At 72.3% G+C, this 41,235-nt stretch carries 43 protein-coding genes; 12 read left to right on the forward strand and 31 right to left on the reverse strand.

The annotated features are described in order from the left end of the window. Both VMF51_RS25640 and VMF51_RS25645 read left to right on the forward strand, forming a co-directional pair. Positions 1-493 (forward strand): aminotransferase class III-fold pyridoxal phosphate-dependent enzyme (locus tag VMF51_RS25640; protein ID WP_325477333.1); only part of this gene is annotated, 493 nt, incomplete at its 5' end. Between the two features lie 127 nt (positions 494-620). Continuing rightward, positions 621-1,562, forward strand: coding sequence for a hypothetical protein (locus tag VMF51_RS25645; protein ID WP_325477334.1), 942 nt, complete (start codon positions 621-623; stop codon positions 1,560-1,562). A gap of 45 nt (positions 1,563-1,607) precedes the next feature. On the opposite strand, the gene VMF51_RS25650 is transcribed toward VMF51_RS25645, so the two are convergent. From VMF51_RS25650 to VMF51_RS25665, 4 genes are read right to left on the reverse strand one after another with little or no spacing between them, the layout of a single operon-like run. Next, on the reverse strand, positions 1,608-2,405 hold the full coding sequence (locus VMF51_RS25650; RefSeq protein ID WP_325477335.1) for an ABC transporter permease: 798 nt from the start codon (positions 2,403-2,405) through the stop codon (positions 1,608-1,610). Further along, entirely contained in the window at positions 2,402-3,307 is a 906-nt protein-coding gene (locus VMF51_RS25655) for an ABC transporter permease (RefSeq protein WP_325477336.1), read from the reverse strand. The genes VMF51_RS25650 and VMF51_RS25655 overlap by 4 nt, the downstream gene beginning before the upstream one ends. Continuing rightward, entirely contained in the window at positions 3,307-4,470 is a 1,164-nt protein-coding gene (locus tag VMF51_RS25660; protein ID WP_325477337.1) for an ABC transporter ATP-binding protein, read from the reverse strand. Before VMF51_RS25660 ends, VMF51_RS25655 begins: the two co-directional genes overlap by 1 nt. Continuing rightward, positions 4,454-5,584 carry a spermidine/putrescine ABC transporter substrate-binding protein gene (locus VMF51_RS25665; RefSeq protein ID WP_325477338.1) on the reverse strand — a complete coding sequence of 377 codons (1,131 nt, stop codon included), beginning with the start codon at positions 5,582-5,584 and terminating at the stop codon, positions 4,454-4,456. The genes VMF51_RS25660 and VMF51_RS25665 overlap by 17 nt, the downstream gene beginning before the upstream one ends. Before the next feature lie 235 nt (positions 5,585-5,819). Here VMF51_RS25665 and VMF51_RS25670 point away from each other — a divergent pair, with 235 nt between their 5' ends. Next, entirely contained in the window at positions 5,820-6,293 is a 474-nt protein-coding gene (locus VMF51_RS25670; RefSeq protein WP_325477339.1) for an Lrp/AsnC family transcriptional regulator, read from the forward strand. Then, positions 6,278-7,678 (forward strand): FAD-binding oxidoreductase, encoded by a 1,401-nt coding sequence (locus VMF51_RS25675; RefSeq protein ID WP_325477340.1) that lies wholly within the window; start codon positions 6,278-6,280, stop codon positions 7,676-7,678. The genes VMF51_RS25670 and VMF51_RS25675 overlap by 16 nt, the downstream gene beginning before the upstream one ends. A gap of 9 nt (positions 7,679-7,687) precedes the next feature. Here VMF51_RS25675 and VMF51_RS25680 read toward each other — a convergent pair whose 3' ends face one another. Next, entirely contained in the window at positions 7,688-9,103 is a 1,416-nt protein-coding gene (locus VMF51_RS25680; protein WP_325477341.1) for a M1 family metallopeptidase, read from the reverse strand. Between the two features lie 100 nt (positions 9,104-9,203). Between VMF51_RS25680 and VMF51_RS25685 the strand changes: the two genes are divergently transcribed. The 3 genes from VMF51_RS25685 (at position 9,204) to VMF51_RS25695 (ending at position 12,813) form a co-directional block, all read left to right on the forward strand. Continuing rightward, positions 9,204-10,568 (forward strand): MBL fold metallo-hydrolase, encoded by a 1,365-nt coding sequence (locus VMF51_RS25685; protein WP_325477342.1) that lies wholly within the window; start codon positions 9,204-9,206, stop codon positions 10,566-10,568. A gap of 219 nt (positions 10,569-10,787) precedes the next feature. After that, positions 10,788-11,708, forward strand: coding sequence for a serine protein kinase RIO (locus tag VMF51_RS25690; protein WP_325477343.1), 921 nt, complete (start codon positions 10,788-10,790; stop codon positions 11,706-11,708). A gap of 10 nt (positions 11,709-11,718) precedes the next feature. After that, positions 11,719-12,813 carry a Rossmann fold nucleotide-binding protein gene (locus VMF51_RS25695; RefSeq protein ID WP_325477344.1) on the forward strand — a complete coding sequence of 365 codons (1,095 nt, stop codon included), beginning with the start codon at positions 11,719-11,721 and terminating at the stop codon, positions 12,811-12,813. A gap of 1 nt (position 12,814) precedes the next feature. Here the strand turns inward: VMF51_RS25695 and VMF51_RS25700 are convergent, their stop codons facing one another. The 13 genes from VMF51_RS25700 to rpsB all read right to left on the reverse strand — a co-directional run bounded on the left by VMF51_RS25700 (position 12,815) and on the right by rpsB (position 25,053). Next, the gene (locus tag VMF51_RS25700) at positions 12,815-13,945 is read right to left on the reverse strand and encodes a glycosyltransferase family 1 protein (protein ID WP_325477345.1); all 1,131 of its coding nucleotides are present in this window, start codon (positions 13,943-13,945) and stop codon (positions 12,815-12,817) included. Between the two features lie 63 nt (positions 13,946-14,008). Next, a complete protein-coding gene (locus VMF51_RS25705) occupies positions 14,009-14,803 on the reverse strand; it encodes a GNAT family N-acetyltransferase (RefSeq protein ID WP_325477346.1) in 795 nt (264 codons plus the stop codon). After that, entirely contained in the window at positions 14,800-15,951 is a 1,152-nt protein-coding gene (gene rlmN, locus VMF51_RS25710; RefSeq protein WP_325477347.1) for a 23S rRNA (adenine(2503)-C(2))-methyltransferase RlmN, read from the reverse strand. The genes VMF51_RS25705 and rlmN overlap by 4 nt, the downstream gene beginning before the upstream one ends. Before the next feature lie 52 nt (positions 15,952-16,003). Next, on the reverse strand, positions 16,004-17,521 hold the full coding sequence (glpK, locus tag VMF51_RS25715; RefSeq protein ID WP_325477348.1) for a glycerol kinase GlpK: 1,518 nt from the start codon (positions 17,519-17,521) through the stop codon (positions 16,004-16,006). 22 nt (positions 17,522-17,543) lie between these two features. Continuing rightward, positions 17,544-17,882: a hypothetical protein gene (locus VMF51_RS25720; RefSeq protein WP_325477349.1), complete on the reverse strand. Its 339-nt coding sequence runs from the start codon at positions 17,880-17,882 to the stop codon at positions 17,544-17,546. After that, the gene (locus VMF51_RS25725; protein ID WP_325477350.1) at positions 17,882-18,403 is read right to left on the reverse strand and encodes a histidine phosphatase family protein; all 522 of its coding nucleotides are present in this window, start codon (positions 18,401-18,403) and stop codon (positions 17,882-17,884) included. Before VMF51_RS25725 ends, VMF51_RS25720 begins: the two co-directional genes overlap by 1 nt. A gap of 8 nt (positions 18,404-18,411) precedes the next feature. Next, positions 18,412-19,281, reverse strand: a complete 870-nt coding sequence (locus tag VMF51_RS25730; RefSeq protein ID WP_325477351.1) for a phosphatidate cytidylyltransferase — start codon at positions 19,279-19,281, stop codon at positions 18,412-18,414. 22 nt (positions 19,282-19,303) lie between these two features. Beyond that, positions 19,304-19,858 (reverse strand): ribosome recycling factor, encoded by a 555-nt coding sequence (frr, locus tag VMF51_RS25735; protein ID WP_325477374.1) that lies wholly within the window; start codon positions 19,856-19,858, stop codon positions 19,304-19,306. An 82-nt stretch (positions 19,859-19,940) separates the two neighbouring features. Beyond that, positions 19,941-20,654, reverse strand: coding sequence for a UMP kinase (pyrH, locus tag VMF51_RS25740; RefSeq protein ID WP_325477352.1), 714 nt, complete (start codon positions 20,652-20,654; stop codon positions 19,941-19,943). Between the two features lie 132 nt (positions 20,655-20,786). After that, positions 20,787-21,911 (reverse strand): hypothetical protein, encoded by a 1,125-nt coding sequence (locus VMF51_RS25745; RefSeq protein ID WP_325477353.1) that lies wholly within the window; start codon positions 21,909-21,911, stop codon positions 20,787-20,789. 10 nt (positions 21,912-21,921) lie between these two features. Continuing rightward, positions 21,922-23,040, reverse strand: a complete 1,119-nt coding sequence (locus tag VMF51_RS25750; protein WP_325477354.1) for an SPFH domain-containing protein — start codon at positions 23,038-23,040, stop codon at positions 21,922-21,924. 174 nt (positions 23,041-23,214) lie between these two features. Continuing rightward, the gene (gene tsf / locus VMF51_RS25755; RefSeq protein ID WP_325477355.1) at positions 23,215-24,027 is read right to left on the reverse strand and encodes a translation elongation factor Ts; all 813 of its coding nucleotides are present in this window, start codon (positions 24,025-24,027) and stop codon (positions 23,215-23,217) included. A 99-nt stretch (positions 24,028-24,126) separates the two neighbouring features. Further along, a complete protein-coding gene (gene rpsB / locus VMF51_RS25760) occupies positions 24,127-25,053 on the reverse strand; it encodes a 30S ribosomal protein S2 (RefSeq protein WP_325477356.1) in 927 nt (308 codons plus the stop codon). 407 nt (positions 25,054-25,460) lie between these two features. Here rpsB and VMF51_RS25765 point away from each other — a divergent pair, with 407 nt between their 5' ends. Continuing rightward, complete coding sequence (locus VMF51_RS25765) at positions 25,461-26,036, forward strand: M23 family metallopeptidase (protein WP_325477357.1); 576 nt, start codon at positions 25,461-25,463, stop codon at positions 26,034-26,036. Positions 26,037-26,072: 36 nt separating this feature from the next. Here VMF51_RS25765 and VMF51_RS25770 read toward each other — a convergent pair whose 3' ends face one another. The 12 genes from VMF51_RS25770 to rpsP form a co-directional block, all read right to left on the reverse strand. Beyond that, complete coding sequence (locus VMF51_RS25770; RefSeq protein WP_325477375.1) at positions 26,073-26,972, reverse strand: tyrosine recombinase XerC; 900 nt, start codon at positions 26,970-26,972, stop codon at positions 26,073-26,075. A 109-nt stretch (positions 26,973-27,081) separates the two neighbouring features. After that, a complete protein-coding gene (gene dprA / locus VMF51_RS25775) occupies positions 27,082-28,218 on the reverse strand; it encodes a DNA-processing protein DprA (protein ID WP_325477358.1) in 1,137 nt (378 codons plus the stop codon). Further along, the gene (locus VMF51_RS25780; protein WP_325477359.1) at positions 28,215-29,816 is read right to left on the reverse strand and encodes a YifB family Mg chelatase-like AAA ATPase; all 1,602 of its coding nucleotides are present in this window, start codon (positions 29,814-29,816) and stop codon (positions 28,215-28,217) included. The genes dprA and VMF51_RS25780 overlap by 4 nt, the downstream gene beginning before the upstream one ends. Continuing rightward, on the reverse strand, positions 29,816-30,196 hold the full coding sequence (locus tag VMF51_RS25785) for a YraN family protein (RefSeq protein WP_325477360.1): 381 nt from the start codon (positions 30,194-30,196) through the stop codon (positions 29,816-29,818). The genes VMF51_RS25780 and VMF51_RS25785 overlap by 1 nt, the downstream gene beginning before the upstream one ends. Before the next feature lie 126 nt (positions 30,197-30,322). Then, on the reverse strand, positions 30,323-30,631 hold the full coding sequence (locus VMF51_RS25790) for a DUF2469 domain-containing protein (protein ID WP_325477361.1): 309 nt from the start codon (positions 30,629-30,631) through the stop codon (positions 30,323-30,325). Further along, complete coding sequence (locus tag VMF51_RS25795; protein ID WP_325477362.1) at positions 30,628-31,305, reverse strand: ribonuclease HII; 678 nt, start codon at positions 31,303-31,305, stop codon at positions 30,628-30,630. The genes VMF51_RS25790 and VMF51_RS25795 overlap by 4 nt, the downstream gene beginning before the upstream one ends. 12 nt (positions 31,306-31,317) lie before the next feature. Beyond that, the gene (gene lepB / locus VMF51_RS25800) at positions 31,318-32,148 is read right to left on the reverse strand and encodes a signal peptidase I (protein WP_325477363.1); all 831 of its coding nucleotides are present in this window, start codon (positions 32,146-32,148) and stop codon (positions 31,318-31,320) included. A gap of 29 nt (positions 32,149-32,177) precedes the next feature. After that, complete coding sequence (rplS, locus tag VMF51_RS25805) at positions 32,178-32,528, reverse strand: 50S ribosomal protein L19 (RefSeq protein WP_325477364.1); 351 nt, start codon at positions 32,526-32,528, stop codon at positions 32,178-32,180. A 189-nt stretch (positions 32,529-32,717) separates the two neighbouring features. Next, a complete protein-coding gene (gene trmD, locus VMF51_RS25810; protein WP_325477365.1) occupies positions 32,718-33,872 on the reverse strand; it encodes a tRNA (guanosine(37)-N1)-methyltransferase TrmD in 1,155 nt (384 codons plus the stop codon). Beyond that, positions 33,869-34,414, reverse strand: a complete 546-nt coding sequence (gene rimM / locus VMF51_RS25815; RefSeq protein ID WP_325477366.1) for a ribosome maturation factor RimM — start codon at positions 34,412-34,414, stop codon at positions 33,869-33,871. Before rimM ends, trmD begins: the two co-directional genes overlap by 4 nt. Before the next feature lie 92 nt (positions 34,415-34,506). Further along, positions 34,507-34,749, reverse strand: coding sequence for an RNA-binding protein (locus VMF51_RS25820; protein WP_325477367.1), 243 nt, complete (start codon positions 34,747-34,749; stop codon positions 34,507-34,509). 5 nt (positions 34,750-34,754) lie between these two features. Then, a complete protein-coding gene (gene rpsP, locus VMF51_RS25825) occupies positions 34,755-35,273 on the reverse strand; it encodes a 30S ribosomal protein S16 (RefSeq protein ID WP_325477368.1) in 519 nt (172 codons plus the stop codon). Positions 35,274-35,454: 181 nt separating this feature from the next. Here rpsP and VMF51_RS25830 point away from each other — a divergent pair, with 181 nt between their 5' ends. The 4 genes from VMF51_RS25830 to VMF51_RS25845 all read left to right on the forward strand — a co-directional run bounded on the left by VMF51_RS25830 (position 35,455) and on the right by VMF51_RS25845 (position 40,070). Next, positions 35,455-36,030, forward strand: a complete 576-nt coding sequence (locus VMF51_RS25830; protein WP_325477369.1) for a hypothetical protein — start codon at positions 35,455-35,457, stop codon at positions 36,028-36,030. 76 nt (positions 36,031-36,106) lie between these two features. Beyond that, positions 36,107-38,212 (forward strand): acyltransferase family protein, encoded by a 2,106-nt coding sequence (locus VMF51_RS25835; protein ID WP_325477370.1) that lies wholly within the window; start codon positions 36,107-36,109, stop codon positions 38,210-38,212. Positions 38,213-38,306: 94 nt separating this feature from the next. Next, on the forward strand, positions 38,307-39,248 hold the full coding sequence (locus VMF51_RS25840) for a response regulator transcription factor (protein WP_325477371.1): 942 nt from the start codon (positions 38,307-38,309) through the stop codon (positions 39,246-39,248). A gap of 36 nt (positions 39,249-39,284) precedes the next feature. Continuing rightward, positions 39,285-40,070: a VanW family protein gene (locus tag VMF51_RS25845; RefSeq protein WP_325477372.1), complete on the forward strand. Its 786-nt coding sequence runs from the start codon at positions 39,285-39,287 to the stop codon at positions 40,068-40,070. Here VMF51_RS25845 and VMF51_RS25850 read toward each other — a convergent pair. Beyond that, positions 40,067-41,146, reverse strand: a complete 1,080-nt coding sequence (locus tag VMF51_RS25850; RefSeq protein WP_325477373.1) for an amidohydrolase family protein — start codon at positions 41,144-41,146, stop codon at positions 40,067-40,069. The two genes, VMF51_RS25845 and VMF51_RS25850, sit on opposite strands and share 4 nt — an antisense overlap. Positions 41,147-41,235 lie beyond the last annotated feature (89 nt).

The following is a 41,235-nucleotide window of genomic DNA, read 5'->3' on the forward strand; positions in this document are numbered from 1 at the left end:
GCCGCTCGGCGGCATGATCGTGTCCGACCGGCTGATGGAGCCGTTCACCCAGGGGACCGCGACCTTCCTGCACGGCATCACGTTCGCGGGCCACCCGGTCTCGGCCGCGGTCGCGCTGGCCAACCTGGACGTGTTCGAGCGGGACAACCTGCTCGGCAACGTGCGCGAGAACGAGGACGGCTTCCGTTCCACCCTGGGCAAGCTGTCCGACCTGCCGATCGTCGGTGACATCCGCGGGGCCGGCTACTTCTACGGGATCGAGCTGGTCAAGGACAAGGCGACCAAGGAGACCTTCACCGCCGAGGAGTGCGAGCGCCTGCTCTTCGGCTTCGTCTCCAAGCAGCTGTACGCCGAGGGCCTGTACTGCCGCGCCGACGACCGCGGCGACCCGGTCGTCCAGCTCGCTCCCCCGCTCATCTGCGGCCCCGAGCACTTCGACGAGATGGAGCAGATCCTCCGCACCGTCCTCGACAAGGCCTCCTCCCTCCTCTGACCCACCCACCGCCGACCCGGCGTGAGTTTGCTGCCGACCCGGCGCGAACTCGCGCCGGGTCGGCGGTTGTCCACAGCCCCGACGGACGGGTGGTACGACGCACGGCGGGACGGGCATGCCGGGACGCATGGCGATCCCACTTCCCGACGACTTCCCGTTCCGACCCGACCAGCCGTTCACGCGAGTCCAGGCCCGGGAGGCCGGCGTACCGGACTGGCGCCTGCATCAGCTGGTCAAGCAGCACGTCCTCCGGCGGCCGGTGCGCAACGTGTACGTCGCCGCCTCGGCGGCCGACTCCCTGGACCTGCGCTGTCGCGTCCTCGGGCTCGTCGTACCGGCGGACGGGTTCGTGTGCGACCTGACGGCCGCCTGGCTGCACTCGGGAGAGAAGGCGCTCGCGCCCGGCGACCACGAGAAGGTGCCGCCGATCTCGTTCTTCCGGCCGAGCGGCGGGCATCGGCTGCGCAACGACCTCACCCGCAGCGGCGAACGGCACGTCGAGCCGCACGAGCTGATGGAGGTCAACGGCCTCGTCGTCACGACTCCGCTGCGGACCGCGCTCGACGGCGGCCGCCTCCAACGCACCGCCGACCTGCGCCTGTGGCAGATGGCGTGCATGCTCGCCACCGGGACGTTCACCCACGATCGGCTGTGCGGCGAGGTCGCCCGCCTCAAGGGACGGCGCGGGGTCGTCCTGCAGCGGGAGCTGCTGCCGCGCGTCGACGCCGGCCTCGCGTCGTTCGGCGAGGCCGCGCTGCTCAACCGCTGGTGCGACGCCGGCCTCCCGCCGCCCGAGACCCAGGTCGAGATCACCCGCGACGACGGGTCGTCGTACTTCCTCGATCTGGGGCTTCCCGACGAGCGCTTCGCCGCCGAGTACGACGGGCGCGCGTGGCACTCGAGCGACGCGCAGCGCTCCCACGACCGGGAGCGGCGCGAGTGGATTCGCCACCATCGCTCGTGGCGGATCGGGGAGTTCACCGAGGCGAACACGTTCGGCCAGCATCAGAACGCCGAGCGGCTCCTGCGCGAGGCCTGGGCCGAGCACCGCGGCGTGCGGTACTTCTGACCACATTCACGCCGGGTCGGCACCACATTCACGCCGGGTCGGCGGTCAAGTGAGGGCGGCTCGGCGGCGGCGGGAGGTGATCTCGCCGGCGACGACGATGGCCACGGAGAGCAGGAACATGATCGTGCCGACGACGTTGACCTGCATGGGGACACCGCGCTGGGCGGCGCCCCAGACGTACATCGGGAACGTCGTCTCGCTGCCGGCGTTGAGGTTGGTGATGATGAAGTCGTCGAAGGAGAGCGAGAAGCTCAGCAGGGCGGCGCCCACGATGCCGGGCAGCACGAGCGGGAAGGTCACCCGCCAGAAGGTCTGCGAGGGCGTGGCGTAGAGATCCATCGCCGCCTGTTCGAGGTTGTCGTCCATGCCGGCGAGCCGGGCGCGCACGGTGACGACGACGAAGGACAGGCAGAACATCACGTGGGCGATGAAGATCGTCCAGAAGCCCAGCTGGCCCGCGAAGCCCGACGAGACGAAGAGCGCGAGCAGCGAGGATCCGAGCACGATCTCGGGGGCGGCCATCGGCAGGAAGATCAGCAGGTTGCTGGCGGAGCGGCCGGCGAAGTCGTGCCGCACCAGCGCGAACGCCGCGAGGGTGCCGAGGATCGTCGCCACCACGGTGGCGAGCAGCCCGATCCGGATGCTGAGCCACAGCGCGTCGCACATGCCCTGCGCGCCGCAGAAGTTCGTCCAGTTGTCGAGGGTGAACCCGTCGAATCGGTAGACGTTGCGGCTGACCGGGTCGTTGAAGCTCATGAGGACGACGACGAAGATCGGCACGAACATGTAGATCAGCACCAGCAGGCCGAGCAGGAGCACCAGGTGCTCGCGGATCCACCTCACAGCAGCTCCTCCGTCCCTGCGCGGCGTATGTAGACCAGGACCATCGCCAGGATCAGCAGCATCAGCATCGTCGAGAGCGACGCCGCCGAGGGGTAGTTGTTGGCGTCGACGAACTGGCTCTGGATGACGCTGCCGATCATCCGCTGGTTCGGACTCCCGAGGAGCACCTGGTTGATGTAGTCGCCGACCGCCGGGATGAAGGTCAGCAGCGTGCCGGAGACGACCCCGGGCAGCGACAGCGGCCAGGTGACCTTGAAGAACCCGACGAAGGGGCTGGCGTACAGGTCGCTGGACGCCTCGACGAGCCGGTGGTCGATCCGGTCCAGGCTCGCGAACAGCGGCAGGATCATGAAGGGCAGGAAGTTGTAGACGAGGCCCGCGACCACCGCGACCGGGGTGGCGAGCAGTCGCCCGTCCTCACCGAGGATGTGCAGGAACTGCAGGAGGTCCACGACGTACCCGTCGTCGGCCAGGATCAGCTTCCACGACAGGGTCCGCACCAGGAAGCTGGTGAAGAACGGCGCGATGACCAGCACCAGCAGCAGGTACTTCCAGCGGCCCGCCTTGAACGCCATCGCGTAGGCGAGCACGTAGCCCAGCACCAGGCAGATGACGGTGGCGATCGCGCCGTACCAGAGCGAGCGCAGCAGCGGCCGCCAGAACTCCTGGAGCGCGTCCCAGTAGTTCGCGACGTGGTAGGTCATCGAGTAGCCCTCGATGTCCGACCCGCTGGGGTCGTACAGGCTCGTCGCGACGAGCGAGTAGAAGGGCAGGACGAAGAACAGCAGCAGGGTCAGGAACGCCGGCAGCAGGAGCAGGTAGCCGGTCCGCCCGCGCCGCCGGCCGGTGTCGGCACGTACGTCGGCCGCCGCGACCGGCGCGACACCGGCCGTGCTGGTCATCAGTCGTCGCCCTTCTGCGCGCCGGCCGAGGCGTCCTGGGAGAAGTCGAGCAGGAAGGCGTACTCCGGGCGCCAGGACAGCTCGACCGGCTCACCGGAGCGGAACAGCCGGACCCGGCCGGTGTTCTGCTGGAAGACCTGGAGCTCCTGGCCCCACGGCATCCGGACGAGGTACTGGGTGGAGACGCCGTTGAAGCTGACGTCGGAGACCACACCGCCCGGGATGGTGTTGCCGGGAGCGTCGAGCTCCTCGCCGACCTCGCCGATCAGCACCTTCTCGGGGCGGATGCCGATCCAGCCCTTGTCGCCGTCGGTGTGGGTCCGCTCGGTGGGCACCGACACCTGGATGCCGTGCATGTCGACGGTGGTGACGTCGGCGGAGCGGCCGAGCACCGTGCCCTCGATCAGGTTGGACTGACCGAGGAAGTTCGCGACGAACGTCGAGCGGGGGTTCTCGTACAGCTCGGCCGGGGCGCCGAGCTGCTCGATGACGCCGGCGTTCATCACCGCGACCGTGTCGGCCATGGTCATGGCCTCCTCCTGGTCGTGGGTGACGTGTACGAAGGTGAGCCCGACCTCGACCTGGATCCGCTTGATCTCGATCTGCATCGAGCGCCGCAGCTTGAGGTCGAGCGCGCCCAGCGGCTCGTCGAGCAGCAGCACCTCGGGCCGGTTGATCAGCGCCCGGGCCAGTGCGACCCGCTGCTGCTGGCCGCCGGAGAGCTGGGCCGGCTTCTTGCGGGTCTGGCTGCCGAGCTCGACCAGGTCGAGCATGTCGCGCACCTGTTGCTCGACGTCCTTGACCTTGCGCCGCTTCAGGCCGAAGGCGACGTTCTCGAAGATGTCGAGGTGCGGGAAGAGCGCGTAGTTCTGGAAGACGGTGTTGACCGGCCGCTTGTACGGCTTGGCGAAGGTGATGTCCTCCCCCGCCAACGTGATCGAGCCCGAGGTCGGCGTCTCCAGCCCGGCGACCATCCGCAGCGTGGTCGTCTTGCCGCAGCCCGACGGACCGAGCAGGGCGATGAACGAGCCGCGCGGGATGTCGAGGTCGAGGTGCTGGACGGCCGTGAACACGCCGTACGACTTGGTCAGCTCGCGGATCCGCAGCCCGTCGTACGACGAGTCGTCCGCCCGCTCGCGCTGCACGTCAGCCACCTGTGACATTGGCCCAGTCTCCTTCGTACTCGTTGCTCTGGCGGGCGTCGAGCGGCATGAAGTCGAAGGTGTCCGCCAGCATGTCGTCGTCGGGGAAGATGAGCGGGTTGGCGGCGAGCTCGGGGTCGATCTTCTCCATCTCCTGCTGCGCACCCTTGACCGGACAGATGTAGTTGACCCAGGCGGCCAGCTTCGCGGCGACCTCGGGCTCGTAGTAGTAGTTGATCCACTGCTCGGCGTTGGCCTGATGGGTCGCGAGGTTGGGGATGATCATGTTGTCGCTCCACAGCGACAGCCCCTCCTCGGGGACGACGAACTTGATGTCGGGGTTGTCGTACTGGAGCTGGATCACGTCGCCGGACCACGCCTCGCAGGCCAGGATGTTCCCGGCGGCGAGGTCCTGGGTGTAGTCGTTGCCCGTGAAGGCGCGGATCTGACCGCTCGCCACGACCTGTTGGAGCCGGTCGATCGCCACGCCCCACTCGTCGTCGGTGAAGTCGCCGGGGTCCGCCCCGGTGACCAGCAGCAGAAAGCCCATCGTGTCGCGCATCTCGGTCAGCAGCGTGACGCGACCGCGCAGGTCGGCCCGGGTCAACAGCTCCTCGAAGCTGCGCACCTCTCCGGTCTTCGCGGCGTTGTAGGCGATGCCCGTCAGTCCCGACTGCCACGGGGCGTGGAACTCCAGGTCCGGGTCCCACTGACGGTCCCGCAGCGGGTCGATCAGGTTGGCGTGCAGGTTGGGGACGTTGGCCTTGTCGTAGGGCTGGGTCCAGCCGAGCGAGATGAACCGCGCGGCCATCCAGTCGGTGAGCATCACCATGTCGCGCTCGATCGAGGTGCAGTCCGCCATCTGGTTGCGGACCTTGGCGTAGAACTCGGCGTTGTCGTTGACGTCGTCGGAGTAGTCGACGGCGATCCCGGTGCGCTCCTCGAAGGTCGAGAGCGTCGAGGGGTCCTCGTCGGCGTCGATGTACTGCGGCCAGTTCGAGATGATCAGCCGCTTCTGGCTGGCCGACACGTCGGTCGCCCGGCACGTCGCCGGGTCCTGCTGCACCCCGGAGGTCTCGAAGAACGGCAGCTTCAGCGCAGCGGCGCTGGCCCCGAGGAAGGCGACGGTCCCCACGCCGCGGAGGACCGTCCGGCGCGATGCGAAGCCAGGTCCGCGGCCGGGTCCAGGCGTGCCTGACGTCATGTGACCCCCTACGAGTGCGTGCTCTCGATGGCTCGGATCGTGCCACTTCAGGGGGGTGCCGACAAGCGATCCGGTCGATCGGAAACCTGTTCGCAACGAAATCCCTCGTACGACGACGGCCGTGCCGCTGCTTGGCCGCACCCCTCGAGCCTGGGAGCATGACTCCATGAGTCCCCGATCAGAGCGCGGTCCGGCGCCGCTCGACGACGTCTCGAAGGCCATCATCGAGCAGCTCCAGCAGGACGGACGGCGCTCGTACGCCGCGATCGGCAAGGTCGTCGGGCTCTCCGAGGCCGCCGTACGCCAGCGCGTGCAGCGGCTCATCGACGGCGGCGTCATGCAGGTCGTCGCGGTGACCGACCCGATCGAGCTCGGCTTCGCGCGTCAGGCGATGGTCGGGATCCGGGTCACCGGCCCGCTCGAGCCCGTCGCCGACGCGATCGGCGCCCTGCCCGAGGTCGACTACGTCGTGATCACCGCCGGCAGCTTCGACCTGATGGTCGAGGTGGTCGCGGAGAGCGACGAGGACCTGCTCCGGCTCATCTCGAACGACATCCGCAAGATCGACGGCGTCCTGGCCACCGAGACCTTCATGTACCTGCGGCTGCACAAGCAGACCTACTCGTGGGGTGTGCGCTGAACGGGTACGCCGGGCTCTCGCTCTGGCACGAGACCGCGGAGCACGACTGGACCCCGCGGCCCGCGCTGCCGGGCGACACCGACGTGGACGTCGCCGTCGTGGGCGGCGGCCTCACCGGCCTGTGGACGGCGTACTACCTCGCCGAGGCCGACCCCGCCCTGCGGATCGCGGTCCTGGAGTCCGAGGTGGCCGGCTTCGGCGCCTCCGGGCGCAACGGCGGCTGGTGCTCGGCCCTGTTCCCGGCCTCGCTCGACAGCCTCGCCGCGATGGCCGGTGGCGGTCCGGACGGGCGGCGGGCCGCGCTCGCCCAGCACGCCGCGATGCGGGCGACGGTCGACGAGGTCGTCCGCGCGGCCGCGGCCGAGGGGATCGACGCGGACATCGCCCAGAGCGGCACCGTGGTGCTGGCACGCACCCGCGCCCAGCTCTCCCGGGCTGCCGCGGAGGTCGCGCACGCCCGCTCCTGGGGTCGCGGCGAGGACGACCTGCGGCTGCTCGGGTCGTCCGAGGCCCGGTCCGTGCTGAACGGCAGCCGCACCCGCGGCGCGACGTACACCCCCGACTGCGCGGCGCTGCACCCGGCGCGGCTGGTGCGCGGCCTCGCGGGCGCCGTCGAGCGACGTGGTGTGCGCGTCTTCGAGCGGACCCGCGTCACCCGGATCGAGCCCGGTGCCGCGGTCACCGAGCACGGCACCGTCCGCGCCGCCACCGTCGTCCGCGCGACCGAGGGCTACACCGCCCGCCTCGAGGGGCAGCGCCGGGCCGTCGCCCCGGTCTACTCGCTGATCATCGCGACCGAGCCGCTGCCCGCGGCCACCTGGGACGGGATCGGCCTGGCCCGGCGCGAGACGTTCAGCGACCACCGGCACCTCATCGTCTACGGCCAGCGGACCGCCGACGACCGGCTGGTCTTCGGCGGCCGCGGGGCGCCGTACCACCTCGGCTCGCGGATCCGGCCCGAGCACGACCGCGACGAGCGCGTCTTCGCCGGCCTCTACGCCGCGCTCGTCGACCTGTTCCCGGTCCTGACCGGCACCCGGGTCACCCACGCGTGGGGCGGGGCGCTCGGCATCGCGCGCGACTGGACCGCCTCGGTGGGCCTGGACCGCACGACCGGGCTCGCCTGGGCGGGCGGGTACGTCGGCGACGGCCTGTCGACCACCAACCTGGCCGGCCGGACCCTGCGCGACCTGGTGCTGGGCCACGACACCGACCTGGTCCGGCTGCCCTGGGTCGGGCACCGCTCCCCGCAGTGGGAGCCCGAGCCGCTGCGCTGGCTCGGCATCAACGCGGGGCTGCGCGCGATGACCGTGGCCGACGCCGAGGAGAGACTGACCCGGCGGCCCAGCCTGATCGCCCGCGCCGTCTCACCGCTGCTGCGCTGAGGGCGTCGATCAGAGGCCGTTCGCGCGGGTGCGGGCCGGCGGGCGCGGGGCGCGCAGCCAGGCGCGGAAGAACCGCCCGAGCTCCTCGCCGCTGACCCGCTCGGCGAGCGCGACGAACTGCCGCGTGGTGCCCGTGCCGCCGCGATGAGTGCGCACCCAGGTGCGCAGGAGCCGGTTGAAGTCGCGCCCGCCGATCCGCGAGCGCAGGGCCTGCATCGTCATCGCCCCACGCTGGTAGATCGGCACGTCGAAGAGGTGCCCCGGACCGGGGTCGTGGATCCGGACCCGCCAGAAGTAGTCGTTGGCCCGGAGGTCGCGGTAGGCCCGGTCGAGCCACTCGCGCCCGCTCGGACCGCCGTGCTTCTCGGCCCACAGCACCTCGAAGAAGGTCGCTGGCCCCTCGTTGAGCCAGATGTCGCGCCAGCCGCGGACGGTCACGGAGTTGCCGAACCACTGGTGCGCCATCTCGTGGACCACCGTGCTCGTGCCCCCGTGGTCGAGGACGGGGTACGTCGGCCGCGTCTGGTTCTCGAGCGCGAAGCCGACGGGCAGCGCGGTGGTGAGACCGCCGGTGCTCGAGAACGGGTAGCGGCCCAGGCGGCGGGTGAGCCACGCGGTGATGGCCGGCGTCTGCTTCATCAGCCGCATCGCGCGGCTCTGCTGCGCGGGATCGAGTCGCTCCGAGACGGCGACGTACCAGGGCAGGCCGCGGTGGGTGCCGGACGCCGTACGGAACGAGCCAGCGGCGAAGAACGCGAGGTAGGACGCCATCGGCTCGGCGCTGCGCCAGTGGGTGGTCGCGAGCGGCCCGGCGACCGTGCGGCCGACCAGGGTGCCGTTGCCGACGACGTCCAGGCCGCTGGGCACCGAGATGCGCACGTCGAAGCGCGCCCGGTCGCGCGGGTGGTCGTTGGCGGGGAACCACCACGGCGCCATGTGCGGCTGGTTCATCGCCACGACCTCGTGCTCGTCGGCGATCCAGTTCTGCTCGCCGGCGTACGTGATCGGCGCGGGGTGGCCGTCGTACGCCACCGCGACCTGGACGGTCTGTCCCTTCCGCAGCGGCGCGGCGGGGGTGACCTGCAGCTCGTGCTGGTCGGGCTTGCGGAACGCCACCGGCGCTCCGTCGATGCGCACCGACTGCACGGGCAGCAGCAGGTCGAGGTTGAAGCGCGTGAGGGCGCGGGTGGCGCGGAGGGTCACCCGGGTGTCGCCCCGCAGCCGCCCGGCGGCCAGGTCGTAGGCGACCTGGATGTCGTAGTGGAGCACGTCGATCCCGCCGTTGCCGTCGAGCGGGAAGTACGGGTCGCCGATGCCGGCGGCGCCCGGCCGCGGGTCCGCGGCCGTGACCGGTGACGCGGGCGCGACGAGACCGACGGTGCAGACGAGCGCGAGCGCCGGGACGAGACGACGGAGGGGACCCACGGCTGCAAGGTAGACCACCTCGCCGAGATGCTCGCTTTCCGCGACCGCGGATGCTATAACTCTAGTTAGTTACTAGACTTTAAGCGAGGTCGCGGTGCGGGTGATCACCCTGGAGGTCCCGGAGCTCGGGAACCGCTGCCACCTGGTCCACGACGGGCGGCGCGCCCTCGTCGTCGACCCGCCCCGCGACCTGACCGCCGTCGAGCGGGCGGCCGCGCAGGCCGGGGTCGAGATCTCGGCCGTCGCCGACACCCACGTCCACCACGACTACGTCTCCGGCGCGCTCGCGCTGGCCCGGCGGCACGGCGCCGACTACCTGCTGTCGGCCGACGAGCGGGTCGACTTCGAGCGCGTCGGCGTACGTCACGGCGACGTGGTGAGCGTCGGCGGGCTGGAGGTCGAGGTGCTGGCGACCCCGGGGCACACCCGGCACCACCAGTCCTTCCTGGTCCGCCGCGACGAGCAGCCCGGCGCCCTGTTCAGCGGGGGCAGCCTGCTGTACGGCGGCGTCGGGCGCACCGACCTGGTCCACCCGCGCCTGGCCCTCGGCCTGGCCCGGGATCAGTGGGCCAGCATCCGCCTGATCGGCGGCCTCGACCCGCGCACGGCGCTGCACCCCACCCACGGGTCCGGCAGCTTCTGCGCGCGCAGCACCACCGGCACCCCGAGCAGGGACGACCCCCAGGACGGAGACACCGTGACCATCGGCGACGAGACCAGCCGCAACCCGGCCTTCAGCACCGCCCGCGACCGCTTCGCCCACGATCTGGTCGCGGGCGACGGACCGGTCCCGGCGTACTCCGCCCACCTCGACCCGCTCAACCGGGCCGGCGCCGGCCGGGCAGAGCCCCGCGCGGCCCGGCCGGCGACCGCGGAGGAGGTCAGCGACGCCATCCTGCGCGGGTCCTGGGTCATCGACCTGCGCGGCCACGAGGAGTACGCCGACGGCCACGTCGCCGGGTCGGTGAGCATCGAGTACTCGCCCCGGTTCGCGACGTACGTCGGCTGGCTGGTGCCGTGGCAGGACGACATCGTGCTGCTCACCGACTCGCCCCGCCTGCTGCAGCCCGCGCTGCGCGACCTGGCCCGCATCGGCATCGAGGGCGTCGGCACCCACGTGCTGCCGCGGGCGGAGCCGCTGGAGGCGACGTACCGCCGCGCGGCCTGGGCCGACTTCCGCTCCCCCACCGGCGAGCAGCGCGTGGTTGTCGACGTCCGGCAGCGTGACGATTGGGACGACGGACACCTGCCCGGGGCCGTCCACGTACCGGTGCAGGACGTCGACCTGGTCGCCGCCACCCTGCCCGCCGGCGAGCTGTGGGTGCACTGCCGCTCCGGCTACCGCGCCGGCATCGCCGCCAGCCTGCTGCACCGCGCGGGCCGGTCGGTCGTTCACGTCGACGACGGCTGGGAGCAGGTCGCGGCGCTCGGGATCCCCACCGCCACCGATCCCCACGCCGCCTGACCCCCACCGCCGACCCGGCGTGAATGTGGTGCCGACCCGGCGCGAACTCGCGCCGGGTCGGCGGAAAAGCGGTTGCGGGGTGCCCCCTCGGACGCTGATGCTGGATCCCCCGCACCGTGCGACCGCGCGGTGCCCATCGAGAGGAGCGTGACATGTCCAGGACTGTCGTCGGCCTGAACGCAGACCGCCCCCACCTCTTCCGATGGAGCACCACCACCCATGTCACACGACTCCGCTCCGGAGCAGTACACCTCTGACAGTTTCGTCCGGCTCCCCGAGCCCGACCACCACGTCGACCGCCTCGAGGGCATCGACGAGTCCTTCGTCTTCGACTTCCAGGCGTACGACGAGGTCGCCGACGGCCAGCGCTGGACCACCTGGTACGACGTCGAGCCGCTCTCCCGCGGACCCGAGCCGCGACCCGACTGGGTCGTGACCTCCCGGGGCGCGATCGACACCGAGCTCGGCATCCTGAAGACCGGCAAGGAGGCCGACGTCTTCCTCCTCGAGCGGGCCGACCCGCTGGAGCCCGAGCGCGGGGTCGTGATGGCGGCCAAGCGCTACCGCAGCAGCGAGCACCGCACGTTCCACCGCGCCGCGTCGTACACCGAGGGCCGGAGCATGAAGCGCTCCCGCGACGAGCGGGCGATCAAGCGCAAGAGCACCTTCGGCAAGCTGGTCGCGGCCGGCGAGTGGGCGGTCTCGGAGTGGGACGCGCTCAAGCGCTTCTGGGCGCTCGGGCTGCCGGTGCCGTATCCCGTGCAGATCGACGGCACCGAGATCCTGATGGAGTGGATCACCGTCGAGACCGACGACGGCGTCGACACCGCACCCCGGCTGGCCCAGACCCGGCCGGAGCCCGAGCTGCTGCGGAGCTACTTCGACCAGCTGCGCGACGCGCTGGCCACGATGGTCCAGCACGGGATCGTGCACGGCGACCTGTCGCCGTACAACATCCTGGCCGCGGGCGATCGGCTCGTGATCATCGACCTTCCGCAGATCGTCGACCTGGTCGGCAACCTCAACGGGATGGACTTCCTGCTGCGGGACTGCACGAACATCTGCACCTGGTTCCGCGCCCGGGGGCTCGAGGTCGACGAGCACGACCTGTTCGGTGAGCTCCTGGGGCACGCCTTCTAGGGTTCGGGGCGTGAAGCGCACCCGCGGCCGGATCGTCCACGTCGAGTCCCTCGGCGACCTCGACCGGAGACTGGCCGCGGGCGCGCGCCGGCTGTCCGGCTGGCGGGTGCGGGCGGTCGACCTGACCGACCGCACCGCCGAGCTGCGCGGGTGCCGCGTCGCCGGCGCGTCGTTCCTCGGCTGCCGGTTCGCGCCCGGCGTCGGCGACGAGCTGTCGGCCGCCGGGGCGCTGGTGCTGCCCGCGATCCCCGACGTACCCGTCGACGTGCACCGCGCGGCGCTCTACTCCCCCGGCGAGCTCTACGACACCGTCGTCGCCGGCGGGGAGTACGACGGCTCGCTCGACGCCCGCGCCTACGCCTGGGCGCAGCGGCCCGGCGACGCCGAGGACGAGCTCGCCAAGACGCTGCACGACCACGTTGTCGACCAGGCGCTGCAGTCCTGGGTGCGCGAGCGCCGGATGGTCGGCGTGATGGGCGGGCACGCCGCGCTCCGCGGCGAGCAGGGGTACGCCGACGCCGCCCGCCTGGGTCATCTGCTCGGCGGGAGCCTCGTGGTGGCGACCGGCGGCGGGCCGGGCGCGATGGAGGCGGCCAACCTGGGCGCTCGCCTGGCCGGCCGACCGGCGGGTGAGCTCGACCGGGCGTTGACCGAGCTCGCGCAGGTGCCGTCGTACCGGCCCTCGGTGACGGCGTGGGCCGCCGCGGCCCGTCTGGTGACCGAGCGGGTCCCGGAGCCCCGCGAGACGCTCGGGATCCCGACCTGGCACTACGGCCACGAGCCGCCGAACCTGTTCGCGACGGCCGTGGCGAAGTACTTCCGCAACGCCGTGCGCGAGGCCATCCTGCTGGAGGTGTGCGACGCCGGCATCGTGTTCCTGCCGGGTGCCGCCGGGACCGTGCAGGAGGTCTTCCAGGACGCCTGCGAGAACTACTACGCCGACGAGTCCTCCATCGCGCCGATGGTGCTGGTCGGCGAGGAGCACTGGACGCGCACCCTGCCCGTCTGGCCGCTCCTCCAGGCGCTGGCCCGCGGGCGCGCCATGGAGCCGCACGTGCACCTGGTCGACACGGTCGAGGAGGCCGCGGCGCTGATGGTCGGGTAGGTCAGGCGGCCAGCCGGCCGGCGCCCGCACCGGCAGCGAGCGAGCGGTAGTGGTCGACCAGCCGCTCGTTGACCGCGCGCCAGGAGCGGTCGCCGACGCTGCGGCGGGCCGCGAGGCCCATCCGGCGGCGGTAGAGGGTGTCGTCGGCGAGCCGCCCGACGTACGACGCCAGCGCGGCCGGGTCGCCGGGCTCGTAGAGGTGCCCGGCGACGCCGTCGGCCACGACGTCGACCAGCCCGCCGGCACGCGGCGCGACGACCGGCACCCCGGAGGCCAGCGCCTCCTGCGCGGACTGGCAGTAGGTCTCGTGACGGCCGGTGTGCACGAACACGTCGAGGCTGGCGTACGCCGCCCCGAGCGCGTCGCCGTGCAGCACGCCGAGGAAGGCGGCACCGGGAAGCAGGGTGCGTAACCGCTGCTCCTCCGGGCCGCCTCCGACGAGGACCAGGCGCACGCGCGGGTCCTCGGCCAGGGAAGACAGGAGAGGGAGCTCCTTCTCGGGAGCCAGCCGGCCGACGTACCCGACGAGCAGCCGGCCGTCGGCCGCGAGCTCCCCGCGGAGGGCGGCCGAGCGGCGTACCGGGTGGAAGGCCTGGAGGTCGACGCCGCGCGGCCAGAGCACCGTGCGCGGGATGCCCAGCCCGTCGAGCTGGCGCAGGCTCGCGCTCGACGGCGCGAGCGTGAGGTCGACGCGGTGGTGGATGCGGCGGGTCAGGGTCGCCATCGCCCGGCAGCCGCCCGCGACGCCGTACCGCTCGGCGAAGCCGACGAGGTCGGTCTGGTAGACGGCGAGGGTCGGGATGCCGAGCTCGCCCGCGGCCCGGGTGGCCTGGTAGCCCAGCGTCGCGGGCGAGGCGATGTGCACCACGTCGGGGCGGAAGCGGAGCATCACCGAGCGCAGCCGGCGCCGAGTCTCCAGACCGATCCGGAAGTCGCGGTAGAACGGCAGGCTCGCACCACGGGCGTGCGTGACCGGGAAGCCGGCGTACGTCGGCGGGCCGGTCGGCGCGACGAGCTCGGCCGTGTGGCCGGTGGCGGCGAGGTGCTCCAGGACGCGGCGGACGGAGTTGGTGACGCCGTTGACCTGGGGAAGGAAGGACTCGGAGACGATCAGGACCCGGAGGTTGTCCATGCGGCTGACGTTAGGAAGCCGATCCCAACGTGGGGCCAGTGTGACGTGGCCGTCACGTGAACCTCAGAGTGACAGGCGGTACGTCTGCTCCCGGCCGTACGCCGTGAAGCCGGCCCGGCGCAGGATCGGCGCGGCCGTCTCGACCCGGCCCTTGACCAGCGCGAACGCGGCGTCGTGCGCGACGGCGTACTGCAGGCGGGCGGCGAGCACCGCGCGGTAGCCGCCGCGACCGCGCGCGTCGGGGACCACGCCGGCGCCCCAGAGCAGCGCGACCCGGCCCGCCTCGCCCTCGGCGAGGGTCAGCCCGCCGGTGCCGATCGGCCGGCCGTCGAGGTAGGCGACCGCCGCGGCTCCGAGACCCTCGCCGTGGGCAAGCGCGGCGTCGGCGGCGAGCTCGCGGATCCGCTCGTTGTCCGGAAGCCCACCCTCGCCGAACGCGGCGACGGAGACCGTGAGGTGGTCGCGGGTGGTCTGCTCGTCGAGCTGCCAGCGCACCTCGACGTCGGCCGGTACGTCGAGCTCGGGCGACCCGGCCGCCAGGTCCAGCGCGTGCACGTCGACCGTCTCGACGACGGCCCCGTCGAGGTCCTCCAGGGTCTCGCGCAGCGCGTCCGGCGCCCCGAGCGGCACCCGGACGTCGAGGGCGTCGTACCCCCAGGACCGCGCGCGGGCATCGGCGTCGACGAGCAGCCGGTCGACGTCGTCCTCGTCGGCGGCGGCGAGGTGCAGCACCGTCGGCGGCGTACCGAAGGACGGCGGCCAGCCGACGAGCAGCAGCTCCTCGGTGCTGTAGACCGTCGCGTCGTCGGGGAACCACAGCCAGGCCGCCGAGGCGGCCGCCACGTCCTCCGGGGTCACGACTCCGTGGCCGCCAGCTGACCGCAGGCGCCGTCGATCTCGCGGCCTCGCGTGTCGCGGACGGTGGTCGGGATGCCCTTGGCCTCCAGCCGGCGCACGAACTCGCGCTCGTCGGCGGGGTCGGAGGCGGTCCACTTCGAGCCCGGCGTCGGGTTGAGCGGGATCAGGTTGACGTGCACCCAGCCCCAGTCGCCGTACGAGCGGAGGACGTCGCCGAGCAGGTCGGCGCGGTGCGCCTGGTCGTTGATGCCGCGCATCATGGCGTACTCGATCGAGACCCGGCGCTTGGTCGCCTTCGCGTAGTCCCACGCGGCCTCGACGGTCTCGGCGACCGAGAAGCGGGTGTTGATCGGCACCAGCTCGTTGCGGAGCTCGTCGTCCGGGGCGTGCAGGCTGAGCGCGAGCGTGACCGGGATGCCCTCCTCGGTCAGCTGCCGGATCCGCGGCACCAGCCCGACCGTGGAGACGGTGATCCCGCGCGCGGACATGCCGAGGCCGTCGGGGGTCGGGTCGGTCATCCGGCGTACGGCGCCGATCACGGCCTTGTAGTTGGCCAGCGGCTCGCCCATGCCCATGAAGACCACGTTGGAGACCCGGCCGGGGCCGCCCGGGACCTCGCCGCGGGCCATCGCCCGGTGGGCGGCGACGACCTGCTCGACGATCTCGGCGGTCGACATGTTGCGCTGCAGGCCGCCCTGGCCGGTGGCGCAGAAGGGACAGGCCATGCCGCAGCCGGCCTGGCTCGAGACGCACACGGTCGCCCGGTCGGGGTAGCGCATCAGCACCGACTCGACCAGCGCGCCGTCGAAGAGCTTCCACAGCGTCTTGCGGGTGGTGCCCTTGTCGGCCTCGAGGGTGCGCAGCGGGGTCATCAGGTCCGGCAGCAGCGCGGAGACGAGCTCGGCGCGCTGGCCGGCGGGCAGGTCGGTCATCGCCTCCGGGTCGTCGACCAACCGCGCGAAGTAGTGCGTGGACAGCTGCTTGGCCCGGAAGCCCGGCAGGCCGTGCTCCTCCAGGAGCGCCTTGCGGCCGGCGGCGTCGAGGTCGGCCAGGTGCCGCGGGGGCTTCTTGCGGCCGCGGGGCTCGTCGAAGACCAGCGGCAGCGCGGTCGCGCCGGCGGGCTGGTCGGGGGTCTCTGCGGAGGACATCCCTCCGAGTGTCCCACCCGCTACCACGTCAGCCGAAAACCTCGGCGCGCGGTCACTCGACGTCGACCCAGTCCAGGGTCCGCTCGACGGCCTTCTTCCACCCGGCGTACCCCTCCGCGCGCTGCTCGTCGTCCCAGCGCGGGGTCCAGCGCCGCCCCTCGTTCCAGTTGCGGCGCAGCTCGTCGGTGTCGGTCCAGAAGCCCACGGCGAGCCCGGCGGCGTACGCCGCGCCCAGGCACGTCGTCTCCGCGAGCACCGGCCGGCTGACGTCGACCCCGAGGACGTCGGCCTGGATCTGCATGCACAGCTCGTTCGCCGTCACGCCGCCGTCGACCTTCAGCACCTCGAGGCGTACGCCGGAGTCCTGCGCCATCGCCTCGGCGACGTCGCGGCTCTGGTAGCAGATCGCCTCGAGGGTCGCCCGCGCGACGTGGGCGTTGGTGTTGAAGCGGGACAGCCCGACGATCGCGCCGCGCGCGTCGGAGCGCCAGTACGGCGCGAACAGGCCCGAGAACGCCGGCACGAAGTACACGCCTCCGTTGTCCTTGACCTGCCGGGCGAGCGACTCGCTCTGCGCGGCACCGGAGATGATGCCGAGCTGGTCGCGCAGCCACTGCACGGCTGAGCCGGTGACGGCGATCGAGCCCTCCAGGGCGTAGACCGGCGGCTCGTCGCCGAAGCGATAGCAGAGCGTCGTCAGCAGTCCGGCCTTCGAGCGCACCGGCTCGGTCCCGGTGTTGAGCAGCATGAAGTTGCCGGTGCCGTAGGTGTTCTTGGCCTCCCCCGGCTCGAAGCAGACCTGGCCGACGGTGGCGGCCTGCTGGTCGCCGAGGATGCCGGTGAGCGGCACCTCCCCCCGGAACGGGCCGCGCTCGGCCGTGCGTCCGTAGCCCTCCGGGCAGCTGGACGACCTGATCTCGGGGAGCATCGCTCGCGGGATGTCGAAGAGCGCGAGCAGCTCGTCGTCCCAGGCGCAGGTCTCGAGGTCCATCAGCATCGTGCGGCTGGCGTTGGTGACGTCGGTGACGTGCGCTCCCCCGTCGATGCCGCCGGTCAGGTTCCAGACCAGCCAGGAGTCCGTCGTACCGAACAGCGCGTCGCCGCGCTCTGCGGCCTCCCGCACGCCGTCGACGTTCTCGAGGATCCACTGGATCTTCCCGGCCGAGAAGTACGTCGCCGGCGGCAGGCCGGCCCGCTCCCGGATCAGGTCGCCGTGGCCGTCGCGCTCCAGCTTGGCGGCGATCTTGTCGGTGCGGGTGTCCTGCCAGACGATCGCGTTGTAGTAGGGCCGCCCGGTGTTCCGGTCCCAGACCACGGTCGTCTCGCGCTGGTTGGTGATGCCGACCGCGGCGAGGTCGCGGTGCGTCAGCCCGGCCCGGCCGAGGCCGATCTCGACGACCGAGCGGGTGCGCTCCCAGATCTCCACCGGGTCGTGCTCGACCCAGCCGGCCCGCGGCAGGATCTGCTCGTGCTCGAGCTGGTGCCGGGCCACCTCGCCACCGTCGTGGTCGAAGATCATGAACCGGGTGCTGGTGGTGCCCTGGTCGACGGCTCCCACGTAGGTCGTCATGGTCGGCCCTCCTGCCGGTGGATCAGGCGTCGGTGCTGTAGAGGATCCAGAGCACCAGGCCGGCCGAGGCGAGCACGACGACGGCGGTGGTGACGATCCCGATCAGCATGTAGCGGCCGAAGCGCCGGGTGCGAGGCGCGACGGTCAGCCCGATCGGGATGGCCAGCGTGACCAGCACCAGCGGGAACAGCTCCTCCGCCGTCTCGGTCTCGACGAGCACGCTCAGCAGGCCGGCGTAGATGCCCGGCACCAGGATGACGAACAGCAGGCCGGTGAAGAAGCCGGAGAGCGACGTGAAGGTCGGGTGGTCGCGGTGCCACCAGCTGGGCTCCGCGGCGGGGGCCTGCTCCTCGGTGCTCATCACGCCGAGAGTAGCGGCTCGGACAGGGTCAGCACGTCGGGCATGCCGAGACGCGCCCAGCGATCCAGGTCGGGCTCGGTGCCGGTCAGCGCCGCGGCGACCACGGTCCAGGCGGTGCCGTGCCCGACCAGCACCACGTCCTGGTCCGGGTGCACCTCCCGGATCGACCGCACCGCACCGACCACGCGCTCGCGCAGGGCCGCCAGCGGCTCCCAGCCCACGACGGCGGGTACCTCGGGCTCGGCGAAGGCTCGTCGTACGGCGGCCGGGAGGTCGTCGACCCAGGCCGCACCACGCTGGTGCTCCCGCAGGCCGTCGACGATGCCGACCTCGCCCTCGGTCAGCAGCTGGCAGGTCTCGAGCGCCTTCGGCTCCGGGGAGGTGAACCACACCGCGCCCTGGGGCAGCCGGTCGCGCAGCGCCCACACGTCGTCGAACCCCGCAGGGTCGAGCGGCCAGGACGCGGCCGGCGTCGTGGGATCGACGACCGGCCGCCCGTGCCTGACCAGGAAGAGGGTCACGCCCGGTCCTAGAAGACCAGGTAGTGCAGGATCAGCCAGATCGGCGCGATGGTGGCCAGCAGCGAGTCGAGGCGGTCCATCAGCCCACCGTGACCGGGGATCACCTGGCTCATGTCCTTGATGCCGAGGTCGCGCTTGATGACCGACTCGCACAGGTCACCCAGGGTGGCCATGACGACCGTGACCAGGCCGAGCAGCAGTCCGACCCACCAGTCACCGTCGAGCAGGTAGACGACCAGCGCCCAGCCCGCGACCAGGCAGAAGACGAACGAGCCGGCGAAGCCCTCCCAGGACTTCTTCGGCGAGATGACCGGGGCCATCGGGTGCTTGCCGAACAGCACGCCGGCGACGTACCCGCCGGTGTCGGAGGCGACGGTGATCGCGACGAAGGTGATGATCCCCTGGACGCCCGGGTCGTCGAGGCCGCTGGCGTTGACGCCGCCGCCCTCGGCCAGCAGCAGCGCGACGAACGAGCCGAGGAACGGGACGTAGATCAGGCTGAAGACGGACGCCGTCGCGTTCTGGACGTAGCCCTCGATCCCCCGGCGCAGCAGCCAGAGCATCGTCATCAGGGCGGCGACGGCCGTGGCCGTGACCAGCGCCGGTGCACCCCAGAAGTACGCGACGACGACCATCACGACGCCGCCGAGCATCAGCGGCTGCTCGGGCAGGTCGATGCCCTTGACCCCGAACCCGCGGTGCAGCTCCCAGATCGCGACGACCACGGCGATCGCCACGATCACCATGAACGCCGTCTTCCAGAACAGCAGCGACAGCAGGATCGCGCCGACGAGTACGAAGGCGGAGGCGAAGGCCGCGCGCAGGTCGCGGCCGGCGCGGCCGTGGTCCTTGGGCGGCGCCGGGGTGGTGTCGGTCATCGGGAGCCGAGCCAGAGAGGTCTCAGACCTCCAGCAGCTCGGCCTCCTTGTTCTTCAGCAGCTCGTCGATCGCGTCGGTGTGCTTCTTGGTGACGCCGTCGAGGCGCTTCTCGGCACCGGTCACGTCGTCCTTGCCGACCTCGCCGTCCTTCTCGAGGCGCTCCAGGGCCTGCTTCGCCGTACGACGCAGGTTGCGCACCGCGACTCGGCCGTCCTCGGCCTTGGCCCGGGCCACCTTGATGAACTCCTTGCGGCGCTCCTCGGTGAGCTCCGGGAAGTTGCAGCGGAGCATCTTGCCGTCGTTGGACGGGTTGACGCCGAGGTCGGAGTCGCGGATGGCGCGCTCGATGTTGCCGATCGCCCCGATGTCGTACGGCTGGATCAGGATGATCCGCGCCTCGGGGGCGGTGAAGGACGCCAGCTGCTGCAGCGGCGTCGGGGAGCCGTAGTAGTCGACGACGATCTTGCTGAACATGCTCGGGTGCGCCCGGCCGGCCCGGATCGCCGAGAACTCCTCGCGGGTCGCCTCGACCGACTTCGCCATCTTGCCGTCGGCCTCGTTGAGGATGTCGTTGATCACGGCTGCTCCTGTTGCTCGGGGTGCTGCGCTGGTCGGTGCTGCGCTCGGTCGGCGCGGGTCGCTGTGGTGGAACGGGCACTCAGCCCGCGCTCACCAGCGTCCCGATCTTCTCACCTCGGACGACCCGGAGGATGTTGCCCTCCGGCTCCATCCCGAACACGACCATGGGCAGCTTGTTCTCTCCGCACAGGGCGAACGCCGTCTGGTCCATGATCCGCAGCCCGCGCGAGATCGCCTCGTCGTAGGTGAGGTCGTCGAACTTGGTCGCGGTCGGGTCGAGGTTCGGGTCGGCGGTGTAGACGCCGTCGACGCCGCTCTTGGCGACCAGGACGACGTCGCACTTGGACTCCAGCGCCCGCTGCACGGCGACCGTGTCGGTGGAGAAGAAGGGCATCCCCATGCCGGCGCCGAAGATCACGACCCGGCCCTTCTCCATGTGCCGGATCGCGCGGCGCGGGATGTAGGGCTCGGCGACCTGGCCCATCGTGATGGCGGTCTGCACCCGCGTCTCGACGCCCAGCTTCTCCAGGAAGTCCTGGAGCGCGAGGCAGTTCATGACGATGCCGAGCATGCCCATGTAGTCGGCACGGACCCGGTCCATGCCGCGCTGCTGGAGCTCGGCGCCGCGGAAGAAGTTGCCGCCGCCGGTCACGACCGCGATCTGGACGCCGGCCCGGGCCACCTCGGCGATCTCGGCGGCGATCTTCTGGACGACGTCGGGGTCGACGCCGACGTTCCCCCCGCCGAACACCTCACCCGAGAGCTTCAGGAGCACACGCTTGTACCCGGTCACCGAGAACCTCCCTGGTCGATGTCGAACGTCGGACCGGGCGCGCACGCGCGGCCCGGCCACCGGGAGAAACCTATCGGATGACGTCCCCCGACCACGAAGCCAGCACCGGCGGACCGGACCTGCCGGGTGCAGCTAGGGGCTGGACGAGGTGCCGTCCGAGCCGGCCATGACGAGCGCGACGACGATCCCGATCACGAGCAGGGCTGCGAGCACGGCGGCGGCGATCTTCGGGACGCTCCACGGGCGGTCCCCCACGACCTCGCCGGTATTGGCGTTGACCATCACCTGCCAGGTCTTGCCTCCGTAGAGGTAGGTGGCGATCCACAGCGGCATCAGCACGAGCTTGAACATCGCCCGGGAGTACGTCACGTCCATGTTCGACACGCGCTGCTCGTCGCCGCCGATGGCGCGCTCGCAGTCGTCCTCGATGTCGCGGCGCATCTCGGCCCGCGCCTCCTCCGACCCCGCCTGCGGGTCGAGGTCGTAGCGCAGGGCGGAGTAGCCGGTGAGGTACTCCTGCTGGAACGGCCGTGCGTCGGCCAGGGTCCAGGGACCCATCTTCTCCAGGTGGTCCTCGTCGAGCTGGTGGCTGGCCACGACCAGGACGTCGTCGAAGGTGCGCGACACGTGGCCCGACGCGGACGTCCAGCGGGTACGCCGCTCCTGCCGCGTCTCGGTGCGGGTGCCGCCCTTGCCGTCCGAGACCTGGTGGCTGACCGTGACGTAGTAGTAGTCGCCGCGCTGGCCGACGTAGTCGGTCTCGGTGTGCGCGTCGTAGGTCCAGTGCGGCACGTAGGTGCCGTGCAGGCCCTCGGTCGAGCCGACCTTCTTCAGCGCGTTCGGGGCGAACCGGCGGGACCGGACCCACGTCCCGAACGCCTCCTGGGCGCCGCGCCGGTCGACGTGGAACGGGACGATCGCCTCGGGAGCCACCAGGCCCTCGGGGTGCTCGTCGGCGATCAGCGCGCCGCCGCAGAACTGGCAGGCGCTCGCCAGGTCGTCGGTCTCGGTGCTCGCGCCGCAGCCCTGGCAGCGCAGCACGTGCGCGACCAGCGCGGCCACCTCGACGGTGCCGTGCCGGGACACCCACTCGTCGAACGAGTGCTCGCGGATGGTGGCGGCACTCGCCGCGATCTCCAGCTCGGATCCGCACGACCCGCACCGCAGGGACGTCGTGCCGGGGGCGTACGCCGTCTGGGCGCCGCAGCTCGGGCAGGTCGAGCTGAGCGGCGCGGGGGCCGCGGGAGTCTCGGACATCGCGACCCGATCAGGCGTGCGGCGGCAGCGGCGGAGGCGTGGCCGCGAACAGACCCTGCAGCTCCGGCAGCTCGGACGCGGCCGTCCAGGCCGCCATCCCCTGTTGCCAGACGAGGGTGTTCGGGGTCAGCTCGCCCGAGGCGACCTTGGCGGGCAGCTCCGCGGCGCCGACCGGACCGACCTGGGCGGCGCCCACGGCCAGGAACCACGGCTGCGCCGCGCCCGGGATCGGCGGCGGTCCGCCCGCGGGCGCGGCGGGTGCCGCCGGGGCCTGCTGCGGGTTGAGCGAGTCGGCCATCTGCTTGCCGAGCGCCATCCCCACGCCCATGCCGAGGCCCTCCCCGGCGCCGCCCGGGTTGTTGGCGGCGTCGCCGATCGCCTCGGCGGCCTGGAACTTGGTGTACTGGTCGAGGTTGCCGAGCACGCCCATCGAGGTGCGCTTGTCGAGCGCCTCCTCGACCTCGGGCGGCAGCGAGATGTTCTCGATGACGAAGCGTGGGATCGAGATGCCGAAGTCGGCCAGGTTGGTCGTCAGGGTGCCGGCCAGCGTGTCGGCGATGGTCTGCTGGTTGGCCGCGAGGTCGAGCATCGGCAGGTTGGAGTTCGCCAGCGCCGTACCGACCTGGCTGACGATGTTCTGGCGCAGGAACTCCGAGACCTCGTCGGTGCGGAAGTGCGGGTCGGTGCCGACCAGCTGGCGCAGCAGCGTCGCCGGGTCGGTGACCTGGAGCGCGTAGGTGCCGAAGGCCCGCAGCCGGACCATCCCGAACTCGGCGTCGCGCAGCGTGACCGGGTTCTGGGTGCCCCACTTCAGGTCGGTGTACTGCCGCATGCCGACGAAGTAGACCTCGGCCTTGAACGGCGAGTTGAAGCCGTACTTCCAGCCCTTCAGGGTGGAGAGGATCGGCAGGTTCCGGGTCTCCAGCGTGTAGGTCCCGGGGGTGAAGACGTCGGCGATCTGGCCCTCGTTCTCGAAGACCGCCACCTGGCCCTCGCGGACGACGAGCTGGGCGTTCATCTTGATCTCGTTGCCCTGGCGCGGGAAGCGCCACACGAGGGTGTCGCGACTGTCGTCGAGGAACTCGACGATGTCGATGAACTGGCCGCGCACCTTGTCGAACAGACCCATGGGTTCCCCTCGTCCTGCCGCTCGCGACCCCGGCGGCCGCACCGGGACCCTACTGGACCGCGGGGCGCTCCGACCGCGGGATATCCCCAGGGCCACGGGGAAATGCGACCGGGGCCGGTCCACGAGCTGCTGCTCGCGGACCGGCCCCGGCGACGACGTCCGAGGTGCCTCGGATCAGGCGCCGACCTCGAAGCGGGCGAACCGCTTCACGGTGGTGCCGGACTCGTCGAGGACGGCCTTGACCGACTTCTTGTTCTCGGTCACCGACGGCTGCTCGAGGAGGACGACCTCCTTGAAGAAGCCGTTGAGGCGGCCCTCGGTGATCTTGGCGATCGCCTGCTCGGGCTTGCCCTCCTCGCGCGACTTCTGCTCGGCGATGCTGCGCTCGTGCTCGACGATGTCGGCGGGGACCTCGTCGCGGGTGAGGTACTGCGGGCGCATGGCCGCGATCTGCATCGCCGCGGCACGGGCCGCGTCGGCGTCGCCGGTGTACTCGACGAGGACGCCGACGGCGGGCGGCAGGTCGGCGGCACGCTTGTGCATGTAGGCGACGACGTCGCCCTCGAACGCGACGTACTGGCCGAGCTCGATCTTCTCGCCGATCGACACCGCGAGGGCGTCGACCACGGCGCCGACGGTCGAGCCGTCGAGCGCGACGGCCTTGAGGGCCTCGACGTCGGCCGGCTTGGCGTCGGACGCCGCGGCGGCGATCTTCTCGGCCGTGGCGACGAAGTCGTCACCCTTGGCCACGAAGTCGGTCTCGCACTTGAGCTCGACGAGCACGCCGGGGGCGTGCGCCACCAGACCGGCGGTCGCCTCGCGCTCGGCGCCGCGGGCCTCGGCCTTGGCCGCGCCCTTGACCCGCAGGATCTCGACGGCCTTGTCGAAGTCGCCGTCGGCCTCGGTGAGGGCCTTCTTGCAGTCCATCATGCCGGCGCCGGTGAGCTCACGGAGCTTCTTGACGTCGGCGGCAGAGATGTTCGCCATGAGTCTTCTTCCCTGTTGTTCGAGTGGGTGGCACCGCATTCAGCGACGCGGCGGGCCCCCGTACGTCGTACGTGGGCCGCGCCGCGATCGGAGAGTGCGTCAGGCCTTGGCCTCGTCGGCGGCGGGCGCCTCGGTGGTGGCCTCGGCAGCGGGCGCCTCGGCGGCGGGAGCCTCGGTCGACGCGCCGGTGGCCTCGGAGGCCGCGGCCTCGCCGGCGGGGGCGCTGGTGGCGGCCTCGGCGGCCTGCTCGGCGTCACCGGTCAGGAGCTCGCGCTCCCACTCGGCCAGCGGCTCCTCGGCGCCCGGGGCCTTCTCGCCCTCGCCCGACTTGGCGCCGGAGCGGGCGATCAGGCCCTCGGCGACGGCGTCGGCGACGACGCGGGTCAGCAGCCCGACGGCGCGGATGGCGTCGTCGTTGCCCGGGATCGGGAAGTCGACCTCGTCGGGGTCGCAGTTGGTGTCCAGGATGCCGATGATCGGGATCCGGAGCTTGCGCGCCTCCTCGACGGCGAGGTGCTCCTTCTTGGTGTCGACGATCCACACGGCGGACGGGGTGCGGCCCATCTCGCGGATACCGCCGAGGGTCTTCTCCAGCTTGTCGCGCTCGCGACGCATCTGGAGGAGCTCCTTCTTGGTGCGGCCGGACGCGGCGACGTTGTCGAAGTCGAGCTCGTCGAGCTCCTTCAGACGGTTGATCCGCTGGTGCACGGTCTGGAAGTTGGTCAGCATGCCGCCGAGCCAGCGCTGGTTGACGTAGGGCATGCCCACGCGGGTCGCCTGCTCGGCGATCGCCTCCTGCGCCTGCTTCTTGGTGCCGACGAACATGATCGTCCCGCCCTTGGCGACGGTCTCCTTGATGAAGGCGTACGACCGGTCGATGTAGGCCAGCGACTGCTGCAGGTCGATGATGTAGATGCCGTTGCGCTCGGTCATGATGAAGCGCTTCATCTTGGGGTTCCAGCGACGGGTCTGGTGCCCGAAGTGGACGCCGCTCTCGAGGAGCTGGCGCATGGTCACGACTGCCATGTGGGTTCTCTTCTCCTGGTGGCCGGCGCCCGTGTGCCCACCCTTGAAGCAGGGCGGGCCGGGAGTCCGGACCGGTTGTGTTTTCAGTTCACCGCGACCGACGGGTGCCGGTCGCCCTGACGCCTGCGCGTGACCCGACCCGCATCGCTGCGGGACCGAGGGCCATCGCCCGCGGGTGATCGGTCCCAGGAGCGGGACCGTCGCGGTCAGCCGACGTGCGTAGTCGTCCCGGATGCAGACATCCGGAACGCGTCCGCCAGACTACGGGACCGCGTCCCCGGACCGCCAATCGCGACAGCGACCACCGTCCGGGCCGTTCGACGTCCACAGCCGACCTGCCGGCGGGGCTCTCCACCGGTGGTCGACGCTCCACCCGTCGGCGTGCGCCACCGCCCCATGCTCGGTGCATGGCCCGAACCCTCGCCGTCCTCCTGCTCCTGCTCTCCGTGCTCTCCGTGTCCCCCGCCGACGCGGCCGATGCCGACCCCGTCGGGCACTGGCCACTGACACCCGAGCCCGAGGTCGTCGTGCGCTTCGACCCGCCCGCCGACCCGTGGGGGTCGGGACACCGCGGCGTCGACCTGCTCGGCCGGCCCGGGCAGACCGTGCTGGCAGCCCTCCCGGGCCGCGTCTCCTTCGCGGGCTCGCTCGCCGGTCGCGGCGTGCTCGTGGTCGACCACGGCTCGACCCGGACGACCTACGAGCCGGTCGCGGCCACCGTGGCGGTCGGCGACGAGGTCGTGGCCGGTGGGCCGATCGGCCGCCTCCAGAGTGGCGCCTCCCACTGCACGCCGCGCACCTGCCTGCACTGGGGCTGGATCGAGGGCGCGGACACCTACCTCGACCCGCTGCGCCTCGTCGGCGCCGGGCCGGTCCGGTTGCTGCCGCTGTGGCGCGACCGCCCGGTCGACGCTGCGCCGCTGCCGCAGCGGTCGGCGTACGACGGGTGGAGGCCGCTGGTCACCCTCCGGCTTGCCTGGTGACCCCGCCCCAGTCGGCACCCGCGGTGCCGACTGGCGTCATGCCCGGGGGTGGGCCTGCTGGTAGGCGCGGCGGAGGCGGTCGGTGGTGACGTGGGTGTAGCGCTGCGTGGTGGCGAGGGAGGCGTGGCCCAGCAGCTCCTGGACCGATCGCAGGTCGGCCCCGCCCTCCAGGAGGTGGGTGGCGGCGGAGTGGCGCAGGCCGTGCGGGCCGATGTCGGGGGCACCCGGGACGTCGGCGATCCGTCGGTGGACCAGTGTGCGGACCGCGCGCTGGTCGATCCGTCCGCCGCGCGCGCCCAGGAACAGCGCGGCGCCCGAGCCGTCCCGCGCCAGCAGCGGGCGGCCCTGCCGCAACCAGAACTGCAGGGCACGGGCGGCCGGCCGGCCGTAGGGCACGGTCCGCTCCTTGCGGCCCTTGCCGAAGACCCGGACGACGGACCGGTCCGCGTCGAGGTCGTCGACGTCGAGGCCGACGAGCTCGCCGACCCGGATGCCGGTCGCGTAGAGCAACTCCAGCATGGCGACGTCGCGCAGCCCGACCGGGCTGCCGTCATCCGCGAGGGCCGTCGCGGCGGCGATCAGGTCCTCGGCCTGGTCGGCGCACAGCACCGACGGCAGCGTCGCGTGCGCCTTGGGTGAGCCGAGACTGGCGCCGGGATCCGTCGGGATCCGGCCGGTGCGGGCCAGCCAGGCGGTGAACACCCGGGCGGCCGTCGCCCGACGGGCCAGGGTCGTGCGCGAACGACCCAGCGTCTGCTGCTTGGCCAGCCAGCTGCGCAGGGTGCGCAGGTCGAGCTCCGCGACCTCGTCGAGGCCCATCCGGTGGGCGTGCTCCAGCAGACCGGCCAGGTCCCCCAGGTAGGCGCGCACGGTGTGCGGGGCGAGGTCCCGCTCGGAGACCAGGTGCCGCTCGTACTCCCCCAGCACCCGCACCATCGGCTCGGGCAGCCCCACCTCGGGCTCCTCCGAGCTGGGTGCGGTCTCGGCGGTCACCCCCCGAGTCTAGGAACGCCCCACCGACGCGGGACCCGACACGCCGGGCGCGCTACTCCTGCGCCAGGGCGGCCAGACGCCACCCGTCCTCCTCTCGCTCGACGTACCCACCGGCCCGGAGCCGGTCGAGGGCCGGCCCGACCTTGAGCAGCGCCATCCCCGCCGTCCGCGCGACGGAGTCGGCGCCGACCGCTCGGCTGACGGGCACCGCGTCGAGCACCTGCTGATCGCTCATCGAGAGCCGGTCCCGGGAACGCTCGCGCCCGCGTGGCTCCTCCAGGACGTGCTGCCCGGCCGGCGCCACCATCTCCAGGACCTCCTGCCCCGACGTCACCAGCGTGGCCGCGCCCGACCTCAGCAGCTGGTGCACGCCCTGCGAGGGGGCACTCGTGATCGGCCCCGGGACCCCCATCAGGTGTCGGTTGAGCCGGGTGGCCCAGTTGGCGGTGTTGAGGGCACCGCTGCGGACCGCGGCCTCCACGACCACGGTGCCGGACGTGAGGGCGGCGATGATCCGGTTCCGGCTGAGGAAGCGGACCCGGGTCGGTGCGCCTCCCGGCGGCGACTCCGAGACGACCGCACCCTCCCGCGCGAGATGCTCGATCAGCTCGCGATGCGCCTGCGGATAGACCCGGTCGGCCCCGCAGGCCAGGACGGCGATCGTCGTCCCACCACCCCCGAGCGCACCGCGATGGGCCGCCTGGTCGATGCCGAAGGCGGCGCCCGAGACGACCGGCGCTCCGGACCGCGCGACCACCGCGGCGACCTGGGCGGCGACGTCCGCGCCGTACGTCGTCGCGGAGCGCGAGCCGACGACCGCCACGGAGGACCCGAGCCCGTCGAGCCGCAGCGGTCCGCGGACCCACAGCCCCAGCGGCGCGCCGCCGCGCTGCTGGAGCGGGGGCGCGAGGGCGAGGTCGTCCAGCTGCGTGGGCCACTCCGTGTCACCGGGGACGACGAACCGCAGGCCGGCCCGCGTCGCCTGCTCCAGCTGCCGGACGGGGTCGCAGCCCTCGAGCCGGCTGCGCGCGTCCCGGCGCACCTCGGAGTCGTCCCGCTGGGCCAGCACGTTGTCGTAGAGCACCTGCGCGCCCACGTCGGCGACCACGGCCGCCACCCGGGCGTCGCCCGGCTCGGTCAGCAGCGACAGGCCGACCCGAGCGAGGCGCTCCGCCTCCGGGACGCTCACGACGCCCGCCGGCGGAGCGCGGCCAGCGGCAGCGGGTCACCGCGCCTCAGGGCCAGCGCCGTCTCGACCTCGGAGACGCCCGGCCGGCGCCCGGGGTCGCGTGGGCACTGGAGGTCGAGCACCGTCCACGCCAGCCGGTGCACGCGGACGGCCCCGCGCGAGGTGATCTTGGCGTCGTAGATGTCGCCGTCGAGCCGGTCGCGCCCCGCCTCGTCGAGCGACCAACTGTCGCGCAGGGCCGCGCCGGGGACGTGGGCGTTGAGCCGCCAGCCGACCTCGGCGTACCGCTCGGCCTGACGGCGCCGGGCCTGGGTGACCCGGAGCCGGACGGACGCCGAGTCCTCGGGTCGCGCGAACCGGTCGTTGCGCTCGAACGGCTGGAGCGGCTCGACGTGGCGCAGGATGTCGACCCGGTCCGCGACCGGGCCGGTGATCTTGTTGCGGTAGTCGCGGCGCGCGACCTCCTTGCAGGTGCACCGGTTGTTGGCGGCGGCGGGACTGAAGTCTCCGCAGGGGCACGGATTGCAGGCGAGCACCACCATGCCGCGGGCCGGGAGCCGGACCTGCTCGTCGGTGCGAGCGATCACCACGTCGCCGCTCTCCAGCGGCTGGCGCATGGCCTCGATGACGTCGCTGCGGAACAGGGGGAACTCGTCGAGGAAGAGCACGCCGGCGTGGGCCAGGCTCACCGCGCCGGGTCGGACCTGCCCCGAGCCGCCGCCGATCAGGCTGGCCTTGCTCGCGTCGTGGTGGGGAGCGGAGAACGGCGGGCGACGGATCATCCCGGCGCCCGGGTCGAGCACGCCGGCCAGGGAGTGCAGCGCCGTCAGCTCCAGCGCCTCCTCGGCGGTGAGGTCGGGCAGCAGGGTCGGGATCCGCTCCGCGATGGTGGTCTTGCCCGCCCCCTTGGGGCCCGACAGCATCAGGTGGTGGCCGCCCGCCGCCGCGACCTCGATCGCGAAGCGGGCGTCGGCCAGGCCCATCAGGTCGGCCAGGTCGACCTCCTCCATCCGCTCCTCGCCCCGCCACGACAGCAGCCGGCTGCCCGACGCGGCCGCCACCGGGTCGGCCTCCGGCACCTCCTCGCCGCGGAGCTCGGCGACGACCTGGGCGAGCGAGCGCATCCCGAGCACGCTCATGCCGGGGACCATCGCGGCCTCAGCGGCCTGCGGCTCGGGCACGAAGACGCGGCGGATCCCGCGGTCGGCCGCGGCCAGCACCATCGGCAGCACCCCCGGCACCGACCGGAGACCACCGTCGAGGGTGAGCTCGCCGATCAGCGCCGCGCCGTCCAGCGCCGCGCCGGGCAGCCGACCGTCGGCCGCCAGCACGGAGCAGGCGATGGCCAGGTCGAAGTGCGTGCCGCGCTTGGGCAGGTCGGCCGGCGAGAGCAGGATGGTGATCCGCTTGGTGGCGGGCCAGGTGAGCGACGAGTTGATGATCGCCATCCGGCACCGATCTCGCGCCTCCTGGATCGAGGCGTCCGGGCGCCCCACCAAGGTGGTGCCGACCTGGCCGGGTGAGACGTCGGTCTGGACGTCGATCACGTGCCCGAGAGCTCCCTGGAGCGAGACGGTCCGCGCCGTCGCGAAGGGCATCAGCCGATCCCCCGCACGTGGTCGAGCTGCGAGGGTCCGCGACGTGGCCGGATGACGGCGACCAGGTCGATGCGGATCTCCACCGGTCCGACTCCGTGCGCCTCCCGCCATCGGACGGCCAGACGGCGCAGCCGGGCGAGCTTCAGCTCGGTCACGGCCTCATGCGGGGTACCGCACCGGTCGCTGCTGCGGGTCTTGACCTCGCACACGACCAGGACGTCCTCCTCGCGCAGCACGAGATCGAGCTCGCCCGCCTCGCAGCGCCAGTTCCGGTCCAGCAGGATCATCCCCTGGGCCGTCAGGTGGCGTGCGGCGAGCGACTCGCCGTACGCCCCGAGCGCCTGCGTCGTGGTGCGTGCTGGTGTGCTGCTTCCCGTCATCGGCTGACCTCCTGCGGACAGCCTCGCCGCGAGCGGGGACGCGGGAGCCCGTCGCCCAGGAGGACCTGGGGACGACCCCGTTCCCCGCCCCGGTGTGGACGACTCGTGGCCCGGGAGAAGCCGGGCCTACGGCTTCGGCGGGTCGATCTCGGAGGGGTTGAGCTCCTCGACGTTGACGTCCTTGAAGGTCAGCACCTTGACGTTCTTGGCGAACCGCGCCGGGCGGTACATGTCCCACACCCAGGCGTCGCTCATCGAGACCTCGAAGAAGACCTCGCCGGCCTCCGTGCGCGCCTTCACGTCGACCTGGTTGCACAGGTAGAAGCGCCGGTCCGTCTCCACGACGTACTTGAAGATGCCGACGACGTCGCGGTACTCGCGATAGAGCGTCAGCTCCATCTCGGTCTCGTACTTCTCGAGGTCCTCGGCGCTCACCCGGAGGACTCTAGTTCAGGCTCCAGGCCCGCAGCCCGCCGTACGTTCACGAAGCGCATCCGGTGCACCGGCGAGGGTCCGTGCTCGCGCAGCGCCGCGGTGTGGGTCTCGGTGATGTAGCCCTTGTGGGTCTTGAAGTCGTACGCCGGCCAGTCGCGGTCCAGCTCGGTCATGATCCGGTCGCGGGTGACCTTGGCGAGCACCGACGCGGCGCTGATGCAGGCCGCGACCCGGTCGCCCTTCCAGACCGCCAGCCCCGGCACGCCCAGCCCGTCGACGGGGAACCCGTCGGTCAGGACGTACGCCGGCGGCAGGTCCAGCAGCGCCACCGCCCGTCGCAGCGCCTCGACGTTCGCGACGTGCATGCCGAGGCGGTCGCACTCCTCCTGGCTGACCACCACGACCGACCAGGCGACGGCACGCCGCACGACCTGCTCGTAGCAGCGCTCGCGCGCCTTCTCAGTCAGCAGCTTGGAGTCGGCGAGCCCGGGGACGATCCCGGCGCGTCCCTCGGGCAGGATCGCCGCCCCCGCGACCAGCGGTCCCGCGCAGGCACCGCGGCCGGCCTCGTCGACGCCCGCGATCGGGGCGATGCCGTGCCGGCGCAGCGCGCGCTCGTAGCCGTACAGCCCGGCGTCACGCCGGACCGTCGCTCCCCGGGGCAGGACACTCACCCGACCACCTTCTCAGGAGGCGTCGGGTACGTCGTCGAAGGCATCGACACCGTCGGTGAGATCCAGGCGGTCAGCGGGCCAGACCCGTGCGAACAGGCGGCCGACCACGCTGTCGACGTCGACGTACGGCGCGTCGCAGTCGGGGTCGTCGGAGCGGCACAGCCGCACCGAGGAGTCGCCGGAGTGGGAGCGGTTGTCACCCATGACGAACAGCTTGCCCTCCGGGATCGGGCCGACCTTCCAGTCCTCGCCGCAGTTGTCCTGCCGCGGGCCGTAGCACGGCGCCCCGTCGAGGACGGCGTACTCGGACTCGTCGACCGACACCCCGTTGACCTTCAGGCGGCCCTGCTCGTCGCAGCACTCGATGACGTCGCCCCCGACCCCGATGACCCGCTTCACGAGGTGCCCGCCGGACGGGTAGAGCCCGATCGCGGCCAGCCCCTTCGCGACCGGGCCGGTCGGGCCGGCCGTCTCGCCGAGCAGCCAGTTGCCCGGGTCCTCGAAGACGATCACGTCGCCCCGCTGCGGCTGGCCGCCGAACCAGTACGACGGCTTCTGCACCAGGATCCGGTCGTTCTTGACCAGCCCCGGCTCCATCGACTCCGAGGGGATGTAGAAGGACTGCAGGAACAGCGCCTTGACCACGACGGCCAGCAGCACGGCGGCGACGAGGAGCACCACCGTCTCCTGCCAGCCGGAGAGCTTCCGCCGGGTCCGGGCGGCATGCTGCGGGGCGTCGTCCTGCGGAGCGGGCTCCGGTGCGGGATCCGGGGAAATGGACGAGGACCGCGGGTCCCCGTCCCCGTCATCGACGGAAGGGGTCCCGCGGTCCTCGGTGGTCACGCGGAGATCCTAGGCGGCAGCCGGGGATCTCAGGACTCGCGACGCTCCTTGATCTTGGCGGCCTTGCCGCGCAGGTTGCGCAGGTAGTAGAGCTTCGCGCGGCGGACGTCACCGCGGGTGACGATCTCGATCTGCTCGAAGATCGGGGAGTGCAGCGGGAAGGTCCGCTCGACACCGACGCCGAAGGAGACCTTGCGGACGGTGAAGGTGCGGCCCACGCCGGAGCCCTGCACGCGGATCACGACGCCCTGGAAGATCTGGACACGGGAGCGGTTGCCCTCGACGACCTTCACGTGGACCTTGATGGTGTCGCCCGCGCGGAAGGCGGGGACGTCGTCGCGCTTGGCGGCCGCGCCGAGCTCGGTGATGACGTTGCTCATGATTCTCCTCGCGGGTGCCACAGGTCAGCCGCGGTCTCGGATGTGGTGCGTGTTCAGGTGTCGTCCAGGCGAGGTGGCCGGCGGCGCTGGGCTCCCCCTGTGGCAGGGGCCCGACGCAGATCCCCCGTGCGGTCCTCGGAGCGATCCTTCGGCCCGGCTGGACCAAGGGATGAGTCTGCCACAGGGGTCTCAGCGGCCGGAAATCCGCTTCGTCAGCACCACCGCGCCGGGCGGCGGCGCCAGGTCCGGGCGCAGCCGGAAGCCGGCCTTCTTGTACATCCGCAGGTTCGCGGCGCTGCCCACCCCGGTGAACAGGACGTACGACGTCGCCGCGGGCGGCGCGACCCGCTGCACGTGCTCCAGCAGCGCCCGGCCCAGCCCGCGCCCCTGCAGGTCCGGCGCGACCATCACGCGGCCGATGTCCCACGCCTCGCCCTCGAGGCGCCCGCGCACCGCGCCGACGAGACGGCCGGCGGCGCGCACGACGTACCAGTCCCACTCCTCGAAGGAGGCCAGCATGTCGTCGAGCGACTCGTGCAGCGCGGGGATGTCGAGGGAGTCGTTGACGAGCGCCTCCTGGACCCAGCAGGCGCGCTGGAGGACCAGCAGCTCGGGCGCGTCGGCGCGGGTCGCCGGGACGATCTCCTCGCCGCCCGGGACCTGGCTGGCGTGCAGGAGGTCGGGGCGCCGGTCGGCGGTGCGCGCGAGCTGCTGCTCGTGCCGCCAGGCGGCGATCGCCCCGTGGTTGCCGCCGAGCAGCACCTCGGGCACCTCGTGGCCGCGCCAGGTCGCGGGCTTGGTGTAGACGGGGTACTCCAGCAGCCCATCCTCGTGCGACTCCTCGACCAGTGACGCGGCGTTGCCCATGAAGCCGGGCAGCAGCCGCACCACGGCCTCGGTGATCGCGAGGGCGGCGACCTCTCCCCCGTTGAGGACGTAGTCGCCGATGGAGACCTCGCGTACCTCGCACCGGGTCGCGGCGTGGTCGAGCACCCGCTGGTCGATGCCCTCGTAGCGCCCGCACGCGAAGACTAGCCGCTCCCGGGTCGCCAGCTCACGGGCCAGCGCCTGGGTGAAGGGCTCCCCCGAGGGCGTCAGGACGACGAGGGTGGCACCGTCCACGTCCAGCTCGTCGAAGGCCTCGCCCCACGGCTCGGGCTTGAGCACCATCCCCGCGCCGCCGCCGTACGGCGTGTCGTCGACGGCGCGGTGCCGGTCGTGGGTCCAGGTCCGCAGGTCGTGGACGTGCACCTCGATCAGACCGGAGGACACCGCCTTGCCCGGGAGCGAGAGCTGCAGCGGCGCGAGGTAGTCCGGGAAGATCGTGAGGTAGTCGAGCCTCACGCGTCGTCCTCCAGCGGCGTGACCAGGCCCGGGCGGTCGGCGATCACGACGTGGCCGGCGGCGACGTCGACCGCGGGCACCAGCGCCTTCACGAACGGCACCAAGGCGTCGCGGCCCTCGGGCGTACGGATCGTCAGCAGGTCCTGGGCGCCGTGGACCAGCCCGGTCACCTCGCCGAGCGCGCGACCCTCGACGTCGTACGCCGCCAGGCCGACCAGCTGGTGGTCGTAGAACTCGTCCGGGTCCTCGGGCGACTCGTCGGCCGGGACGGCGGTGTGCAGCAGCAGGCCCCGCGCGGCCTCGGCCGCCGTCCGGTCGGGGATCTCCTCGAAGACGACCAGCAGCCGCGAGGAGTGCCAGCGGGCGCGCTCGACGGTCAGGGTGCGCAGCGTGCTGGTCGAGCCCCGGGGCGCCTCGACCCGCAGGACCGACCCGGGCGCGAAGCGCCGCTCGGGCTCGTCGGTGCGGACGTCGATGGTGACGTCGCCGCGGATGCCATGGGCCTTGCCGATCCGGCCGACCACGACCTCGATGCTCTCCACTGGGTCCTTCCTGCGCTTTCGGTCGTCAAATGCCGAACGGGTGCCGCCCCGGAGGGCGACACCCATTCAAGCGGTTCGTGCGTGACGCTGTCTCAGCGACGCCGGTCGACGTCCACGAAGTCGACCCGCGCGCCGGACCGGCCGGCGAGGGCGGAGATGACGGTGCGGAACGCCGACGCCGTACGGCCGCCGCGGCCGATGACCTTGCCGAGGTCGTCGGGGTGCACCCGGACCTCGAGCACGGAGCCGCGGCGCAGCTGCTTGTCGCGGACCGACACGTCGTCGGGGTTGTCGACGACACCCCGGACGAGGTGCTCGAGAGCGTCGGCGAGCATGTCGCTCAGGCCTCGGCCTTGGTCTCGGCCGCCTCGGCCTCGACGGTGGCGTCCTCGGGAGACTGACCGGCGGCGACCTCGACGGCCGGGGTCTCCTCGGCCTTCGGCTCCTCGGTCTTCTCAGCCTTGTCGGCCTTCTTCGCGGCGGTCTTCTTGGTCACGGCCTCGGTCGCGCCGGAGCCGTGGGCCTCCTTGAGCGCCTCGTTGAAGATCTCGAGCTTGTCGCGCTTCGGCTCCTTGACCTTCAGGGTCCCCTCGGTGCCGGGGAGGCCCTTGTAGGTCTGCCAGTCGCCGGTGATCTTCAGGATCGCCTCGACGGCCTCGGTCGGCTGCGCGCCGACGCCCAGCCAGTACTGCGCCCGGTCGGAGACGACGTCGATGTACGACGGGTCCTCCTTGGGGTGGTACTTGCCGATCTCCTCGATGACCTTGCCGTCGCGCTTCTTGCGCGAGTCGACGACGACGATGCGGTACTGGGGCACGCGGACCTTGCCCAGGCGCTTCAAACGGATCTTGACGGCCACGTCTGTGGTGTCTCCTCAGGAATATGGTGTGGGTGGCTGCCCCTCCACCAGGTGGGGAACACCGGGGCGGGACGACCGTCGGGCTCTGCGCACGCGGGTGAGAGGGACCGCAGGCACAGGACTCAGCGGACGATTCTGCCAGACGCCGGGCGCCCGGTCGAAATCGGGCACGATGTCGGCCATGAGCGCCGATCCGAGCCTGCCGACGCCCCCTCGGACCCCGACGAGAGTACGTCCGTCGGCGTGGTGGTTCGCGCTCGGTGGCGGGCTGCTCGTGGCCGCCGTCGTCAGCGGGTTCGCGCTGTTCGCGTGGACGCTGAGCGGCTTCCTCTCCACCGACTCGTCGGTGCCGGTCGACGGCGCACCGCACCTCGTGGCGGTCGAGCACGACGACGACCTGATGCTCTGGGCCGACGAGACCGTCGTGACGCCCACCTGCACGGTGGTCGACGTCGCCACCGGCACCACGCTGCCTCAGCGGAGGCCGACCGGCGAGTTCCGCCGGTCGGTGGACGGCGAGGGCGACTGGCTGGGCGTCGCCGTCGTCGACGGCGGGGTGAGGGAGCTCCAGGTGACCTGCGAGCAGCCGAGCACCCCTGTCGCCACCGTCGAGATCGGACCGGTCCCCCACCTCGGGAGCTTCGGGCTCGGCCTGGCGGCGACGATCGTCGTACCCCTGCTCCTCGGCGGGCTCGGCCTGCTCGTCCTGCTGGTCACCGGCATCCTGTGGTCGACGCGGGCCACGACTCGCCGCTGAACGTCCGGTTCGACTCCGCCACCGGCGTGCGGCCCGCCGACTCGGGTCGAGCCGTCGCGCTGCGTACTATGCCGGGGTGCCGGACGCCCGACCCTCCACGCTGAGCCCTGAGCGCTCGGCGAAACGGGGCTTCCGCGGCGACATCCAGGGCATGCGCGCGGTCGCCGTACTGCTGGTCATGCTCTGGCACGCGGGGGTCGGCGTACTGCCCGGCGGCTTCGTCGGCGTCGACGTCTTCTTCGTCGTCTCCGGCTTCCTGATGACCGGCATCCTGCTGCGGGACCAGGACTCGGAGCGCGGTATCTCGCTCCTCTCCTTCTACGCGCGACGCGCTCGGCGACTGCTGCCGGCCAGTCTGTGCACGCTGGCCGTGGTCGGTCTGGTCGGGTGGTGGCTCCTGCCACCGCTGCGACGGTGGGACCTGCTCGCCGACATCGCGGCCAGCAGTGCGTTCGGCATGAACTGGCGCATGTCGAACCAGGCCGTCGACTACCTGGCGGCCACGACCGGCCCCCCGAGCGCGCTGCAGCACTTCTGGTCGCTGGGCGTCGAGGAGCAGTTCTACTTCGTCTGGCCCGTGCTGCTCATGGCGGCGGGGGCACTCGCGCTCCGGCTCGGGATCTCCCGGCGGCGCGTCGTGGGTGCCGCGATGCTGGTGGTGCTGGCGGTCTCGTTCGCCTACTCCGTCCACGAGACCTCGACGAATCCCGCCCAGGCCTACTTCGTCACCTGGACCCGGGTCTGGGAGCTCGCGGTCGGCGCACTCGCGGCGCTGGTCGCGGACCGGTGGACCCGGCTGCCGCGCCGGGTCGCGGCACCCGCCGGCTGGCTGGGGCTGGCGGCGATCATCGTGGCGGCGGTGCGGTACGACGAGACGACGCCGTTCCCGGGATCGGCGGCCCTGCTGCCCGTCCTCGGCGCTGCCCTGGTCGTCCTCTCGGGTCCGGCGGCGGGTTCGAAGGGTCCGGTGCTCCTGCTGGGCGTGAAGCCGATGCGGCGGATCGGCGACTGGTCCTACTCCCTCTACCTCTGGCACTGGCCGCCGCTCGTGTTCACCGCGGTGGTCCTCGAGCGCGACCTGGGGGTCCGGGCCGGCCTGCTGGTCGTCGCGGCATCGTTCATTCCGGCGTACCTCTCCTACCGCTTCATCGAGGAGCCGGCCCGGCGGGCCACCTGGTCGCGAGGTCACTGGCCGGCGCTGGGTGCCTGGGGCGGCCTCGCCGCCGCGACGCTCGGGATCGCCCTGGTGGCCGGGCTGATGCGTCCGGAGGTCGTGCAGACCGACGGTTCGCTCGCCAACGCGCTGACGATGAGCGAGCGGCGTCCGCAGTCGGTGTCGAACCTCGGCGCCGGCGCGCTGGACGCGAAGCCGCGGGGCGACCGCACCGGCGCACCACGCCACGACGCGACCTTCTACCCGCAGCCCGAGCAGCTGCCCGACACCCAGTTCGGCTGCATCACGCCGTACACCGTCGACGAGGTCGAGACCTGCGACTACGCCGCCACCGACTCCGACACCCGTGTCGTGCTGGCCGGCGACTCCCACGCCGTCCAGTGGGCGCGGGCCATGGTCGACGTGGCCTCGGCCAGCGACTGGCACCTGACCCTGATGGCCAAGCAGTACTGCCCGCTGGCTCCGGGGGTGCCGATCGAGTCGCCGTACCAGGATTCCTGCGCGCAGTGGCAGGAGGCCGCGGCCGAGGAGCTGCTGCGCGACCCGCCGGACCTGCTGGTCACCAGCCAGGAGGACTACCGCGCGCTCGGCGACGACGGTGAGATCCTCGACCTGCGGGCCGGCGCCCAGGCCCTCGGGACCGCCCAGCGGCAGCTCTACCGGGAGCTCCTCGCGGCCGGCACCACCATCGCGGTGATCCGGAACACCCCGCGCGCGGGCATCGACATGGGCGCCTGCCTCACCGAGAACGCGGACGACATCACCGCCTGCGCGATTCCGCGCAAGCACGCGCTCCGCGGCGTCGGGGCCGCCCAGAAGTACGCGGTGCAGGACCTCGACGACGTCCGACTCATCGACCTCACCGACTCCATCTGCCCCACCCGCCGGTGTGCTCCCGTCATCGGGTCCGTGCTCGTCTTCCAGGACGCCAACCACATGACGACGACCTACGGCCAGTCGCTCGCCCCCCGGCTCGCGGCCCAGCTCCCGGGGGCCGCCCGGCTCTGAGGGCCGCCGTACGACGCCGCTCGCTTCTCATTGCGGTCTCACCAACCTCGGCCGAATCACTCACGATCGGGTCCCACCCGCCGAATGCCCTCGCATGTCCACCGACTCCCCGCCGGCCACCGCGCCCGTCGCGCTGATCGTCGAAGACGACGAGGACACCGCCGAGCTGCTCGACCTGGTCCTCTCCCAGGCGGGGTTCTCCGTGATCACCGCGCTCAACGGCACCGAGGGCACCGAGCTCGCCCGGCTCCACCAGCCCGCCCTGACCACCATCGACGTGTCGATGCCCGGGATGGACGGGTTCGAGACGACCCGGCGGATCCGGGAGTTCAGCGGCACCTACATCGTCATCATCAGCACCCGCTCCGACGAGCGGGACATCCTGGCCGGGTTCGACGCGGGCGCCGACGACTACGTCCCGAAGCCGATCCGGCCGCGCGAGCTGCAGGCCCGTCTCGCCGCGGTGGCGCGCCGCCCGACGACGACGTTCGCCCCGCAGCCCGTGACCCACGCCTGGGCCGCGGCGGCCGAGGACCCCGCGCGCTCGGCGTACCACCGCCTGGTCGTCGCGGGCGGCCAGCCCGTCGACCACCTCGCGGCCATCCCGGGGCCGGTCACCGTCCACGAGCCGGAGCCGGACGAGGAGCTCGAGGAGACCGGCGAGGCCGGCCGCGACGGCATGCTCGAGCTCGGCATGCGCTTCGTGGGCAGCTGGATCGAGTTCTACGGCCTGCGCATCAACCCGGCGCGCGGCCTCGTGGTCGTCGACGACCGCCTGGTCGACCTGAACCCGCGGCAGTTCGACCTGCTGCAGCTGATGTTCTACTCCGGCACCCGGACCCGCTCGTCGCGCTACCTCGCGCTGCGGCTGCGCGGCGAGACCGAGGAGACCACGCGCACCCAGGCCTACCAGGACCGCGACTGGGTCGAGTCGCTCATGGAGAACCTGCTCAACCGCCTCGGCGAGCGGGCCCACGCGCCTCGCTGGATCGAGGCCCGGTCGCGGTCGCGGTTCCGGCTGGTCCGCCCGGAATAGCCACAACCAGCCGGGCCGACGCGGCGTCGTACCGGCATGACCCCCTCGCAGCGCCACCCGTGGCTCCGGCCCGTCGCCGTGGCGGTGCACCGCACCCGGCGCCGGCTCACCTGGTGGCGCGCGCACTGTGACTGGGCGACGGACCGGTCGCCCGGGCTCCCTCTCTCGACGCGCGTGGCGCGGCACGACTCGCTGCTGCTGCGCGAGCTCGCCGGGACGGACCCGGCGCTCCAGCACGGGAAGGTCGCCAACCTGCGGCTCGCGGCGCCGTACGTCGACGGGCTGGTGCTGCGCCCCGGGCAGACCTTCTCGTTCAACCGCACCGTGGGCAGCTGCTCGCGCCGGCGGGGGTACGTCGACGGCCTGCGCCTGAGCGACGGCCGGCCCGTGCCCGGGGTGGGCGGCGGCGTCTGCCAGCTGGCGAACCTGCTGCACTGGCTCGTGCTGCACTCCCCGCTCACCGTGGTGGAGCGGTCCGAGCACAGCGTCGACGCGTTCCCGGACAGCGGCCGGGTGGTGCCGTGGGGCGTGGGCTGCACGATCGTTTACAACTACGTCGACCTGGTGGTGCGCAACGACACCGGCACGACCTTCCAGCTCGGCGTCCGGGTCGGCGAGAGGTACCTGCACGGCGAGCTGCGCGCGGACCGGGAGCTCGCGCACGGCTACCGGGTCGAAGCGCGCGGGGAGGAGTTCGTGAGCCTCGACGGCGTCCTGCACCGGCGCAACGAGATCTGGCGAACCGCCACCGACCGTCGCACCGGCGCGCAGCTGGACGAGCTGGTCCGGCGCAACTGCGCGCGGGTGGCGTACGGGGTCTAGGCGACCACGCGCCCGCGGAGCACGACGCGCTTCGGCGTGTAGAGCACCGACGGATCGACGCGCGGGTCCCGGTCCAGCACCACCAGGTCGGCCTCGACACCTTCGGCGAGGGTGGGGTCGAAGCCGAGCCACTCCCGGGCGCGCCACGAGGCCGCCGCGACGACGTACTCGGCGGGCAGGCCGAGGTCGACCATCGCCAGGATCTCGCCGGCCAGGTGGCCGTGCCGAGTGGGACCGCCGCCGTCGCTGCCGACGTACAGCTGGACCCCGGCCTCCCAGGCGCTCATCAGCACCTCGCGACGCTGGGCGTAGAGCTCCTCCATCGTCGCGGAGTACGCCGGGAAGCGCTCCCGGCCCGCCTCGGCGAACCCCGGGAACTTCGAGGTCTGCATGACGGTCGGCACCAGCGCGACGCCGGCGGCGGCCATCTGCTCCACCTGGTCGACCGCGAGGCCGGTGCCGTGCTCGATGCAGTCGATGCCGGCCTCCAGGAGGCCCGGGAGCACGTCGCGTCCGAAGCAGTGCGCCGTCACCCGCGCGCCCTCCGCGTGCGCGGCCGCGATCGCCGCGGCGAACGACTCCGCCGGGAACGACGGCGCGAGGTCGCCCTCCTCGCGCGAGATCCAGTCGCCGACCAGCTTGATCCACCCGTCACCGGCGCGGGCCTGCTCGGCGGCGTACGACGGCAGGTCGGCAGGCTCGATCTCGTGGCCGAAGTTGCGGATGTAGCGCTTGGTGCGGGCGATGTGCCGCCCCGCCCGGACCAGCCGCGGGAGGTCCTCGCGCTGCTGCACCCACCGGGTGTCGGCGGGCGACCCGCAGTCGCGCAGCAGCAGCGCACCGGTGTCCCGGTCGGCCAGTGCCTGCCGCTCCACCTCGGCGTCGTCGACCGCTCCCCCGTCGTCGAGCCCGAGGTGGTTGTGGGCGTCGACCAGCCCCGGTACGACCCACCCCTCCGCCACCAGCTCGGCCCCGGGCTGCCGCTCGTAGGTGACCCGGCCGTCGACGACGTACAGGTCGCGCACCTCCCCGTCGGGCAGGACCGGACCGTGGATGCGAAGAGCGGGGGCACTCATACCCGGGACGCTACCCAACGCCGAGTCGGCAGAAGTTGCCGGTCGAGTCGGCAGAACTTTCTGACAGGCTGTGCGCAAGTTCTGCCGAC

The sequence above is a fragment of the Nocardioides sp. genome, from assembly GCF_035503875.1.
Lineage (GTDB): Bacteria > Actinomycetota > Actinomycetes > Propionibacteriales > Nocardioidaceae > Nocardioides.

Bases quoted from the DNA above. Each gene is read 5' to 3' on its own strand.
- VMF51_RS25645 (WP_325477334.1), top strand. From the start codon at position 621: ATGGCGATCCCACTTCCCGACGACTTCCCGTTCCGACCCGACCAGCCG.
- VMF51_RS25850 (WP_325477373.1), bottom strand. From the start codon at position 41,146: ATGAGTGCCCCCGCTCTTCGCATCCACGGTCCGGTCCTGCCCGACGGG.
- VMF51_RS25765 (WP_325477357.1), top strand. From the start codon at position 25,461: ATGGCCCGAACCCTCGCCGTCCTCCTGCTCCTGCTCTCCGTGCTCTCC.
- tsf (WP_325477355.1), bottom strand. From the start codon at position 24,027: ATGGCGAACATCTCTGCCGCCGACGTCAAGAAGCTCCGTGAGCTCACC.
- VMF51_RS25785 (WP_325477360.1), bottom strand. From the start codon at position 30,196: ATGACGGGAAGCAGCACACCAGCACGCACCACGACGCAGGCGCTCGGG.
- VMF51_RS25820 (WP_325477367.1), bottom strand. From the start codon at position 34,749: ATGCTCGCCGACGCTCTCGAGCACCTCGTCCGGGGTGTCGTCGACAAC.
- rpsB (WP_325477356.1), bottom strand. From the start codon at position 25,053: ATGGCAGTCGTGACCATGCGCCAGCTCCTCGAGAGCGGCGTCCACTTC.
- VMF51_RS25655 (WP_325477336.1), bottom strand. From the start codon at position 3,307: ATGACCAGCACGGCCGGTGTCGCGCCGGTCGCGGCGGCCGACGTACGT.
- VMF51_RS25840 (WP_325477371.1), top strand. From the start codon at position 38,307: ATGTCCACCGACTCCCCGCCGGCCACCGCGCCCGTCGCGCTGATCGTC.
- VMF51_RS25730 (WP_325477351.1), bottom strand. From the start codon at position 19,281: ATGACCGACACCACCCCGGCGCCGCCCAAGGACCACGGCCGCGCCGGC.
- VMF51_RS25830 (WP_325477369.1), top strand. From the start codon at position 35,455: ATGAGCGCCGATCCGAGCCTGCCGACGCCCCCTCGGACCCCGACGAGA.
- rplS (WP_325477364.1), bottom strand. From the start codon at position 32,528: ATGAGCAACGTCATCACCGAGCTCGGCGCGGCCGCCAAGCGCGACGAC.
- VMF51_RS25770 (WP_325477375.1), bottom strand. From the start codon at position 26,972: ATGGTGCGGGTGCTGGGGGAGTACGAGCGGCACCTGGTCTCCGAGCGG.
- VMF51_RS25700 (WP_325477345.1), bottom strand. From the start codon at position 13,945: ATGGACAACCTCCGGGTCCTGATCGTCTCCGAGTCCTTCCTTCCCCAG.
- VMF51_RS25780 (WP_325477359.1), bottom strand. From the start codon at position 29,816: ATGCCCTTCGCGACGGCGCGGACCGTCTCGCTCCAGGGAGCTCTCGGG.
- VMF51_RS25720 (WP_325477349.1), bottom strand. From the start codon at position 17,882: ATGAGCACCGAGGAGCAGGCCCCCGCCGCGGAGCCCAGCTGGTGGCAC.
- VMF51_RS25660 (WP_325477337.1), bottom strand. From the start codon at position 4,470: ATGTCACAGGTGGCTGACGTGCAGCGCGAGCGGGCGGACGACTCGTCG.
- VMF51_RS25750 (WP_325477354.1), bottom strand. From the start codon at position 23,040: ATGGGTCTGTTCGACAAGGTGCGCGGCCAGTTCATCGACATCGTCGAG.
- VMF51_RS25690 (WP_325477343.1), top strand. From the start codon at position 10,788: ATGTCACACGACTCCGCTCCGGAGCAGTACACCTCTGACAGTTTCGTC.
- rlmN (WP_325477347.1), bottom strand. From the start codon at position 15,951: ATGTCCTCCGCAGAGACCCCCGACCAGCCCGCCGGCGCGACCGCGCTG.
- VMF51_RS25670 (WP_325477339.1), top strand. From the start codon at position 5,820: ATGAGTCCCCGATCAGAGCGCGGTCCGGCGCCGCTCGACGACGTCTCG.
- VMF51_RS25745 (WP_325477353.1), bottom strand. From the start codon at position 21,911: ATGTCCGAGACTCCCGCGGCCCCCGCGCCGCTCAGCTCGACCTGCCCG.
- VMF51_RS25845 (WP_325477372.1), top strand. From the start codon at position 39,285: ATGACCCCCTCGCAGCGCCACCCGTGGCTCCGGCCCGTCGCCGTGGCG.
- glpK (WP_325477348.1), bottom strand. From the start codon at position 17,521: ATGACGACCTACGTGGGAGCCGTCGACCAGGGCACCACCAGCACCCGG.